The sequence below is a fragment of the Achromobacter sp. MYb9 genome (assembly GCF_002975275.1).
Lineage (GTDB): Bacteria > Pseudomonadota > Gammaproteobacteria > Burkholderiales > Burkholderiaceae_B > Achromobacter.
Map to the genome: position 1 here is coordinate 226,806 of NZ_PCOQ01000005.1, position 54,631 is coordinate 281,436.

Annotated in this window: 56 protein-coding genes (2 of these 56 only partly in view); 19 read left to right on the forward strand and 37 right to left on the reverse strand. The window is 67.0% G+C overall.

What is annotated here, in order from left to right; translation table 11 throughout:
- Positions 1–875, forward strand: the 3' portion of a protein-coding gene (locus CQ050_RS10760; protein ID WP_369868269.1) for a LysR family transcriptional regulator. The gene continues 91 nt to the left of window position 1, outside the view; only the last 875 of its 966 coding nucleotides appear in the window; its start codon lies beyond the left edge, outside the window; it ends in the stop codon at positions 873–875.
- Positions 876–910: 35 nt separating this feature from the next.
- Here the strand turns inward: CQ050_RS10760 and CQ050_RS10765 are convergent, their stop codons facing one another.
- On the reverse strand, positions 911–1,318 hold the full coding sequence (locus CQ050_RS10765) for an I78 family peptidase inhibitor (RefSeq protein ID WP_105556811.1): 408 nt from the start codon (positions 1,316–1,318) through the stop codon (positions 911–913).
- Between the two features lie 62 nt (positions 1,319–1,380).
- The gene (locus tag CQ050_RS10770) at positions 1,381–2,295 is read right to left on the reverse strand and encodes a LysR family transcriptional regulator (RefSeq protein ID WP_105556812.1); all 915 of its coding nucleotides are present in this window, start codon (positions 2,293–2,295) and stop codon (positions 1,381–1,383) included.
- Between the two features lie 118 nt (positions 2,296–2,413).
- Between CQ050_RS10770 and CQ050_RS10775 the strand changes: the two genes are divergently transcribed.
- The gene (locus CQ050_RS10775; protein WP_233213951.1) at positions 2,414–3,688 is read left to right on the forward strand and encodes an SGNH/GDSL hydrolase family protein; all 1,275 of its coding nucleotides are present in this window, start codon (positions 2,414–2,416) and stop codon (positions 3,686–3,688) included.
- Positions 3,689–3,712: 24 nt separating this feature from the next.
- Here the strand turns inward: CQ050_RS10775 and CQ050_RS10780 are convergent, their stop codons facing one another.
- The 4 genes from CQ050_RS10780 to CQ050_RS10795 all read right to left on the reverse strand — a co-directional run bounded on the left by CQ050_RS10780 (position 3,713) and on the right by CQ050_RS10795 (position 10,790).
- Positions 3,713–6,946, reverse strand: coding sequence for an error-prone DNA polymerase (locus CQ050_RS10780; protein ID WP_105556813.1), 3,234 nt, complete (start codon positions 6,944–6,946; stop codon positions 3,713–3,715).
- Positions 6,947–6,959: 13 nt separating this feature from the next.
- Positions 6,960–8,429, reverse strand: a complete 1,470-nt coding sequence (locus CQ050_RS10785; RefSeq protein ID WP_105556814.1) for a DNA polymerase Y family protein — start codon at positions 8,427–8,429, stop codon at positions 6,960–6,962.
- Positions 8,359–9,063 (reverse strand): translesion DNA synthesis-associated protein ImuA, encoded by a 705-nt coding sequence (gene imuA, locus CQ050_RS10790; protein ID WP_105556815.1) that lies wholly within the window; start codon positions 9,061–9,063, stop codon positions 8,359–8,361. Before imuA ends, CQ050_RS10785 begins: the two co-directional genes overlap by 71 nt.
- Positions 9,064–9,257: 194 nt before the next feature.
- Positions 9,258–10,790 (reverse strand): amino acid permease, encoded by a 1,533-nt coding sequence (locus CQ050_RS10795; RefSeq protein ID WP_105556816.1) that lies wholly within the window; start codon positions 10,788–10,790, stop codon positions 9,258–9,260.
- Positions 10,791–10,924: 134 nt separating this feature from the next.
- Here CQ050_RS10795 and ypfH point away from each other — a divergent pair, with 134 nt between their 5' ends.
- On the forward strand, positions 10,925–11,629 hold the full coding sequence (ypfH, locus tag CQ050_RS10800; RefSeq protein WP_105556817.1) for an esterase: 705 nt from the start codon (positions 10,925–10,927) through the stop codon (positions 11,627–11,629).
- Positions 11,630–11,636: 7 nt separating this feature from the next.
- A complete protein-coding gene (locus tag CQ050_RS10805) occupies positions 11,637–12,446 on the forward strand; it encodes an IclR family transcriptional regulator (protein WP_105556818.1) in 810 nt (269 codons plus the stop codon).
- Positions 12,447–12,482: 36 nt separating this feature from the next.
- Here the strand turns inward: CQ050_RS10805 and CQ050_RS10810 are convergent, their stop codons facing one another.
- From CQ050_RS10810 to CQ050_RS10865, 12 genes are all read right to left on the reverse strand, one after another.
- Complete coding sequence (locus CQ050_RS10810; RefSeq protein ID WP_105556819.1) at positions 12,483–13,277, reverse strand: SDR family NAD(P)-dependent oxidoreductase; 795 nt, start codon at positions 13,275–13,277, stop codon at positions 12,483–12,485.
- A 1-nt stretch (position 13,278) separates the two neighbouring features.
- Positions 13,279–14,256: a tripartite tricarboxylate transporter substrate binding protein gene (locus tag CQ050_RS10815; RefSeq protein ID WP_105556820.1), complete on the reverse strand. Its 978-nt coding sequence runs from the start codon at positions 14,254–14,256 to the stop codon at positions 13,279–13,281.
- A gap of 98 nt (positions 14,257–14,354) precedes the next feature.
- The gene (locus tag CQ050_RS10820) at positions 14,355–16,082 is read right to left on the reverse strand and encodes a thiamine pyrophosphate-binding protein (protein ID WP_105556821.1); all 1,728 of its coding nucleotides are present in this window, start codon (positions 16,080–16,082) and stop codon (positions 14,355–14,357) included.
- A 13-nt stretch (positions 16,083–16,095) separates the two neighbouring features.
- Positions 16,096–16,929 (reverse strand): hypothetical protein, encoded by an 834-nt coding sequence (locus tag CQ050_RS10825; protein ID WP_105556822.1) that lies wholly within the window; start codon positions 16,927–16,929, stop codon positions 16,096–16,098.
- Positions 16,930–17,217: 288 nt separating this feature from the next.
- Positions 17,218–18,639 (reverse strand): efflux transporter outer membrane subunit, encoded by a 1,422-nt coding sequence (locus tag CQ050_RS10830; protein WP_105556823.1) that lies wholly within the window; start codon positions 18,637–18,639, stop codon positions 17,218–17,220.
- Positions 18,640–18,713: 74 nt separating this feature from the next.
- Complete coding sequence (locus CQ050_RS10835; RefSeq protein WP_105556824.1) at positions 18,714–19,628, reverse strand: HlyD family secretion protein; 915 nt, start codon at positions 19,626–19,628, stop codon at positions 18,714–18,716.
- Positions 19,629–19,630: 2 nt separating this feature from the next.
- Entirely contained in the window at positions 19,631–19,843 is a 213-nt protein-coding gene (locus tag CQ050_RS10840) for a DUF1656 domain-containing protein (RefSeq protein WP_105556825.1), read from the reverse strand.
- Entirely contained in the window at positions 19,840–21,903 is a 2,064-nt protein-coding gene (locus tag CQ050_RS10845; RefSeq protein WP_105556826.1) for an FUSC family protein, read from the reverse strand. Before CQ050_RS10845 ends, CQ050_RS10840 begins: the two co-directional genes overlap by 4 nt.
- Positions 21,900–22,376, reverse strand: coding sequence for a MarR family winged helix-turn-helix transcriptional regulator (locus CQ050_RS10850; protein ID WP_105556827.1), 477 nt, complete (start codon positions 22,374–22,376; stop codon positions 21,900–21,902). Before CQ050_RS10850 ends, CQ050_RS10845 begins: the two co-directional genes overlap by 4 nt.
- 164 nt (positions 22,377–22,540) lie before the next feature.
- Positions 22,541–22,984: a 6-carboxytetrahydropterin synthase QueD gene (gene queD / locus CQ050_RS10855; RefSeq protein WP_105556828.1), complete on the reverse strand. Its 444-nt coding sequence runs from the start codon at positions 22,982–22,984 to the stop codon at positions 22,541–22,543.
- Between the two features lie 28 nt (positions 22,985–23,012).
- The gene (gene queE / locus CQ050_RS10860) at positions 23,013–23,645 is read right to left on the reverse strand and encodes a 7-carboxy-7-deazaguanine synthase (protein ID WP_105556829.1); all 633 of its coding nucleotides are present in this window, start codon (positions 23,643–23,645) and stop codon (positions 23,013–23,015) included.
- 128 nt (positions 23,646–23,773) lie between these two features.
- On the reverse strand, positions 23,774–24,079 hold the full coding sequence (locus CQ050_RS10865; RefSeq protein WP_105556902.1) for an NIPSNAP family protein: 306 nt from the start codon (positions 24,077–24,079) through the stop codon (positions 23,774–23,776).
- Between the two features lie 146 nt (positions 24,080–24,225).
- Here CQ050_RS10865 and arfB point away from each other — a divergent pair, with 146 nt between their 5' ends.
- The 3 genes from arfB to CQ050_RS10880 all read left to right on the forward strand — a co-directional run bounded on the left by arfB (position 24,226) and on the right by CQ050_RS10880 (position 26,172).
- Complete coding sequence (gene arfB / locus CQ050_RS10870) at positions 24,226–24,642, forward strand: alternative ribosome rescue aminoacyl-tRNA hydrolase ArfB (protein WP_105556830.1); 417 nt, start codon at positions 24,226–24,228, stop codon at positions 24,640–24,642.
- 84 nt (positions 24,643–24,726) lie between these two features.
- Positions 24,727–25,074 carry a helix-turn-helix transcriptional regulator gene (locus tag CQ050_RS10875; protein WP_105556831.1) on the forward strand — a complete coding sequence of 116 codons (348 nt, stop codon included), beginning with the start codon at positions 24,727–24,729 and terminating at the stop codon, positions 25,072–25,074.
- A gap of 45 nt (positions 25,075–25,119) precedes the next feature.
- Positions 25,120–26,172 carry an alkene reductase gene (locus tag CQ050_RS10880; RefSeq protein ID WP_105556832.1) on the forward strand — a complete coding sequence of 351 codons (1,053 nt, stop codon included), beginning with the start codon at positions 25,120–25,122 and terminating at the stop codon, positions 26,170–26,172.
- 33 nt (positions 26,173–26,205) lie between these two features.
- On the opposite strand, the gene CQ050_RS10885 is transcribed toward CQ050_RS10880, so the two are convergent.
- Complete coding sequence (locus CQ050_RS10885; RefSeq protein ID WP_105556833.1) at positions 26,206–27,054, reverse strand: CPBP family intramembrane glutamic endopeptidase; 849 nt, start codon at positions 27,052–27,054, stop codon at positions 26,206–26,208.
- Positions 27,055–27,203: 149 nt separating this feature from the next.
- Between CQ050_RS10885 and CQ050_RS10890 the strand changes: the two genes are divergently transcribed.
- Positions 27,204–27,578 (forward strand): MAPEG family protein, encoded by a 375-nt coding sequence (locus CQ050_RS10890; protein ID WP_105556834.1) that lies wholly within the window; start codon positions 27,204–27,206, stop codon positions 27,576–27,578.
- Positions 27,579–27,638: 60 nt separating this feature from the next.
- Here the strand turns inward: CQ050_RS10890 and CQ050_RS10895 are convergent, their stop codons facing one another.
- The 10 genes from CQ050_RS10895 to CQ050_RS10940 form a co-directional block, all read right to left on the reverse strand.
- Entirely contained in the window at positions 27,639–28,073 is a 435-nt protein-coding gene (locus tag CQ050_RS10895) for a carboxypeptidase-like regulatory domain-containing protein (protein WP_105556835.1), read from the reverse strand.
- A gap of 62 nt (positions 28,074–28,135) precedes the next feature.
- Positions 28,136–28,939 carry an NRDE family protein gene (locus tag CQ050_RS10900; protein WP_105556836.1) on the reverse strand — a complete coding sequence of 268 codons (804 nt, stop codon included), beginning with the start codon at positions 28,937–28,939 and terminating at the stop codon, positions 28,136–28,138.
- A gap of 3 nt (positions 28,940–28,942) precedes the next feature.
- The gene (locus CQ050_RS10905) at positions 28,943–30,922 is read right to left on the reverse strand and encodes an FUSC family protein (protein WP_233213952.1); all 1,980 of its coding nucleotides are present in this window, start codon (positions 30,920–30,922) and stop codon (positions 28,943–28,945) included.
- A 19-nt stretch (positions 30,923–30,941) separates the two neighbouring features.
- Positions 30,942–31,424, reverse strand: a complete 483-nt coding sequence (locus tag CQ050_RS10910; RefSeq protein WP_105556838.1) for a YbaK/prolyl-tRNA synthetase associated domain-containing protein — start codon at positions 31,422–31,424, stop codon at positions 30,942–30,944.
- 79 nt (positions 31,425–31,503) lie between these two features.
- Entirely contained in the window at positions 31,504–32,232 is a 729-nt protein-coding gene (locus CQ050_RS10915) for a response regulator transcription factor (protein WP_105556903.1), read from the reverse strand.
- 106 nt (positions 32,233–32,338) lie between these two features.
- Complete coding sequence (locus CQ050_RS10920) at positions 32,339–33,808, reverse strand: efflux transporter outer membrane subunit (protein ID WP_105556839.1); 1,470 nt, start codon at positions 33,806–33,808, stop codon at positions 32,339–32,341.
- Between the two features lie 66 nt (positions 33,809–33,874).
- Positions 33,875–35,020 carry an ABC transporter permease gene (locus tag CQ050_RS10925; RefSeq protein ID WP_105556840.1) on the reverse strand — a complete coding sequence of 382 codons (1,146 nt, stop codon included), beginning with the start codon at positions 35,018–35,020 and terminating at the stop codon, positions 33,875–33,877.
- Positions 35,017–36,000, reverse strand: a complete 984-nt coding sequence (locus CQ050_RS10930) for an ABC transporter ATP-binding protein (RefSeq protein WP_233213954.1) — start codon at positions 35,998–36,000, stop codon at positions 35,017–35,019. Before CQ050_RS10930 ends, CQ050_RS10925 begins: the two co-directional genes overlap by 4 nt.
- Complete coding sequence (locus CQ050_RS10935; protein ID WP_105556841.1) at positions 35,997–37,001, reverse strand: HlyD family secretion protein; 1,005 nt, start codon at positions 36,999–37,001, stop codon at positions 35,997–35,999. Before CQ050_RS10935 ends, CQ050_RS10930 begins: the two co-directional genes overlap by 4 nt.
- A gap of 12 nt (positions 37,002–37,013) precedes the next feature.
- Entirely contained in the window at positions 37,014–37,664 is a 651-nt protein-coding gene (locus CQ050_RS10940; protein ID WP_369868270.1) for a TetR/AcrR family transcriptional regulator, read from the reverse strand.
- Positions 37,665–37,893: 229 nt separating this feature from the next.
- Between CQ050_RS10940 and CQ050_RS10945 the strand changes: the two genes are divergently transcribed.
- From CQ050_RS10945 to CQ050_RS10955, 3 genes are all read left to right on the forward strand, one after another.
- Positions 37,894–38,931: an NADP-dependent oxidoreductase gene (locus tag CQ050_RS10945; protein ID WP_105556843.1), complete on the forward strand. Its 1,038-nt coding sequence runs from the start codon at positions 37,894–37,896 to the stop codon at positions 38,929–38,931.
- A 21-nt stretch (positions 38,932–38,952) separates the two neighbouring features.
- The gene (locus CQ050_RS10950) at positions 38,953–39,633 is read left to right on the forward strand and encodes a type 1 glutamine amidotransferase domain-containing protein (RefSeq protein WP_105556844.1); all 681 of its coding nucleotides are present in this window, start codon (positions 38,953–38,955) and stop codon (positions 39,631–39,633) included.
- Positions 39,634–39,726: 93 nt separating this feature from the next.
- Positions 39,727–40,326 carry an HD-GYP domain-containing protein gene (locus CQ050_RS10955; RefSeq protein ID WP_105556845.1) on the forward strand — a complete coding sequence of 200 codons (600 nt, stop codon included), beginning with the start codon at positions 39,727–39,729 and terminating at the stop codon, positions 40,324–40,326.
- A gap of 15 nt (positions 40,327–40,341) precedes the next feature.
- Here CQ050_RS10955 and CQ050_RS10960 read toward each other — a convergent pair whose 3' ends face one another.
- The gene (locus CQ050_RS10960) at positions 40,342–41,940 is read right to left on the reverse strand and encodes a glycerol-3-phosphate dehydrogenase/oxidase (RefSeq protein WP_105556846.1); all 1,599 of its coding nucleotides are present in this window, start codon (positions 41,938–41,940) and stop codon (positions 40,342–40,344) included.
- 91 nt (positions 41,941–42,031) lie between these two features.
- A complete protein-coding gene (locus tag CQ050_RS10965) occupies positions 42,032–42,880 on the reverse strand; it encodes a DeoR/GlpR family DNA-binding transcription regulator (RefSeq protein ID WP_233213956.1) in 849 nt (282 codons plus the stop codon).
- A gap of 210 nt (positions 42,881–43,090) precedes the next feature.
- Here CQ050_RS10965 and CQ050_RS10970 point away from each other — a divergent pair, with 210 nt between their 5' ends.
- From CQ050_RS10970 to CQ050_RS10995, 6 genes are all read left to right on the forward strand, one after another.
- A complete protein-coding gene (locus tag CQ050_RS10970; RefSeq protein WP_105556848.1) occupies positions 43,091–44,176 on the forward strand; it encodes an ABC transporter ATP-binding protein in 1,086 nt (361 codons plus the stop codon).
- Positions 44,176–45,264, forward strand: coding sequence for an ABC transporter ATP-binding protein (locus CQ050_RS10975; protein WP_105556849.1), 1,089 nt, complete (start codon positions 44,176–44,178; stop codon positions 45,262–45,264). The genes CQ050_RS10970 and CQ050_RS10975 overlap by 1 nt, the downstream gene beginning before the upstream one ends.
- Positions 45,261–46,151, forward strand: a complete 891-nt coding sequence (locus tag CQ050_RS10980) for a carbohydrate ABC transporter permease (RefSeq protein ID WP_105556850.1) — start codon at positions 45,261–45,263, stop codon at positions 46,149–46,151. Before CQ050_RS10975 ends, CQ050_RS10980 begins: the two co-directional genes overlap by 4 nt.
- Positions 46,144–46,956 carry a carbohydrate ABC transporter permease gene (locus CQ050_RS10985; protein ID WP_105556851.1) on the forward strand — a complete coding sequence of 271 codons (813 nt, stop codon included), beginning with the start codon at positions 46,144–46,146 and terminating at the stop codon, positions 46,954–46,956. The genes CQ050_RS10980 and CQ050_RS10985 overlap by 8 nt, the downstream gene beginning before the upstream one ends.
- Before the next feature lie 28 nt (positions 46,957–46,984).
- The gene (locus CQ050_RS10990; RefSeq protein ID WP_105556852.1) at positions 46,985–47,293 is read left to right on the forward strand and encodes a DUF2160 domain-containing protein; all 309 of its coding nucleotides are present in this window, start codon (positions 46,985–46,987) and stop codon (positions 47,291–47,293) included.
- Between the two features lie 105 nt (positions 47,294–47,398).
- Complete coding sequence (locus CQ050_RS10995) at positions 47,399–49,129, forward strand: ABC transporter substrate-binding protein (RefSeq protein ID WP_105556853.1); 1,731 nt, start codon at positions 47,399–47,401, stop codon at positions 49,127–49,129.
- Between the two features lie 139 nt (positions 49,130–49,268).
- Here CQ050_RS10995 and CQ050_RS11000 read toward each other — a convergent pair whose 3' ends face one another.
- Positions 49,269–50,165 (reverse strand): NAD(P)/FAD-dependent oxidoreductase, encoded by an 897-nt coding sequence (locus CQ050_RS11000; protein ID WP_105556854.1) that lies wholly within the window; start codon positions 50,163–50,165, stop codon positions 49,269–49,271.
- A 262-nt stretch (positions 50,166–50,427) separates the two neighbouring features.
- Here CQ050_RS11000 and CQ050_RS11005 point away from each other — a divergent pair, with 262 nt between their 5' ends.
- Complete coding sequence (locus CQ050_RS11005; RefSeq protein WP_105556855.1) at positions 50,428–51,555, forward strand: acyl-CoA dehydrogenase family protein; 1,128 nt, start codon at positions 50,428–50,430, stop codon at positions 51,553–51,555.
- Positions 51,556–51,601: 46 nt separating this feature from the next.
- Here the strand turns inward: CQ050_RS11005 and CQ050_RS11010 are convergent, their stop codons facing one another.
- Both CQ050_RS11010 and CQ050_RS11015 read right to left on the reverse strand, forming a co-directional pair.
- The gene (locus tag CQ050_RS11010) at positions 51,602–52,528 is read right to left on the reverse strand and encodes a lipopolysaccharide assembly protein LapB (protein ID WP_105556856.1); all 927 of its coding nucleotides are present in this window, start codon (positions 52,526–52,528) and stop codon (positions 51,602–51,604) included.
- Positions 52,525–52,911, reverse strand: a complete 387-nt coding sequence (locus tag CQ050_RS11015) for a DUF2784 domain-containing protein (protein WP_105556857.1) — start codon at positions 52,909–52,911, stop codon at positions 52,525–52,527. The genes CQ050_RS11010 and CQ050_RS11015 overlap by 4 nt, the downstream gene beginning before the upstream one ends.
- Positions 52,912–53,066: 155 nt before the next feature.
- Here CQ050_RS11015 and CQ050_RS11020 point away from each other — a divergent pair, with 155 nt between their 5' ends.
- Entirely contained in the window at positions 53,067–53,447 is a 381-nt protein-coding gene (locus CQ050_RS11020) for a nuclear transport factor 2 family protein (protein ID WP_105556905.1), read from the forward strand.
- A 16-nt stretch (positions 53,448–53,463) separates the two neighbouring features.
- On the opposite strand, the gene CQ050_RS11025 is transcribed toward CQ050_RS11020, so the two are convergent.
- The 3 genes from CQ050_RS11025 to CQ050_RS11035 form a co-directional block, all read right to left on the reverse strand.
- The gene (locus CQ050_RS11025) at positions 53,464–54,039 is read right to left on the reverse strand and encodes a restriction endonuclease (RefSeq protein ID WP_105556858.1); all 576 of its coding nucleotides are present in this window, start codon (positions 54,037–54,039) and stop codon (positions 53,464–53,466) included.
- A 38-nt stretch (positions 54,040–54,077) separates the two neighbouring features.
- Positions 54,078–54,323 (reverse strand): RNA-binding S4 domain-containing protein, encoded by a 246-nt coding sequence (locus CQ050_RS11030; protein WP_105556859.1) that lies wholly within the window; start codon positions 54,321–54,323, stop codon positions 54,078–54,080.
- A gap of 72 nt (positions 54,324–54,395) precedes the next feature.
- Positions 54,396–54,631, reverse strand: the final stretch of a protein-coding gene (locus CQ050_RS11035) for a DUF502 domain-containing protein (protein ID WP_105556860.1). The gene runs 427 nt beyond the window's last position; 236 of the gene's 663 nt are visible here — the last part of the coding sequence; the start codon falls outside the window, past its right edge — the gene reads right to left on this strand; it ends in the stop codon at positions 54,396–54,398.

A 54,631-nucleotide genomic window follows, 5' to 3' on the forward strand; every position in this document is an offset into this window, starting at 1 on the left:
CCCGCAAACTGCACACCACGCAGTCGGCCGTGGCCAAGAGGGTGGGCGAACTTGAAGCCTTCGCCGGGTCGCCCCTGTTCGAGCGGCGGGCCAAGAAACTGGTGATGACCCCGCAGGGCCGCAAGCTGTTCGAGCTGGCCCGCGAGATGCTGGACCTGAACAGCCGCATCGTGCAGAACATGGCCGATCCGGCCAGTTTCGAGGGCGTGGTGCGGCTGGGCGTGACGGAACTGGTGGGTATGACCTGGCTGGCGCGGCTGATCAATCAGATCAGCCAGCGCTACCCCCGCGTGCAGTTGATGCCCGAGATCGATGGCGGCATCACGCTATACGAAAGGCTGGAACAAGACCAGATCGACCTGGCCATCATGCCGGGGCCGTTCTGGAGCTATCAGTACGATTGCACCCATTTGGGCGCCGTCACCAATGTGTGGATGGCCAGTCCCGCGCTGGACATCGACTTTTCGGCCCGCCTGACGCCGCAGGACCTGGCGCCGTATCCGGTGATATCGCAACCCACGAACTCGGCCTTGTCGCATCTGTACGACGCGTGGTTCGCGGAACAAGGCCTGCCGGTCAAGCGCGTGCTGACCTGCAACAGCCTGGGGATGATGGCGCAGTTGACGATGCTGGGGCTGGGCATCAGTTATTTGCCCGGCGCGTATTTCGCGCCGCTGGTCGAGCGCGGCGCGCTATGCCGGCTGGATGTGCGGCCCGACCTGCCCACCATCAATTACTACGCCGTGCACAAGAAGAACATCGTCAACCCGATTGTGTCGCGGGTGATCGATATCGCGCGCGAGGAATGCGCGTTCGAGGTGGCGGGGGCGTTTCTGCCCCATGTGCCGCCGGCCGCGTTGCGGCGGCAAGCGTAGGCGGCAGGCCGGCGGGCGCCGGCTCCCAAGGCGGCTTAACCGCAGCGGATCGCCGTCATGACGTCCTTGTCGTCCACGATCAGGTTCAGGCGGGTCGCGTTGTACTCCATGGTGACAAGCTGGCCGGGGCGCAGGATGCGCGCGGTGGCGCTGCCGCTGCGCGTGCGCAGGTCTTCCATGACAGACTGGGTGGCCTTTTGGCCGATCTGCGCCTGCAGGGCGGTGGCGTCGCACGTCTTGCCGCCGCTTGTGGCGCCGGGGATGTTGGACGACGAGCCATAGGAAGATCCGCCGTAGGTGGCGCCGCCGGACGACCCCGATGAGCTTGACGCGCTAGAGGAGCTGGAGGCTGCCGGCGCGCTGCTGGACGAGGACGACGTCCCGGTATTGGCGCATGCGCTCAGGCTGGCAACCAGAAGGAAAGGGATCAGCTTGCGGATCATGTAAAGCTCCTTACAACTACGCGACAAAAAAGCCATGATAGACCAGCCGGGGCGGCCTGTAATCAGAAGCCGTGGGGGGCCTGCATGCCGGGCATCGCGGGCAGCCGGTCGGCCAGGAACTGGATCAGCAGCCGGGCCCGCAATGCCTGGTAGCGGCGCGAGGGGTAAATCAGGAACGCTTCCTGTGGCGCGCCGCTCCATTTGGGCAAGACGCGCAGTAATTGGCCATCGGCCACCAGGTCCTGCACCAGCCAGGCAGGGCACAAGCCCACGCCGGCGCCCATCGCCAGCGTTTCCCGGATGGCCAGGGCATTGTTGACGCGGTACCGTCCTTGCGTCTGGACGCTGGCGCGGGTGGCGCCCTGGTGCAGCTCCAGGGTGTCGCCGGCCGGCAGCCACGCGAACCTGACATAGTCGTGGGCCGTCAGGTCCTCCGGCGTGCGGGGTTTTCCGTGGCGGGCCAGATAGGAAGGCGCCGCGACCAGATGGCGCGGCGACAGGGCAACTTTGCGGGCGATGGCGTTGGGCGGCAGGTCGCCGCCCAGGCGCAGCGCCACGTCCACACCTTCTTCCACCAGGTCGACGAAACGGTCGTTCAGGATCAGTTCGACCTGAATGTCGGGATAGGCGTCCAGGAATTCCCGGATCAGCGCGTTCAGCCGGAACTGGCCCAGCGCGACGGGGGCGTTGACGCGCAGGAAGCCGGCGGGCTGCTCGGTCTGGCCTCGGGCGTCGGCCACCGCCTCGGCGTATTCCTCCAGCACTCGGTTGGCGCGTTCGTAGAAGCGTTTGCCTTGTTCGGTGGGCACGACGCGCGTCGTGCTGCGCTCCAGCAGGCGCACGTTCAAGTCTTTCTCAAGCGCCGCGACGATCTTGCTGAGCGCGGGCTGGGTCAGACCTTGTTCGCGGGCGGCGGCGGACAAGGTGCCAAGTTCCACGGCGCGGACGAAGGCCCGCATGGCGCGCAACGTATCCATATGCAGGGCATTCCGTTTTGGAAGAAGTGGTATGCATTTTAGAGGTCTACCTTTGGTTATGGGAAGAACCTATCGTGACGGCATCGCTGTTAATCACTGCCCGTCCCAAGGAGATCCCATGAAGCCTGCCATGAACCGTCATTTCTTTTTCCGCGCCGCCAGCCTGGTCGCGGCTAGCCTGGCGTGGATGCCGTCCGCCACGCAGGCGGCCGCGTCGGGGCCGCAAACCGCCTGGGTCAGTTCTTGGTCCGCCAGCCCGCAGCCGTTATGGGAGGAATCGTTCGTGCTGCCTGCGGGCATGCCGGCGCAAGTCGCGGACCAGACGCTGCGCGAGACCGTCAAGATCAGCCTGGGCGGCAAGCGCTTGCGCGTGGTGCTATCCAACCGCTACGGCACGCAGCCATTGGTGATCGGCGCCGCCCATGTGGCAAAGGCGCGGGCGGGGGCGGCCATCGACCCGGCGTCGGATCGGGCGCTGCGTTTCGGCGGCCGTCCGGGTGTGACGGTCGCGCCCGGCGCCCAGGTGGTCAGCGACCCGGTGGACCTGCCCGTGGCGGCGTTGAGCGAACTGGCCGTCAGCACCTATTTCCCGCAGCCGACCCCCGTCACCACGTTTCATTGGGGCGCGCAGCAAACCGCCGCGCTGGCGTCGGGCGACGTCGGCGGCGCGGCGGACTTGCCGGGCGCCAGCGCTTTGCACGGGCGCGCGTTCCTGACGGGAATCTGGGTGGAAAGTGCTGCCAGTACTCCGGTCGTGGTGGCGTTCGGGGATTCGTTGACCGATGGCAACGGCTCCACGCCCGGCGCCAACCGCCGTTGGCCCGATTTCCTGGCGCGCCGGCTGGCGCCGCAGGGCGTGGGCGTCGTCAATGCGGGCATTTCGGGCGCGCGGGTGTGGGGCGACAAGATGGGCGTGAATGCGATGGCCCGCTTCGAGGCCGACGTGTTGGCGCAACCCGGTGTGCGGACGGTGGTCGTGCTGATGGGCATCAACGATATCGGTTGGCCCGATAGCGGGTTCGCGCCCGACGATGCGCCCATGACCGCAGCCCGGCTGGTGGAGGGTTACCGGCAACTGGCCGAGGCGGCCCGCGCCCGCAACGTGCGCATCGTGGGAGCGACCATCGCGCCCTATGAGGGTTCGTTGCACGGCACGCCGCTCGCGGGCCATTACCGCCCGGCCAAGGATGCGGTGCGGCGCGAGGTGAATCAGTGGATCCGCGACAGTGGCGTGTTCGACGCGGTGGTGGATATGGATGCTGTGCTGCGCGACCCGGCGCACCCCGCGCGTCTGTTGCCGGCCTACGATTCGGGCGACCATCTGCATCCCGGGGACGCGGGCTATCAGGCGATGGCGCAGGCGCTGGATGACGGCATTCTGTTCGGCCGGTGAACCGTCCGTTGCTGCCGCGGCGCATCAATGGAAGTTGCGGCTGTGCGTGGCCAGTCCGCCCAGCAGGTCGGACAGGTCCACCAGCCGTTGCGCGATCAGGTGGCGCACGCCGTCCACGCTCTGCCAGGCGCCGTAGACACCCAGCAACTTGGCACCCAGCAATTCGCGGCGCTGGCGTTCGATCAGTTCGGGCCGGACGACCACGTTCACGGGGCCGGTCTCGTCTTCCAGCGTGACGAAGATCACGCCCTTTGACGTTTGCGGCCGCTGGCGCACGGTGACGATGCCGCAGGCTCGTGCCACGCGCTTGTCGGGATAGCGGTTCAGAACGTCGGCCGGCTGGAAATTGCGGGCCGCCAATTGGTCGCGCAGCAGCGCCACCGGATGGCTATGCAAGGTCAGGCCCACGCTGCGGTAGTCGGCCGCGACGGTCTGGCTTTCCGACGGCGCCTGCAGCCGGGGCGCCTGGGTTTCCTGGATGGCGGCATCGCGCAGCAAGTCACGGCTTTGCACGCTGGCGGCGGCTTCCCAACTGGCTTGGCGCCGATGGCCCGCCAGGGTGCGCAGCGCATCGCCCGCGGCCAGTGCGTTCAGGTCATGGCGGTTGAGCGCGCCGCGCCGGGCCAGGTCGGCGGTGTCGGTGAAAGGCGCCTGCGCGCGCGCGTGTTCGATGCGTCGGGCGGCGTCTTCGCGCATGCCCTGGATCAGGCTCAAGCCCAGGCGGACGGCGGGACGTGGGGTGTCGGAGGCCGGGGCATGCGGACGGGCGCTGCGTCGGGCGCCAGGGTGGCCGTCCGGCAAGGCCTCCAGCGCAGAGTCCCAACCGCTGACGGTGACGTCTGCGGGCAACACGCAGACGCCATGGCGGCGGGCGTCCTGCACCAGTTGGGCGGGCGCGTAGAAGCCCATGGGTTGTGAGTTGAGCAGGGCAGCCAGAAAGGCTTCGGGTTCGTGCCGCTTCAGCCACGAACTGGAATACGCCAGCAGCGCGAAGCTGGCGGCATGGCTTTCCGGGAAGCCGTATTCGCCAAAGCCTTCCACTTGCCGGAACAGCGCTTCCGCGAAGTCCAGCGTGTAGCCGTGAGCCAGCAGGCCGCCCACCAGTTTGACGCGGAATTTGTCCACGCCGCCTTTGCGCTTCCAGGCGGCCATCGACCGGCGCAACTGGTCGGCTTCGCCCGGCGTGAAGCCCGCAGCCACCACGGCAATCTGCATCACCTGTTCCTGGAAGATGGGCACGCCCATGGTCCGGCTGAGCACGCCGCGGACTTTTTCGCTGGGGTAGGTTACTTCTTCTTTTTTCTGGCGGCGGCGCAAATAGGGGTGGACCATGCCGCCCTGGATCGGACCGGGCCGCACGATGGCCACCTGCACGACCAGGTCGTAGTATTTACGCGGCCGCAGGCGGGGCAGCATCGTCATCTGCGCGCGCGATTCGATCTGGAACACGCCGACCGTGTCAGCGTCGCAGATCATGTCGTAGGTGGCGTCGTCGCCTTCGGGAATGTCCTGCAGCGTCAGCGGCTTGCCACGGCGCTGGCCGGCCAGTTCCAGCGTGCGGCGCAGTGCCGACAGCATGCCCAGCGCCAGCACGTCCACCTTCAGCAGTTTCAACGCGTCCAGGTCGTCCTTGTCCCACTGCACGACGCTGCGGTCTTCCATGGCGGCGTTTTCGATCGGCACCAGGCGCGACAGTTTCCCGCGTGAAATCACAAAGCCGCCGGGATGCTGGGACAGATGGCGGGGAAAGCCCATCAGGGTCTGGGCCAGCGACGCCCATTGCCGGGCAACCGGGGATTCCGGGTCCAGTCCGCAGGTGCCCAACGTGCGCAGCATTTCCTTCTTGCCGTCCCACCATTGATGGGCGCGCGCCACAGCGTCGATGAGGCCCAGGTCCACGCCCAACGCGCGGCCGGTATCGCGCAGCACGCTGCGTGGCCGGTACGAGATGACCACGGCGGTCAGCGCGGCGCGCTGCCGGCCGTACTTGCGGTAGATGTGCTGGATGACCTCTTCGCGGCGCTGGTGTTCGAAGTCCACGTCGATGTCGGGGGGCTCGTTGCGTTCCTTGCTGATGAAACGCTCGAACAGGTTGTTGCCGCGCATGGGGTCCACCGCGGTGATGCCCAGGCAGTAGCAGACCGCCGAGTTGGCGGCCGAGCCGCGGCCCTGGCACAGGATGCCCGCGTTGCGGGCGTACAGCACGATGTCGTAGACGGTCAGGAAATAGGCTTCGTATTGCAGGTCGGAGATCAGGTCGAGTTCTTTTTCGATCTGTTCGGTCACGATGTCAGGCACGCCGGCGGGAAAGCGGCGGGCCGCGCCCGCCAGGGTTTCCTGGCGCAGGAAGGTGGCCGGCGTGTGCCCGGGCGGCACGATCTCGTCGGGGTATTCATAGCGCAGCTCGTCCAGGGAAAACGTGCAGCGGCGCGCCACCACCAGCGTTTGCGCCAAGGCCTCCGGCGGATACAGGTTGGCCAGCCGCATGCGGGTGCGCAAGTGCTGTTCGGCGTTGCCGGACAGTTCATAGCCGCATTGGGACACCGGCTGGCGGGTGCGGATGCCGGTCAGCGTGTCGTGCAGCGGCTTGCGCGACCGCACGTGCATTTGCACCTGGCCCACCGCCACGACGGGCAATTCCGCCGCATTCGCGGCGTTTTCGATGGCGGCGCGGTGCAGATCGTCGCGCGACTGGTACAGCAGGTTCAGGCCGACCCAGGCGCGGTGGGGAAAGACGCGCGCCAGCCAGCGGGCCTGTTCGGCCAGGCGGTCGGCGTCGGTGCCGTAGGCGGGCGTCAGGATGGCCAGGCATTCGGGAAGGTGACGCAGATGCGCGTAGCCTTCCGGCGGATCGGTCAGGTCTTCCGGCGCCAGCCGGTATTCGCCCTTGGGCGCGCGGGTGCGGGCCAGCGTGATGAGTTCGGACAGGTTGCCGTAGCCTTCGCGGGTCTGCGCCAGCAGGGTCAGCCCCAGCGGCGCGGCGTCGGGGGCGGCGCGCAGCTGGAAGGTGGCCCCGATGATCAGCGGCAGCTTCAGGGCCTTGGCTTCCATGTGGGCGCGCACCACGCCCGCCAGGGAGCATTCGTCGGTCAGCGCCAGCGCGGCGTAGCCCAGTTCCGCGGCGCGCGCGGCCAGCTCTTCCGGATGCGAGGCCCCTTGCAGGAAAGAGAAATTCGACTGGCATTGCAGCTCGGCATAGCCGGGCAACGCCGCGGGCGGGGCGGACGGATCGGGGGCGTCGAAGGCGTCGTCGTGCATGATGCGGACGGCTTCAGGCGTACAGCCCGTGCAGGAACCAGCGCGCGTGCTCGGCGTCGCGTTCGCGGTAGATCCAGTAGCGCGCGGCGGCGGCGTCTTCGGCGACGAAGTAGTCGCGCACGGTCAGGGCGGGGTCCCACCAGCCGCTTTCGATGCGCTCGGGGCCGCGCATCAGCCGCAGCGCCTGGCCGCCGTATTGCGGACGATGGCCGGACAGCTTCAAGGGCAGCGGCGTTTCCAGCAGCCAGAACGGGCGGTCCAGCAAGGTGGGCAAGGGCGTGGGGGCTTGGGGAGGCGCCAGCGCGTCGCCCCAGGCATTGGCGGCTTCGGGGCGGTGGTCGGCGGCGGGCTGCGCGTGGCGCACCTGGTCGCGGCCCAGCCGTGCCACCAGCAGGTCCAGCAGCCGGGCGTGGTCGGCCGCCGTGCCGCCGGGTTCGGGGAACAGGGTGGTGCTGGCGGCAGGCTGCTCTACCGTGTCAGGCGCTTGCAGCGCCACCGCGATGACGGGCGCTTCCAGGGTGAAGTGGTTCAGTTTTTCGCGCAGCAGGTGCAACAGTTGCGGCGCCTGCCAGACGGGCTGCGCCAGCGCCAGCTCGAGTTCGGTGGGCGGGCGGGCGTGACGGCCGCGTTCGTGTTCCATGCTGAGCACCACGCGCCGCACGGCCAACTGCCGGGCGGTCAGCCAGCCGCCCAGTTGTTCGGCCAGCCGGCGGGCCACCGCCAGCACGGCGTCGGTGTGTTCGACATAGTCCGTGAGTTCCAGGCGCCGCGAAAACTGGTGGGGCGGTTCGATCCAGCGGTAGAGCTCCGGCGTCTGGCCATAGGCGGCGTCCAGGGCCTGCAGCAGTTCGGGCGTGCTGCGACGTTGCAGGCCGGCGCGCGGCAGGGCGCGCAGGTCTGCCAGGGTGTGGCAGCCGATGTCGTCCAGCCAGTCTCGGCGGGCCTGCGCCTGAGGCAGCAGCGCCAGCGGCAGCGCGTCCAGCCGGCGCGTCAGCGTGGGCAGCGTCAACGTGCGCCGGGGCATGCGGCGGCCGGGGTGGTGCGCCAGCAGCCAGGCGCCCATGGCGGTAGGAGCCATGCCCAGCGCCACGCGCAGGTCCAGGGCCTGCAAGGTGGCGCGGATGCGCTGGCTAAGTGCGCGCGGTCCGCGAAAGAACATCAGGCTGGCGCCCACGTTCAGTAGCACGGTGTCGTTGCCGACCAGGGCGACTTCAGGGGTGTATTGCAGCAAGGCCAGCGCCGCGCCCAGCAGGGCGTCGGCTTCGGTTTGGGGCTGGCGCGGCAGCAGGTCGACCTGGGGGGCGATGGCCGCCGCGCCGGCGCGGCGCATGCCCGCCTTGACGCCTGCCTGTCGGGCGGCGGGAGTAAGGGCGGCGACGCGTTCCTGGTCCAGGACGGCGAACGCCTGCTCCTCAAGCGGCCAGTGCGGGCGTAGTGCGTCCAGCGGCAGGCAGCGCAGGAATACGGCGATCCAAAGGCGCATGGCGGGGGGAAGAAGGCGTAAGGACGCCGGGCTCCAGGGCAACATGCAGCGGCGTGTCGCAGACCGGTCCCCGGCGTTTCAGAATATGGACGGACAACCCGCCCGGCGCGGGCGCAAGCGCCAGCCGCAAGGGGGCGGGCGTGGCGTGCTGCGCCGCGCTGGCCGGGCGCACGGCGATGAAGAGCAAGTCGCTGGCCTGGGCCGCCAGATGCAGGCGGCGCAGGGATTCGGGGCGAACGTGGGGCAGCCAGCAGATCAGGGCGCCGCAACTGCCGTTCTTTAGTATCTGTTCCGTGGCCCACAGCGTGTCGACGGGCTTTTGCGGCGCGACCCATAGCAGTTGCCGGGGATCCAGCCGCCAGCTCATCCAGCTGGCGATGTGCGGGGCGTGCGGCGGCTGCACCAGGGCGATGGGCCGGCGTGTTTCCAGTTGGGCCAGCGCCGGGCGCAGCAGGCGGATTTCGCCGATGCCGGGGTGTGGAGTCAGCAGCTCGATCAGCGAACCCAGCGGCCAGCCGCCATCCGGCAACTGCGCGGAAAGCGCGGCGTGCCCGGTGGGCAGGTTGCGGGCGGCGCCTTTGGCCATCTGGGTGGCGCGCCACAACGCGGGATGGATACGTTCAGGGGACTGCATGGCGGGGTTGGCCGGTTCAGTTGGCCAGTTCAATAAGCCAAAAAGGGGTGGGCGGGTAACCTGAGATGGTTGGAATGACTGTATGAATATACAGTATTGTAGCCGCCTTTGACGCCGCCCGGCATCGCGGTGCACCGCGGTGTCGGGCATGCGTTGCGCCCCCTTTTTAGCGCGCGAAGCCCCCTGACTTGGCGCTACCCCCGCGCCGCGCGGTCAGGCGCCGCCGTGGGCCGCGCGGCGCCGGCGTCCAGGTCCAGCCCGTAGAAGCGCATGTCCCCGTACCTGACCCAACGCGACCGCTTCACCACGCGGTGGCCGATCCACAACGCCAGGAACAGCGGAATGGCCAGGTAGGTTGAAACCACTCCGATCCAGTCGATGCGTTCTTCCAGGAAGGCCTGGTAGTTTTGGCCCAGCGTCACCACCAGGCACAGCACGAAGGCCAGCAGCGGGCCGAACGGGAACAGACCGGCCTTGTAGGGCAGGTCGGCCGTGTCGTAGCCATGCTTCACGTAGCCCTGGCGGAACCGGTAGTGGCTGACCGCGATGCTCAGCCATACGATGAATTCCGTCATGCCGGCAAAATTCAGCAACCAGATATAGACGGCCTTCGGGCTATACACCACGCTGAACAGGCACAGGCAAGCCAGCGCCGTGGTGGCCAGCAACGCATACAGCGGCACGCCGTTGGCGGTCAGGCGCTTGAAGACGGCCGGCGCTTGGCCCTCGGCGGCCATGTTGAACAGCATGCGCGTGGCGGCGTACATGCCTGAATTACCCGCCGACAGCACGGACGTCAGGATCACGGCGTTCATCACCGTGGCGGCAGACAGCAGCCCCGCGTGCTGGAACACCAGCGTGAAGGGGCTGACGGCGATGTCCTCGACCTCGTTGCGCAGCAGTTGCGGGTCGGTGTACGGGACCAGCAGGCCAATGATCAGGATGGCCAGCACATAGAACAGCAGAATGCGCCAGAACACATTATTGATGGCGCGCGGCACGTTGCGGCGGGGATTTTCGGATTCGCCCGCGGCCACGCCCACCAGTTCCGTGCCTTGGAAGGAATAGGCCACCACCATCGCTACGCCGACCCAGGTGGCCGCATTGCCCACGAAGGGCGCGTCGCCGACTGCCCAGTTGGCAAGGCCCACCGGATCGCCGCTATGGATGATGCCCACCAGCATGCCCAGCCCCACCGCGATGAAGCACAGGACGGCAACGACCTTGATGATGGCGAACCAGTATTCGGCTTCGCCAAAGCTGCGGGCGGAAAACGCGTTCAGCCCGAAGGTCAGCGCCAGGAAGGCGACGCTCCATATCCAGCCTGGCGTGTCCGGCAGCCAGTACGCCATGACCAATTGGGCGGCCACCACGTCCACGGCAACCACCGTGGCCCAACTGACCCAGAAATTCCACCCCAGCGCGAAGCCGAAGCCCGGGTCCACATAACGCGACGCATAGGTGCAGAACGAACCCGACACGGGCATGAAGGTGGCCAGTTCGCCCAGGCTGGTCATGATGAAATAGACCATCAGGCCGATCACCAGGTAAACCATCAGGGCGCCACCCGGACCGGCTTGGGCGATCGCCGCGCCAGAGGCGACGAACAGGCCGGTGCCGATGGCTCCGCCCAGCGCTATCATCGTGAGGTGGCGCGCCTTGAGCACGCGGTGCAGCTGATTCTGGCTCGCAGGCGTGGCGCCCGAGTCGGTGGTCGGTGTTTGCATTACAGGGGTGAAAAAGGGCCGTTGCGGCCGCAGTCCGGCTTGACGCCAATGGGTCGTCCGCGTTAAGCCGCGCATTTTACAATGCTGTCATCAGGGCGTAGCCCAACGGCCTTATGCCAGCACGGAGCAGTCTCATGGCGTCTTCCAGTTCTCTTGAATTTCTTCCCGAACCCGGCGTCGACGTGCGCCAGTTGTTCATCTTGCTGCACGGTGTGGGCGGTTCGCCCGAAAACCTGCGGCCCATGGCCGAAGCGGTGCGCGCGGCGTTTCCGACGGCGGCGGTGCTGGTGCCCGAAGGGTTCGAGCCTTTCGACGGCGGCGCGACGGGGCGGCAGTGGTTTTCGGTGCGCGGCGTGACCGAAGACAACCGTCCCGAGCGTGTGGCCCGGGCCATGCCTCCCCTGGAAGCCTATGTGCGCCAGGCGCAGGCCCGCTTCAGCCTGCTGCAATCCGACACCGCGCTGGCCGGCTTTTCGCAGGGCGCCATCATGGCGCTGGAATTGGTGCAGGCCCACGATGGCATGGCGGGGCGTGTGATTGCGTTTTCCGGCCGCTACGCGCAATTGCCCAAGACCGCGCCTCAATACACGACCATCCATCTGCTGCACGGCGCCGATGATCCGGTCATGAGCGCGGCCCACATCCAGGCCGCGCAGGCCCGGCTGGAAGAACTGCATGGCGATTCCACCATCGATATCGCCAGCCACGTCGGCCACGAACTGCATCCGGCGCTGGTCCAGCGCGCCATCGTGCGTTTGCAGACCTGCGTGCCGCTGCGCGCCTGGGAAGCGGCGCTGGGCCTGAACCAGACACCGCCCGACGGCGCCACGCTGCATTGATCGCACGATGAGCACCGCGCGTTCTTCCGTGCCCGTCCCGCCGCGCGCCGCCGACTCCGTGGGCGGCGCGCAAAGCATTTTTCGTGTGCTGCGCCTGTTGAAATACGTGGGCGCTGCGCCCGCGCGTGGCGTGGGGCTGAGCGATGTCGTGCGTGACATCGGCCTGACGCCACCCACCGCGCACCGCATGCTGTCGGCGCTGCTGCAAGAAGGTTTCCTGTCGCTGAACCCCAAGCTCAAGACCTACAGCCTGGGACGCGAGTCGTACATCCTGGGCCTGGCTGCCGAAAGCCGCCATGGCATCAAGGCCATCGCCGAATCGGCCGTGCTGCGGCTGGCGCAATCCACGGGGGACACCAGTTTTCTATCGGTGCGTTCGGGCCACGAAGCCGTGTGCGTGGACCGCAAGACGGGCGACTTTCCCATCAAGATCCTGACGCTGGAAGTGGGCCACCGGCGGCCATTGGGCGTGGGGGCGGGCAGCCTGGCGTTGCTGGCGTTTTTGCCCAATGACGATATTGATCGCGTGCTGGCCCGTTATGACGCCACCACCGCGCCCGACCTGCCATCCCCCGACATGCTGCGCGACGACATCGCCGCCGCCCGCAAGCAGGGCTATGCGCTGAACCCGGGGCGCATCATCCCCGACATGCTGGGCGTGGGCGTGCCGGTATTCGACCGCGAACAGAACGTGGTGGCGGCGCTGAGCGTGGCGGCAATCCGTTCGCGGCTGTCGGGTGCGCGGCTGCATGATGTGGTGGCCGCGTTGCAGCGCGCCGCGTCCGAACTGTCGGCCGATTTGCTGCCGCGTCCCTGACCGCAGTCGTAGCCGTAGCCGTAGCTACACCCCCGGCTAGCGCCCTGCGCAGGCCTTGCCGCCATCGACCGGCAAGCAGACGCCGGTGATGTACTTGGCCTCGTCGCTGGCCAGGAACAGCGCGGCATGCGCCACGTCCCAGGCGTCGCCCATCCGGCCCATCGGGCTGGCGGCGTTGCGGCGGCGGCGCATTTCCTCCACATCCTGGAACTGGCCGGCGATCTGCTGGTAGATCAACGGCGTATCAATCACGCCGGGCAGCACCGCGTTGGCCCGGATATTGTCCGGCGCGTAGCGCACCGCCAGCGACCGGGTCAGGTGGTTCAGGCCAGCCTTGGCCGCGTAGTAGGACGTGTATGGATAGGTGTTGACCTGAATCGAGGCCAGCGACGAGATGTTGACGATGCAGCCGCCGCCTTGCGCCAGCATCGCCGGCAGCACGTGCTTGCAGGTGAGGAACACGCCGGTCAGGTTGGTGTCCAGCACGCGGTGCCAGCTTTCCTCGGTCGCTTCAATGGGATCCCCCATTTCCGTGATGCCCACATTGTTGTGCAGGATGTCGATGCGGCCGGCCTCGTCCAGCACCCGCGCCACCACGGCCTGGATCTGCGCCGATTGCGTCACGTCGGCCACCAGCGCGCGACACTGCCCGCCTTCGGCCTGGATGATGCGTTCGGTTTCCTGGGCCGCCTCCGCCCGCACGTCCACCGCGTACACCCGCGCCCCTTCGCGCGCATAGAGGGCGGCCGCCGCCTTGCCGTTGCCCCAGCCCGGCCCCGACGACCCCGCACCGAACACCAGCGCTACCTTGTCCTTGACGCGCTGTCCCATGTCATTGCACCGAGATGTGGGCGAAGTCAGCCACCTTCTTCCACTTGGACACGTCCGCCTGGATCATCGCGCCGAAGGCATCCGGCTTGTCCGCCACCACATAGGCGCCCACGCCCGCGTACTTGGCCTGTACGTCGGGGTCGGCCAGCGCCTTGCGCGACGCGTCGTTCAGCTTGGCCAACACGTCCTTGGGCAGGCCGGCGGGCGCCAGCAGGCCGTTCCACATTTCGGCGTCGTAATCCGGCAGGCCCACTTCGGCGAAGGTGGGCACGTCGGGCAGTTGCGGCAGGCGCGCCTTGGCCGCCACCACGATGGCCCGCAGGTTGCCCGACTGGATGTGCGCCATGGAGGAGGCGGCGGTGTCCCACAGTATCGGCACCTGCCCGGCGATGACGTCGTTCAACGCCGGCCCCGTGCCGCGATACGGCACATGCATCATGTCCAGGCCCGACAGCGATTTGTAGTACTCCATGGCCATGTGCGTGGCGCCGCCGTTGCCCGACGATGCATACGAATACTTGCCCGGCGCGCCTTTGATCAACGCGAAGAACTGCGCGTAGTCCTTGGCCGGAAAGTTCTTGTTGACGACGATCACGCCCGGCACGCGGATGATCTGCGTGACGGGGGTGAAATCCTTGACGGCGTCGTAGGGCAGGTTCTGGTACACGGCCGAGTTGGTGCCGTTGGTGCTGGACGTGCCCAGCAGCAGCGTGTAACCGTCGGGCGCGGCGGAAGCCACCGCGCGCGTGCCCACCGTGCCGCCCGCGCCGCCCCGGTTTTCCACCACCACCGGCTGGCCCAACTGCTTGCCCAGCGCTTCGGCGAAGATGCGGCCCACCACGTCGGACGTGCCACCGGGCGGGAAGGGCACGATGAGCCGCACGGGGCGATCGGGGTAATTGGACTGCGCGGCGGCCGCGCCCGACAGCGAGACGGCAAGGGCCGCGGCCGCCAGGGTGATCCAGGTTCTTCTTTTCATGATGTTGTCTCCTTGCTTGATATTGTTGTGCGTCCAGCGTTGGTGGGATGCCTGGCCTTGTCCCGGCCATTGTTTTCGCTATGTGCCCCGGCCGAAGGTCACGCGATGCGGTCTCCAGGCTTGATCTTCGCCGCGCGGCTGTCCACCCCCGGCAACATGTGCGCCGGGTCGCGCGTCACCACGACGTCCAGAATGGTGGGGCGGTCCTTGCAGGCGTACGCGCTGGCCAACGCCGCCTGGATGTCGGCGGGGTCTTCCACGCGGATGCCGTTGCAGCCCAGCGCGCGCGCCACATTGGCGTAGTTGGTTTCCGCAAGGTCCGACGATTGATAGCTGCCGCTGCCGTACATCAGATGCTGAAGCGCCTTGATATAGCCCGACGCCGCGTTGTTCACGACCACCAGCGTGAACGCCAGGCCCATGCGCACCGCCGTTTCCAATTCGCCCAGCGACATATTGCAGCCGCCGTCCCCCGTCAGGCTGACAACTTGCCGGCCCGGCGCGGCGGCGGCGGCCCCGATCGCGCCGGGGATGCCGTAGCCGATGGAGGCAAAGCCGCGGTCCGGCACGAAGCCGCGCCCGGCGCGCTTGGTGTCGAACAACAGGCCGCCCCAGTGCGCGGCAAAGCCGCCGTCCGCCACCAGGATGCCGTCTTCGGGCAGCGTCGCGTTGATCTCGTGCATCAGCCGCGCCATGCCGATGGGGCTATCCGGCGACGTCAGCTTGCCCTGCACGGATTCGCGCCACGTGTGCATCGCCCGGCCGACTTCGTCCGCGTAGGCCTGGCGGTCGGTTTGCAGCGGTTGTTCGGCCATGCGCTCGGCCAGCTCTTGCAGCGTGGCGCGGGCGTCGCCCCACAGGCGCAGGGCGGGCGTGGTCGTGCGGTCGAATTCCTCGGCCACGATGTCCAGATGAATGACGGGCGCGCCCGCGCTCAAGAGCTCGTAGCGGCGCGTGGCCACTTCGCCCAGCTTGCAGCCCACCACGAACAGGCAATCGGCCTTGGCGATGAAGTCGTTGGCGATGCGGCTGTAGCGGCCGAACAAACCCGCGTTAAGCGGGTCGCTGCATGCGATGGCGCCCTTGCCGCTCATGGTGTGCGCCACCGGGATGTTGAAGCGCTGCGCGAAGGCCTGCACCGCCGACGCGGCGTCGCTGATGTGCACGCCGCCGCCGCACAACATCAAGGGCCGCGCGGCGCCGGCCAGCATGCTGGCGGCTTGGGCCAGGTCATCCGCGTCGGGCCGGCAGCGCAGCGCCGGGGCGCGGCGGGTGTTGGCGCTGGCGAAGAACGCGTCGGCGTCAAAGGCGTGGACCGCATGCGCGATGTCTTCGGGCACGTCCAGCACCACGGGGCCGGGGCGTCCGCTGGTGGCGACGGCGAAGGCGCGCCGCACCAGTTCCGGAATGCGCTCGATCATCTCGATGCGCAGCACGTCTTTCACCACCGGCCGCAGCACTTCCAGCTGGCGCGCTTCCTGCGTCATGTTCTTCCAGGAATGCAGGCGGTGCGAATCGCCCACCAGCGCCACCAGCGGCGTGCCGGCGTTGAAGGCTTCGGCCAGACCGGTGACCAGATTCGTGGCGCCCGGCCCCAGCGTGGCGTCGCACACGCCGGGCCGGCCGCTGACCTTGGTGTAGGCGTCGGCCGCGAACACGGCGCAGCGCTCGTCGTTGATCAGGTGGTGGTTCAGGTTCAGGCGACGCACGGCGTCGTAGAACGGCAGCAGCTGAAAGCCGCCCATGCCGAACATCAAGCCGACATCGTGCGCGGCGAACATGCGCGCGATGGCTTCGCCACCCGTGATTTCCAGTTTTTCCGACATGCGAGGTGTGCTCCTAAGTGTTGGCGCGCCCGTTGAGCAGGGCATCGATAAAGGTTTTCAGTGGGGCGCCCACGCGGCCGCCCAGATCGCGGGCGCGCGCGTTGGCTGACGAGATCACGCCTTCGTCGTAGCAGGACCGCGCGTCGCCGATGCAGGCGCTATGGGCCGACACGGTCAGCGCGGCGATGCCACGCTGCTGCAACAGCGGCAGCCGGCCGATGCCCGCGCCGTCACGGCCCAGGCCGGCGTCGTTGAAGGTGACCAGCCGGGGCGTGGCCTTGACGCCGTCGGTTTGCAGGCCGGCCAGGCGTTCGCCGTGCGATGCCGTGACAGCGATCAGGCCATCGTCGCGTTGATCCAGCAGCGATACGGAATCCGCGCCGATGACTTGCGGCGTGCCGTCGGCCGCCGCCCGCAACACCATGCGCGATTCGTCCAGCAACGTGGGGGGCGGGTAGATGGCCACCGACAGGGCCAGCCGCGCGGCGGCCTCGGCCACGCGCATGCCCGGCACGCAGCCCAGCGCCTGCGCCAGTACGTTGGCGTGACTGATGACGCCGTGGCGCAGCATGTCCGCGCCGTCGCCGATGCGGCAGCTTTGATAGCCGGCGGCGGCGGCGGGCACGCCCCAGCCTTGCAGATCGGACAGGCCGGCAATGCCGGCTTGCCGCAGCCCCACGCCGGCGTCGTTCAGGATCACCGCCCGGACCCCGCCGCGCGCTGCGCAATAGGCGGCGTAGCGTCCGCCGTGGGACCCGGCGATCACCACCCGGCCAGCGTCCGCGCTACCCAGCTTGGTGATGCTGTCGAGCACACGGGCGTCGATGACGGTTGCTTGTGATTCCATATTGTGGATTTATGGTTATAGGAATGACTGATGGGGGAAATTAAAAGGCAAAGTGCAGGCCGACCTTGCTTGTCTCTGTGTTGTTATATCTATGCAAATGATTCTACGGGCGCGAAAAGCGGTAGGGCAATGATTCATCCATATTATGGAAATAGATTTAATGAGGCCTTGCGAATCACGATCGGCATCGCGCCCGGACCCTCACTGCGCGCGCTTCTGAATGGCCGCGGCAGGACGAAAAAAAAGCGCCCGGGTAGGGCGCCTTGGGGGCATCACGCTGCTTGCGGGCTACTTCTCCCAGCCGCCGCCCAACGCCAGGAAGACGGCGATCTGGTCGCTGCTGAGTTCGGCCTGCGAGGCCGCCAGCGCGCTTTCGTTGGCGGCCAGCGTGCGTTCGGCGTCAAGCACCGTCAGGTAATCGGTCTTGCCGTACTGGAACAGCCGGCGCGCTTGCGAGGCGGCTTCGGCGCTTTGGTCGCGGGCGGCGCGCAACGAGGCGTCGCGATCCAGTTGGCGCGCGTAGACGACCAGCGCGCTTTCGGTTTCCCGCAGCGCATTCAGCACCGTGGCGTCAAAGCGCGCCACCGCGGCCTTGGTGTTGGCCTCGGCTTCGGCGATGCGGGCCTGCACCGCGCCGGTATTCGGGATGGTCCATGAGATCAGCGGACCCACGCTCCAGCCGAAGGTGCCGCGGTCGCCGAACATGGAGGCCGGGCCGCCCGATGCGCCGGACAGGCCCAGCGTGATCTTCGGATACAGGTCGGCCGTGGCCACGCCGATGCGCGCCGTGCTGGCGGCCAGTGTCCGCTCGGCCTGGCGGATGTCGGGGCGGCGACGCAGCAACGCGGCGCCGTCGCCCACGGGAATGGTGGCGGTCAGCCGCGGCGCGGCGGCGCATTGCAGCAGCGACGACGGGATTTCGCTAGGCGTCTGCCCTGTCAGCGCGGCCAGGCGATACAGCGCGGTGCGCTGCTGCGACTGGAAGGGCGGCAGGTTGGCCTGCAGTTGTTCCAGCTGGCTGCGGGCGCGGGTCACATCCAGCGTGGTGCCGCGTCCGGCTCGCTGCAGCCGGCTGACCGCGTTCAGCGATTCCTTCTGCACCTGCACCGAATGCTGGGCCGATGCCAGCTGCATGCCGGCCGAGCACAGGTTGGCATAGGCGCGCGCGGTCTCGGCCGCCACGGTGACGCGGGTGGCGTCGTAGGCGGCCTGCGCGGCTTGCGCGTCGCCGCTGGCGGCTTCGATGGCACGGCGGATCTGGCCAAACAGGTCCAACTGGTACGACACGCTTGCGCCGGTCGAGTACGACCAGCGGCTGGGTGGGTCGACGCCCGGCTGCAGTTCCTGCAAGCCCGACACGTGGCCAAAGGTAGGCGACGCGTTGACGCCGATCGTGGGTTGCTGCTGCGCCTGGGATTCCTGCACGGCGGCTTGCGCGCGTTCCAGATTGGCGCTGGCCACGCGCAGGTCCGTGTTTGCCGACAGGGCCTTTTCGACCAGGCCGTCCAGCACCGGGTCGTTGTACAGACGCCACCAGTGACCCGACACGGCTTCCTGCTGGAACACCCCGGCCTGCGCTTCGACGAAGGCGCCCTGGGCGGCCGGCCGCTGCACGACCGAACCGGCGGGCACCTGATAATCAGGGCCCACGGTGGTGCATCCGGCCAGCGCAAGGGCCAGCATCAGCGGCAGGAGGTGTTTGGTGTTCATGGCAGGTACGGCTTGGCGTTGAATGATGGGGTTGAAAGTCGGAAAGGGCGCGCGGAATGGCGAAGTCAGGTCGGCTAACCGGCGTCTGCCGCCGCCTGCGCCGTTTGCGCCGGCTTCGGATCCACCGAAACGGTGGCGGTCTGGCCGGCGACCAGGCGCACGCCGTCGGGCACGTCGTCGATCTTCACGCGGACCGGGATGCGTTGCGCCAGGCGCACCCAGTTGAACGTGGGGTTCACGTTGGGCAGCAGGTTGGCGCCCGTGCTGCGGTCGCGGTCGGCAATGCCCATGGCGATGCTTTCCACGTGGCCGCTGATGCGGCGCGAATCGCCCATCAGCGTCACCGTGACGGGGTCGCCTTCGTGGATGCCGGGCAGCTTGGTTTCTTCGAAGTAGCCTTCCACGTAGAAAGACCCGGCATCCACCAGCGCCATGACGCCGCGGCCGGCCGAGGCGTAGGACCCGGCGCGCAGGTCCAGATTCGTGACGCGGCCGTCGCTGGCCGCCACCACGCGGCTGCGTTCCAGATTCAGGCGGGCGGTATTCAATTGCACTTGAGCCTGGGCCAGCGCGGCTTCGGTCTGCTGTACCTTGGTCTGGCTCTGTTCGACGGCTTCGGCCGCCACCAGTTGGCCCAGCGAGCGGTTGCGCTTGGCGTCGCGCAAGGCCTGGTCGTGCGCGACCTGCTGCGAACGCACCGAGGCCTGGGCCTGGTCGAACGCCAGCTGGAAACGCGCGCGGTCGATTTCAAACAGCAGGTCGCCCGCCTTCACGTCCTGGTTGTCGTGCACGGGCACGCTCGTCACCAGGCCCGAGACGTCGGGCGCCACCTGAACCACATAGGCCTTGACGCGGCCATCCCGCGTCCAGGGTTCGACTTCATAGTGCACCCAGAGCTGCCAGCCGGCGTAAGCGGCGGCGGCGACGACGACGGCCGTCACTGCGAACTTGCCGATAGCAGCAGGGCGAAGGGCATTGGGGAGTTTCATACCTATCTCTGGAGAAAATAAGGGGATATCAGGGAAACGCCATACAGCAGCACCACGAACAGCGCCAGGTCGAACAGCGCGGGGTGCCACACCAGGCGGTACAGCCCGGCGCGGGCCAGCACGCGGCGCACGGCCCAGGCGACGCCCAGGGTGACCATGCCCAGCACCAGCAGCCAGGGGAAGTAAATGCCGTAGAGATTGAATTCGCCGATCATGATGCGTGGCCCTCCCGGGTGGGATGGGCGGGTTGGTAGTCGGGCGCGTCGGGAAAGAAGGCGCGACGGATGCCCACCAGGGCCACCACGGCGCGGTCGCGGGCGGCCAGGCCTTGCGGCGAGGCGGCCACGCTGGACAGCGCGCGGTCGATCTGCGCCAGGAACTCCGGCGTCTTCTCGCCGATGCGCCACGACGAGCGGGCACGGAAAAATTGCGCAAGGCTGTTCAGCACGGGCAGGATCGTGGGCTCGGCCATCGGCAGATGGCGGCGCGCGCGTTGCAGTTCCGTGATGTCGCGGCCCACGCGCAGGTCTTTCAACGCGTCGGCGGCAACCAGATCGTCCGGGCGCTTCGCAAGCGCTAGGCGCGGCTGCAACAGGCCGATGCGGTCCAGCATGCGGGCCGCATAGGTATGGCGCGAGGGCGCGCGCGGCGAGCTGGCCAGCGTCGCCAGTTCCTTCCAGTTGGCAGCCTGGATGCGGCGGGCGCTCCAGTCGGCGCTGACCGTGCGGAAGATGGCGGCGATGATGGCGGCGGTAGCTACGCCCATGCACTGCGCCACCTGGGTATCGATGAAGGACACGATGTCCGCGGTATTCGTGTCTTGCAGCGCCATCGTGCCCAGGAATCCGAACAACATGGCCATCCCCTTGCCGGTGCTGGCGGGCCGTGCGATGAAGACGCCCAGCACGAAGGCGGTAGGCAGCATCGACAGGGCCAGCATTTCAAACGAATGGATGGCGGGCATGATGCCCAGCAGATACAGCGCCGACAACGGGATGGAATACACCGTGTAGGTCAGGAACTGCATGATGCCCGGCACCGGGTTGTCCTGCGACGCGAAGAAGCAGCTGAAAATCGCGGCCATCATCGCGGCGGTGGCGCCGTTGCTCCAGGCCGTGCCGATCCAGAAGGCGCAGCACACCGAAATGGCCACGCCCGCGGCCAGCGCGGACAGCAGCGCCATGCCGTGGTCGCGGTGCAGCGCGGCGTTGGGATCGCGGGCGGGGCGGGCCGCGCGCAAGGGGGCCCGCAGCGGCGCGCCTTGCAGGCCGGCGCGGATCTCGCGGCGCAGCGCAAGGCACTCGTCATAGGTGTCGATCAGTTCGCGCAGCCGCGTCATCAGGCTGGCCAGCAGGGCGTCGCGCCAGGTGGAGTGGCTGTCGATGGCGGGCGTCAGCCGCGAGACGGCAGCGCGCAATTGCACCGCCGTTTCGTGCGAGGCCTGCGCGCCGGCATTGATCCACTCGGAAATGTCATGCAGCAGCGCGGAAACGGGTTCGGGCAGGGGCTGGTCGTTGGCTTGCAGGGCGCGCAGGCGATCTTCCACGGCGGACACGGCCGGCGTCAGTGCCGAGATCTGGTCCTGCATGGCGCGCACGGCGCCGGACGTCCAGCGCAGGTTGCTCGTGTCGAACGGCACGTGCGTCGACAAGAGGCGAAGCTGCGTGATGTCGTTGGCCAGCACGCGGCGGTCGCGATCGCGCTGTTCGGCGTTCTGGCCGCTAAGCGTGTCGTGCATCCAGTTGCGGGCGTCGCGTACGGCCTTGTCCAGTTGCAGGGTCAGGGCAGGGGCCAGGCCGCGGGGCAGCACCAGGCTGTGGACCAGCGTGGCGCAGACAATCCCCAGGCTGATCTCTTCGACGCGCGCAAGCGCCGTGTCGAACACCAGCGACGGGTCCGTCACGCTGGGAAAACCGATCATTGCCGCGGTGTACCCGGCCAGCATGAACAGGTACGACCGCGGCGTGCGGTCCAGCACCGACATGTACAGGCAGGCGCCCACCCACGTGACCATCGCGGCGGTCATGACCACCGGCGAGTTGGACAGCCGCGGCACCATGTAGACGGTGGCGGCCGAGCCGACGAACGTGCCCACCAGGCGGTACAGCGCTTTCGAACGCACGGCGCCCGACCACGGTTGCGCCACGACATAGGCGGTGGTCATCGCCCAGAACGGACGCGGCAAACCGATGCTGTAGGCCAGATAAAGCGCCATGATGGCGCTTAGGTAGCTCTTTAGCGAAAAGATGGTTTCGCGGACGTTCGGCAGTTTCACGATGGGTCGTCCTGCGGATGCCCGCCGGTGGCGCCGCGGCCCAGCGATACCTTCAAGGCGTCGAAGACGCGCAGGCACGCTTCCAGGTCGGCTTCGCTGACGCCGTGGAAGAGGCGGCGGCGCAGTTCCACCAGCACGTCCTCGACTTGCGCGCGCAACGCATTGCCGGCGTCGGTCAGGTGCAGCGTCTTGGCGCGGCGGTCATGGGCGTCTTCGCGGCGCTCCATCAGGCCCGCGGCGACCAGTTGATCCAGCACGCGCACCAGCGACGGGCCTTCGACGCCCAGCGCTTCGGCCAGCGCGCCCTGGCGCACGCCGTCGCCCAGGCGGCCCGCCAGGATAACGGGCCACGCCGTCGCTTGCGACAGGCCATAGTCTGCCAGCGCCTTGTCGGCGGCGCCGCGATAGGCGCGCGACAGCACCATCAGGTTTGCGGTGGTGGCCATGAGTTGGGAGTCGGAAGGAGATTTCATGGAATAGATTGTATCCTATCTATTAGCTTACTAATAATTGAAAATGGCGAATATCCCCATTGATTTTTTCAATTGGCTAGATAGGAGCGCGGTTTTCCATCAGTGGAAAACAGGGGCGAAAAGGACGCGGGCGCGGCGCGGCAGGGCGGCCGCGCCGGGGGGCGTCAGCCGTTGCAGTCGGCCCAGCAGTTGGGCGTTTCGTACAAACGCACGCGCGTCAGGCGCAGGTCGGCGCCGTAGTGGCCGTGGTACTGCGGGGCCAGCGTGTCGAACACGATCTGGGCCAGGTTTTCGGCGGTGGGAATGCGGTCCAGCACCACCGTCTTGTGGTCCGGCAGGCTATCCAGGAAGCCGCGCACGGCCGCGTCGCCTTCATAGACCAGGAACGCGTGGTCCCAGACGTCCACGATGTGAGTCTTGGCGATGTGCTTGATCTCGGAGAAATCCATCAGCATGCCGTTATCGGATTCGCCGGGGGCTTGCACCACGTCGCCCGTCAGGGTGATTTCCAGCACATAGCGGTGGCCATGCAGATTGCGGCACTGGCTGCGGTGGTCGGGAATGCGGTGGCCGGCGTCGAATTCCAGCCTGCGGGTCACGGAAATCATCGCGTGCTCCGCAAGGCGTCGGGGTAAATCATGGAATGCCTATGTATTTGTGGGTCTGCAAACTCAGCCGCCATTGCGGATGCTGCATACAGTACTGGACGGCTTGCTGGGTATTGGCCGCGCGCGCGGGGCCATCCATGGGTTGCAGGAAAAAGTGCTCGAAATCCAGGTGCGCGAAGGTTTCGGGCAAGGCGTTGGCTTGCGGATAGACCAGCTTCAGTTCGTCGCCGCGTTCGATGACGATGGGCGCGGTGCCTTTGGGGCTGACGCAGATCCAGTCGATGCCGGCCGGCGCCTTGACGGTGCCATTGGTTTCAATGGCCACGGTAAAGCCGCGGGCATGGATCGCCATCAGCAGCGGCGCGTCCAGCTGCAGCAAGGGTTCGCCGCCGGTGAAGACCACGTAGCGGTCTTCCGTGCCGGGGCCCCACGCGGCGGCGATGGCGTCGGCCAGCAGGTCCGCCGTGGCGAACTTGCCGCCGCCTTCGCCGTCGGTGCCGATGAAGTCGGTGTCGCAGAAGGTGCAGGCGGCGCTGGCGCGGTCGCTTTCGCGGCCGGTCCAGAGATTACAGCCAGCAAACCGGCAAAATACCGCCGCGCGGCCTGCATGGGCGCCTTCGCCTTGCAGGGTCTTGAAGATTTCTTTGGCGGAATAGGTCATAAGGGGTCGTGGCGGGGTGCGGGTGGCCGGGCGCCGTAATAGTCGAGCAAAAGCGCACTATTTTACTTGCAGCGGCGCCAACGCGCCGAATGTCCCCGCGCGGCACAGGTTTTGGGGCTGCGGCCGCGTCAGCCGAAGACCGGGCGGAAGAAGCTGCGTTCGTAACTGACGATACAGTGGGTTTGCGTCGCGTAGGCATAGGCCTGCTGGCATTCGGCGTCTTTCAGGGAGTCTTGCCGGTAGGTTTCGTAGGCGGCCAGGCTGGGAAAGGAAAACAACGCCAGCGCGATATTGTTGGCGCCTTCCGACGGCATGAAATAGCCGTGATGCGTGCCGCCGAACCGCTCGACCAGCGGGATCCACATTTTCGCGTAGGTTTCGAACTCGGCGATCGCATTGGTGTCAATAACGTAGCGCAAGTAGCAGGTGATCATGGGAATGGGCTCGTAGGCGGGGTGGCACGGCAGGCGGGATGCCGGCGTGCAGGCCGGCGCATTGTAGCGACGCGCGCGCCCGGCCATCAACGGATGGGCACGCCCCGCGTCACCGGCGCTGGCTCAATCTTGTAGACTGCCGGCCTATGTTCCACATTCAAGATTCCCTTTATCTGGACGAGCGCGACCTGACGTTCACCATGATCCGTGCGCAGGGCGCGGGCGGGCAGAACGTCAACAAGGTTTCCAGCGCCGTCCATCTGCGCTTTGACGTCCGCGCGTCCAGCCTGCCGCCGGATGTCCAGGACGCGGTGTGCGCCGTCAGCGACCACCGCATCTCGAAAGAAGGCGTGATCGTCATCAAGTCGCAATCGTTTCGAAGCCAGGAAAAAAACCGGGCCGAAGCCATCGAACGGCTGATCGGCATGGTGCGTTCGGCGCTTCAGGTAGACAAGCCGCGCCGCGCCACCAAGCCTACCCGGTCCTCGCAGCGCCGCCGCGTCCAGCGCAAGGTCCAGCATGGCGAGGTCAAGCGCCTGCGCGGCCGCGTGCAGGGCGACTAGCGCCAATAGCCCCATGCGCCGCAGGGGCATGACTATATATCGAACAACATCGATATAAGATTCGATAAATTGCGATATACAAATATGACCGCATCCCCTTCAACTCCCGATCAGACCGGTGCGCAACCCGACATCGACGCCGACGCCATTCTGAAGGCGCTGGCGAACCCGGTGCGCCGCGACATCCTTGCCTGGCTGAAGACCCCACAAGCGCATTTTGAAGAGCGCCCGGGCCACAGCTTCGAGCATGGGGTGTGCGCGGGCCACATCGATCACCGCTGCGGCTTGTCGCAGTCGACCGTGTCATCGCACCTGGCCGTCTTGCAGCGCGCGGGCCTGATCTCGGCGACCAAAGTGGGGCAATGGGTCTTTTTCCGTCGCAATGAACCCGTCATTGCCGCGTTCCTGCGGCAGTTGAACCAGGATATGTAGTCAGCCCTACACATTGCGCCCATTGCCCGGGCGGAAGGATTTTGCATGAGCTCCCTGTTTGAACCCCTGCGCGTCGGCGACCTGACGCTGCGCAACCGTATCGTCATGGCGCCGTTGACCCGCCAGCGCGCAAGCGAAGGCCGCGTGCCCAGCGACTTGATGGTCGAGTACTACACCCAGCGCGCAGACGCCGGCATGATCCTGACCGAAGCCACCGCTGTCACGCCGCAGGGCGTGGGCTATGCCGATACCCCGGGCCTCTGGTCCACCGAGCAAGTGAAGGGTTGGCGCAAGGTCACGTCCGGCGTGCACGACAAGGGCGGCCTGATCCTGGCCCAGCTGTGGCACGTGGGCCGCATTTCCGACCCGGTCTTCCTGAACGGCGAACTGCCTGTTGCGCCCAGCGCCATCGCCGCCGGCGGCCATGTCAGCCTGGTGCGCCCGAAGCGCTCTTACGTCACCCCGCGCGCGCTGGAAACGTCCGAAATCCCGGGCGTGGTCGAGGCTTACCGCCACGGCGCCAAGATGGCCCAGGAATCCGGATTCGATGGCGTGGAAGTCCACGCCGCCAACGGCTACCTGCTGGACCAGTTCCTGCAAGACAGCACCAACCTGCGCACCGATCAATACGGCGGTTCGCTGGAAAACCGCGCGCGGCTGTTGCTGGAAGTAGTGGATGCATGCATCGAAGTCTGGGGCGCGGGGCGCGTGGGCGTGCATCTGTCGCCGCGCGGCGACTCGCACACGATGGGCGATTCGGATCCGGCGGCAACCTTCACCTATGTGGCGGCCGAACTGGGCAAGCGCGGCATCGCGTTCATCTGCGCGCGCGAACACGAAGGCGAAGACAGCCTGGGCCCGAAATTGAAGGCGGCGTTCGGCGGCGTCTATATCGGCAATGAACGCTATACGCGGGAATCCGCCGAGGCCGCCGTCGCGGCAGGCCGCGTCGATGCCGTGGCGTTCGGCGTGCAGTACATCGCCAACCCCGATCTGACGCGTCGCTTCAAGTTGGACGCCCCGCTGAACGCGCCGGAATCGTCCACGTTCTATTCGCAGGGCGCAGCCGGCTACACCGACTATCCGGCCTTGCCGTAACCCGGCTGCCGCCGCGCGCAAGGCCCGGCGGCGCTAGAACCCCGCGCGCATCGGATACGTGAACAAACCGAAGTGCGCGGCATTCAGGCCCAGGTGCGCCAGCACCGCGGCGGCCAGTCCACCGTAGCGGTATGCCGTGCCGTAGGCCGCGCCCGCCAGGCCGGCCAGCAATATCCATTGCCAGCCGCCAGCGTAATGCGCCAGGCCGAACAGCACGGCGGCGACGGCCACGGCGGCGCGGCCGCCCCAGGCATGGCGACGCCAACACGTGGCCAACTGCTGCTGCACGTAGCCGCGGAACAGGGCTTCCTCGGCCAGCGTGACCAGCAACGCGTTGTTGACCAGCCAGATCCAGCCGGTGTCCGGCCATTTGGGCGCCCAACCCACCACACCCAGCGCCAGCGCGGCACCCAGGCACGCCACTATGGCCGCGGCCAGCGCCAGCACGGCAGCGGCCAACGTGTTGCGCGCGCTTGCGCCCGCCATGGGCGGCGCCAACACCAGGACCACCCAGAACGCCACCAGCGGCTTGTCCAGATTCAGGTACATGCCGAATGGCACGGCATCGGGGCTGAGCGGCACGGGTGCGATAACTTGCGGATTGTGGAAGCCCGGCAGCAGATGCAGGAAAAGTGCGGCGGCCAACACCAGGAACAAGGCGTGGCCGGCCGCGCGAGCGGCGGCCCTGGACGTGGGGCGCACCCCTGCCGCTGCCAGCAACAGCAGCGCGGGCGCCGCCAGCGCCACGGGATCGATCAGGCCGTCCGTCCAGGCCCAGGCCCACGCGATGGCCAGGGGCGCCAGCGCCCAGGCGCGGGTGGCGGGCGGCCAGAGCAGGGCAGAGGAAAGGAAGAGCGCGGACCAGGGCGACAGAAGCGGCATGCGGATCGGGCAGGTTGACGCAAAGCGCAAAGTGTAAGCGCACCCGCTTGCCCAACCACGGGTTTCAGGCGACGATGCCGCTCTTGGCGGCGCAACGCCGCGTCGCACCTGACGGACTCGCGGTCCGTCTGTCCACCTGGAGCCAAATAATGAAAATGATCGCGTGGTTGATGCTGGCGGCGGCGATCCTGCCGTTCATCTCGACGATAGTCGCCAAGGCGGGCGGAAAGACATTCGACAACAACGATCCACGCGCCTGGCTGGCGCGTCAGGAAGGCTGGCGCGCGCGCGCCAATGCCGCGCAGATCAATACCTTTGAAGCGCTGCCGTTCTTCTTCGCGGCGGTGTTGTTCGCGCTATACACCCAGGCGCCGCCCGCGCATGTGGCGACGCTGATGGCCTGCTGGCTGGGCGTGCGCCTGGGCTATCTGGCCATGTATCTGGCGGGGTGGGGCGCGTTGCGTTCGCTGGTCTGGGCGATCGGCGTGGGCTTCGTGATCGCCATCCTGTTTTCGGGCGTCTAAGACCCCAGGCCGGGCCGGCTTACGGCCGGTCCCAACCGCGCGCCAGCGGCGCGATGGCGCCTACTTCCATTCGAAGACGGCGCGCGCGGTTCCCGTGGCTTGCACGGTGACGTCGCGTTCCTGGGCCTTGCCCTCGTAGGTGGCCGAGATCTTGTAGGCGCCGGCCGGCAGCTTCACCAGCATGTACGGGCCCTCGGCAGTCGTTTTCAGTACTTCCTTGCCCTGCGCGTCATGGATGGCCACGCCTACGCTGGCCACGTAGTCCGCCTTGCCGTCGCGTTGGGCGGCGAATGTCAGCGCCAGAGGGTAGTCGCCGGCGGCCGCCTTCATGGCTTCCGATTCATCAATGCCGATTCCACCGCTGACGTACTGCACCGTACCCTGGTGCTTGATCGGGGGCAACGCCGCCCGGGCGGTCGAGAGGACGCCGGCGATGGCCATGCTGCCCACCGCCATCATGGCGGCGAGGGTGCAGCGTTCAAAGCGTTTGTTCATCATGTTCTCCTGGAGGGGATGACACGGGTTTCGACCGGCATGCCCGCGCCAAGTTCGCGCGCCTAGCCGCATTCGGCCAGCATATCGCCGGAGAAGCCGCCTTGCCAGGTGAATGCCAACTGGCTTTCGCCACTGATCGAGCCGTCGGGGGCGAAGCGCCTTTCCTCAAGCTGGGCCGCGCCGTCCGCATGCAGCGCAAGGATGCTGGAACTGCGAGTGCCATAGTTGGGGCTGACAATGAACGGGCTGCTCAATAGCTTTTCGCGATCTCGCGGCAAGCCGGTCGCCGGCAGTTCGTCGTCTTGCGCGCCCTGGCGGTCCGCCAGCGCGGCAAACAGCGCTGGCATGTCGGGCTGCCGTGCATGCTGCAGCACGGCGGTGAACGCGGCCTTGGTGCGGGCAAGCTTCGGCCAGGGGGTGTCCAGCAGGTGGTTGGACAACGCGTAGATGCCGGGCGGCAGCGCACGCGGGGCGCCGTTGCGGTTACTGAAATACCAGGCCTGCCGCGCATCGCCCACGATCAGATTGAAGCCGTTATAGGCCTGGCCCGTATCGTGGACCCGGGCCAGGTATTCCCCGGGCGCCGCGCCGCCGCGCAGGAAGTCTTCGACCAGCGCGCCGCGCGAGGGCGCCGCGTCCAGGTGCCTGCCCGGTTCGCGGAAATTCGTCACCAGCGCGAAGCGGCCCGACGTGGTTGCACCCATCCAGGTGCCGCCGGCCAAGCCGTCGCGGCCGGCATAGACCTCCGGCGCATCCGGCCATTGGGCGGCAGGGTGCGTCAGGCGCGCGTGGAATTCATCGCGGTTGGCTGCGATCAGGACGGGGATGCCCGGCAAGGCATGCAGGGCCAATACGGCAAGACACATGGTTCAGACCTGGTGAATGGGGGGTTTAGGGGCGCCGGCGCCGGGCGCGGCGGCAAAATCCGGACCGGCCAGCGTGGCACGCAGCGCTTCGATTTCGGCGGCCACGTCGGCCAGCGCGGGCGATGGCGGGGTGATGGCGTCGGCGGAGACGGGCGCGCCGTGTTCGACGGCGACACTCATGGCGTGCAGCATTTCCGCCAACGCGGCCACTTGGGCGGCGCTGGGCGTGGCCTGGCCGGCGGGCAGCGACCAGGCGGTATCCGAAATGGCGTTCGCCACGCGTTCCAGCGCCACCTCCACGGGCCACCACGCCAGTGCGCGCCGGCTGACCAGACGGGGTTCGGACAGGCCGCGCTGCAACGCGATGCGCAGGTCCGACAAACGGGCATAGGCGCTGGCGCGCAGGCTGTGGCGGCTGGCGGGCGTTGCCTGGAAGACCGTGTTCAGGTACGCGGCCAGCGTGTCCATCGCGGCGGACACGGCATGGTCCAGGTTGTGGCGTTCGATGCGGATCCACGGCAGGTAGCCCACCAGCAGCACGATGCCGGCGGCAACACCCACGTCAACCAGCCGCGCCAGCGCGATGGCCCAGGTGCCGGGCTGCAGCGCCCCGATCAGCAGCATCAGGATGGGCACGAGGATGGCCGAAAACAACCCGTAATTGCGGCGGATGGACCAGGGCAGCAACGAGGCCAGCAACGCCACCGTCAGCAAGCTGGCGATGCCGCTGCGGTCCACGGCCAGCACAGTGGCGCTGATGGCCACCCCCACCACGCTGCCGCCGCAGCTTTGCAGCGCCCGTGCGAAGACCGACCCGAAGTTGGGCTTGAAAATCACCACCACGATCAGCGGCACCCAATACGACCGCGGCAACGAGGCCGCCAGCGCCACGGCCTCGGCCGCGACCAGGCACAGGCCCAGCCGGATCAGATAGCGCACCGTGGTGGGGCCGGGCCGGTAGGTGCGGACCAGCACGCGCCAGGGCGTGCGCGGACGGACAGGCGTGAGCGCGCTCAAGGGATCGGTGTCGGGCGGCTTGGCGCCATCCAGCAACGGCAGCGCCTGCGCCAGCGCGTCCGCCAATTGCGGCATGTCCGCGCGCCGCAACGCGGCGATGTCGTCGCCGGGATCGGGGTCGGCGTCGTTTTCCACGCGGTCGGCCAGCCGGTTCATGACGCGCGCGCAAGCCGGCGGCAGCACGCGGCCCGCGCGCGCCAGCGATAACGCGGCGTTGGTCAGCGGCGTGCAAGCCTGCAGTTGCGCCGCCAGCCGGGATAGCCGTGGCGACGGGCCGGCGGCGCGGCCGCGGGCGGCCAGCACGGTGTCGTAGGCCGTGGTCATGGCCGCCTCCATGTCACGGCGCGCCGCCATGGTGCGCGAGGTGCCGATGGCGGCGAACATCGCGGCCAGCTTCCGATAGGCCAGCGCGACGGCGGCGCGTTCGGGCGCGATGGGGTTGACAACCCAGCCCGACAGGGTCAGCGCCAGGCCGAACAGTCCGCCAACGCCCACCAGCACCGACGGCATCCAGGGCGGCAGGGGCGAGGTCAGGCTGGCGCCCACGATGACATACACCGCGAATTGCAGCGTCGCCACGGCGGCGATGTTATTGAACGTGCCGACCAGGCTGGCGATCAGGACCAGCACGGTCATGGCGGCCGATGTCAGCAGACCATGTCCGGCCACCAGGTTGCCCAGCAGGTAGCCCAGCGCGCCGCCCAAAACGGTCGACCCGATGGACAACGCCCGGTTGCGGTAGGGGCCGCCGTTATCGCCGGTGATGGCGGGTAGCGCGCCCAGGGCCACCAGCGCGGCGGCCGCGCTTTGGTCCAACGCCAGCCCCACGGCCGAGGGCAGGCCAATGGCCAGGGCGGCGCGCAGCGCCACCCAACGGCTGACGGGCGACGGCTCCATATGCGCCAGGCTCATCAGCCATCGCATGTTCGACGTGCGCGCGCCTCGGCGGTTCAGGGGGCGGGACACGGCAGCCTCATGGGGCGGATCAGGCCTTGATCAGGGGGGCGACTTGCGGCGCGGCCAGCCGGAAGTAGTCTTCCGTGTTCAGCAGGATGGACGCGTCCAGGCGCCCGGCGTTGAACACGATTTCGTCGTGGCGGTCGCGCAGGCTGGGATCCACCAGCAGATGCAGGTCGGGATTGAAGGAAAACGGAGGAATGGCGCCGATCTCGCAGCCGGTCAATTCGCGCGCCAGATCCTGCGAGGCCAGCGATGCCTTCTTGCCGCCGGCTGCCCGCGCAATTGCGTCCAGGTCGGCCTGCTTGTCGGCGGGAAACACGGCCAGCACGTTCCTGCGCTGGTTGGACGAGATCTTCACGCGGCAGACCAGCGCCTTGGCGCCCTGGCTGACGGCGGTGCCGCGGATGGCGGCGACTTCAACCGAGCGGCCGGCCGCGGGGTGTTCGATCAGGCGGTGGCGGGCCTGGTTCAGGGCAAGCAGCGCTTGCAGGCGTTCAAAGACTTCCATGTCGGGGTGGCGAAGCTGAGAGAGGCGGCGCCGGGAGTCGACGCGGCACACACCGCATGATACGCCCGCGCAGAGGCGCTCAGATCTCTCCGGTGAAAGCGTACCCCCATCCCCACACGGTGCGAATCGGCAGCGCAATGTTCATGTCTTGCGCCTTGCGCCGCAAGCGGCTGACAACCACGTCGGTACGGCGGATGGATTCGCGGCCTGCTTGCGGATCGATGCCAGGGGGATCGCTGCGCGGCAAGCGCTTATCGGCGGACGCGGTCAGTTTCAGCAGGAATTCGCGCTCGGCCAGCGTCAGCGCCAGGCGCGCGCCTTGCGGGCTGACGAGCGTCCAGGCCGCGTCATGGAATTGCCATTTGCCCGCGGCATCGCCGGACGCAGCCGTGGCGGGCGGGCGCGGCTCCGCGTCGGCGGGCGCGCGGCGGCCGGCCGTGGCGGGTACCCGCCGCACCAGGGCTTGCAACGCCGCGGCGATTTCCGCCGTGGCCACGTCGGGCTGGAAGCAGGCGTCGGCGCCGCAATGCAGCCCCAGGATGCGGTTTTCCGGAGAGTCGAAGGCAGAGACGGCGACGATGCCAGCGGTCGTGTCCATGGCCCGCAGACCTGCGACGGCCATGCAGAGATCGGACAATTCGGCTTCCATCACCAACAGCGGCGTGCGGCGAGCCTGGAACAGGCGAAACAAGCCGTTGGAGTCTTCGCAACGGCGCGGTGAGAATCCCATGCCCGCCAGCGCGTCGCTGCGGCGAACGCGTTGGTCGGGATCAGGCGAGAAGACGATCAGGTCTAGTAGGTCATTCATGAATCGTAGGGATCTGTGCAGCTTGAGCGCTTGCATGATGCTACGGATACATCGAATTCCTAAACCTCGCACAACGCCCGTTTCGTACCCGAATTCTCAGACATGATCAGGGGACCGCTGTTACGCGCTTGCCCAAAGGGTCCGTGGCAGGGGGCGTGGCGGGTTCATTCCACCAGCCGCCGCCCAGCGCTTGCAGCAGCGCGGCGGTATCCGCGTAGCGCGCCGCATCGGCTTCGGTGCGGGCGACGCGGGTCTGCAACAGCTGGCGCTGGCTGTCCAGCAGGCTCAGATGGCTGATGCCGCCCGCCTGGTAGCGGCCTTGCGCGATGCGTTCGGCGTCCGCCGCGCGGCGCCAGGCGTCGTCGTAGGCCTGGTAGGCTTGGGCGTCTGTCTGCACGGCACGCAAGGCGTCCGCGACCTGACGGAAACCGTCCAGCACGGTCTGCCGGTACGCCGCCGCGGCGGCATCGTAGGCGGCCTCGGCCGACCGTTTGCGGGCGCGGAGTTCACCGCCGCGAAATAACGGTTGCACCAGGCCCAGCCCCAGGTTCCACACGTTCACGCCGTCGGACAGATCGCCCGCTCGGGTGCGTTGCGAGCCGAAGCTGGCGGTCAGGGTGAACTGGGGGTACTGGTTGGCCGTGGCGACGCCGACATCGGCCGACGCCCTGTGCCACAGCGCTTCGGCTGCCAGGATGTCTGGCCGCTGGCGCGTCAGCGCGGAGGGCACGCCGGTGGGAATGCTGGCGGGCAGCGTCAGGTCCGCCAGTCGCAGCGGCGCGATGTCCAACGCCGCGGGCGGCTGGCCCAGGTAGACGGCCAATTGGTGCGTGACCTGCGCCAGTTGCTTGTCCAGCGGCGGCAGGGTGGCACGCGTTTGGGCGACCAGCAGTTCCTGGTTGCGCAGGTTGGCCTCGGCGATGCCACCGGCCGCCAGCCGTTGCCGCATGATGTCCTGCTGGCGCAACTGGGCGTCCAGCAATTCGCGGGTGGCGGCCAGGCGTTCGGACAGGTCGGCCTGGCGGATGGCCGCCGTCACGACGTTCGCAGCCAGCGACATGCGCGCGGCCTGCAATTCGTGCGCCCGGTAATCCACCTGCGCCGCCATGCCCTCCAGCGCCCGCCGGTTGCCGCCGAACAGGTCCAGCGTGTAGGACACATCGATCGACGCGTTGTACAGCGTGAACGGGGGCGGCAGCTCGGAAACCGGTACGCCATACGCGGACGGGTCCACTTTCTGGCGCGCCGCGGACACGTTGGCGTCCACCGAGGGCAACAGGCGCCCGCCGGTTTCGACGTTCAGGTCCTCGGTGGCCTGTCGCAAGCTGGCGCGCGCCTGTTCCAGCGTCGGGTTGGCGTCCAGCGCCTGGCGCACCAGTTGGTCCAGCGCCTCGGAGTGGAACAGCCGCCACCATTGCGCCGGGATGTCGGCGCCAGCCTGCAACTGCTGGCCGCCGGCTGCGGCGCCTGCCTCGGGCTGCGCGGTATAGGCGGCAACGTCGGGCGCGGCCGGAGAGGTGAAGTCGGGCCCGACCGCGCACCCCGATACCAGCGTAAACAGGCTCAGGGCGGCCATCACCGGGCGGCGGCGGGGTAGCGGACGGGAATCGGAAAGCAATGGGGCTAGGCGGGACATGGCGCGTCAATCCAGGGTTCGGCGGTAGAACTTCACGGCGGCGGTCATGACGACGACGGTGAAGAGCATCAGCGGCCAGATGCTGGGCCACAGGTCCCACCAGCCGTTGCCTTTGAGCAGGATGCCGCGGATCAGCCGGTTGAAGTGCGTCAGCGGCAGCAGATTGCCCAGGTACTGCGCCCACATGGGCATGCCCTGGAACGGGAACATGAAGCCGGACAGCAGCATGTTGGGCAGGAAATAGAACATGGTGAGCTGCATGGCCTGCAACTGGTTCTGCGCCAGCGACGACAGCGTGATGCCCACCGTCAGGTTGGCGGCCACGAACAACAGCGCGGCCAGGTAGACGGACAGCAGGCTGCCCAGGATCGGCACATGGAAGACGAAGTGCGCGGCCAGCAGGATGATGGTGGCCTGGATCAGCCCGATCGCGATGTAGGGCACGATCTTGCCCGTCATCACCTCGATCGGGCGCACGGGCATCGACAGCAGGTTCTCCATCGTGCCGCGTTCGCGTTCACGGGTCATGGCAAGGCCGGTCATCATCACCAGCGTCATCGTCAGAATCACGCCCATCAACCCGGGCACCGTGTTGTATTGCGAGATCTGCTCTTCGTTATAGAGCCGGTGCACGCGCACGTCGAAGGCCGGCTGTCCGCCCGCCAGCCCCGCCAGCGGCCCGGTCAGGTCTTTTTGCGTCACGGCCTGCGTCAATTGGGTGGCCGCGCCGATGGCCATGCCGGTGGCCATGGGGTCGGTGGCGTCGGCCTCGATCAGCAGGGCGGGGCGTTCGCCGCGCAACAGCCGGCGCGAAAAATCGGGCGGTATCGTCACGACGAACAGCAGGCGGCCCTGGGCCAGCGCCGCGCGCCCGGCTTCCTCGTTGTCCAGCTCTTCCGTGATGTGGAAGTAGTCCGACGACTTCATCGCCGCGACGAAGCTGCGCGTGAACGGGCTGTGGTCGGCCGTGATGACGGCCGTGGGCATCTGTTTGGGATCGGTGTTGATGGCGTAACCGAACAAGGCCAGCTGCATGATAGGCAGCCCCACGATCATGCCGAAGGTGATGCGGTCGCGGCGCAGTTGCAGGAATTCCTTTAGCACCATGCTCCACCACCGCGCCCACGAAAAGCCTTGCAAATGGCGCATCATGACGGGCTCGCGAAGTTGTCGGTGGACCGGTTCATCAAGTAGATGAAAACGTCTTCCAGGCTGGTGTCGATCCGCTCCAGCCGCAAGTCCTGGCCATCGATGGCGCTGCGCAGCGTCTGTTCCAGCTGCCCGGCGTCCTGGCCGCTGACATGCAGCGCCGACCCGAACGCCACGGTCTGGTCCACGCCCGGCGCGCCGCGCAGCCGCTGGCCCAGCGGCACGAGGTTATGGCCATGGATGGCCCAGGTGGTCAGACGCTGTTCGGCGATCACTTCTTCCGCGGTGCCCTGGGTCAGCAACCTGCCGTACGAGATATAGGCCAGCTTGTGGCAGCGTTCGGCCTCGTCCATGTAGTGCGTGCTGACCAGCACCGAGATGCCGCGCGCGGCCAGCTCGTGCAACTGTTCCCAGAAGTCGCGCCGCGCGGTCGGGTCCACGCCGGCCGTCGGCTCGTCCAGCAGCAGCAGGCGCGGCTCGTGCAGCAGGCAAGCGGCCAACGCCAGCCGCTGCTTCCATCCCCCCGACAGCGATCCCGTCAGTTGGCTGGCGCGGCTGTGCAGCCCCAGGTCTTCCAGCGCACGGTCCACCGTTTCCTTGCGGCGCGGCATGCCGTACATCCGCGCGACGAAATCCAGGTTTTCGCGGATCGTCAGGTCGTCCCAGTACGAGAACTTCTGCGTCATGTAGCCCACGTGCCGCTTGATTTCGGCGCTTTCTTGCAGGATGTCGTAGCCCAGGCAAGTGCCGCTGCCCGAATCCGGCGTGAGCAGGCCGCACATCAGGCGGATGCTGGTGGTCTTGCCGCTGCCGTTGGGGCCCAGGAAGCCGAAGATCTCGCCTTCACGCACGCGCAGCGACACGTCGTTGACGACGTGCTTGTCGCCAAAGTGCTTGTTCAGCCCGTGCACGTCGATGACGGCGGCGCGGGCGTCGCGATCGGCGCTGGGGGAATCGGCGGCGGCAGCGGGTGGCGTGCTCATTGCAGCATGGCCTCGACGGGTTGGCCCGGATGCAGCCGCGTGGCGACGTCCTGGGCCGGCCGGGCTTCTATCATGTAGACCAGCTTGCTGCGGCTTTCGCGGCTGTAGATGACGGGCGGCGTGTACTCGGCCTGGTTCGATACGTAGTCGATGCGCACCGGTATCGGGTCGCCGCAGCCGTCGCAGCGCAGGCTGGCCTGCTGGCCGGCCTTCAACGACCCCACCACGGTTTCCGGCACGAAGAACCGGACCTTGATATTGCCGGGCGGCAGCAGGCTGACGACGGGGCTGCCCGCAGGCACCCATTCGCCCACGCGGTACATCGTGTCGAAAACCTGACCGGCCGCCGGGGCGCTCAACTGCTTTTGCGCGAGCGTCCATTCGGCCTGGGCCAGCGTCGCGCGGGCGGCGTCCACCTGCGCGGCCTGGGCGCGCCGCTGGTCTTCGCGCCCGGGCAGGGCGGCAACGTCCAGCTGCGCGCGCAGTTCGCGCACGCGGGCCGCGTCCGACTGCGCCTGTTCACGGCTGTCGTCCAACTGCGCCCGCGCGATACCGCCGATGCGGAACTGCGCGTTATCGCGTTGCAACTGCGCCGCCGACCGGCGGCTGGCGGCTTCGGCCTGCGCCAGCTGGGCGCGGCTGACGTCCACTTCGGGTGGCCGTTTGCCGGTGGCGATGTCTTGCAGCTGCGCCGTGGCCGCGGCCAACTGTGCGCTGGCCTGGTCGCGGGCGGCGCGTTCGCGCGTGGCATCAAGCGTGAACAACGGCGCATCCGCCGACACTTGCTGCCCGCGTTTGACCGACAACGCATCTAGCCGGCCGGCCTCGGACGAGGCCACGTACACGTAGTCGCCTTCCACGTAGCCTTGATAGAAGGGCGCGGGGTCCTTGCCGCATCCGGCCAGCAGCAGGGTCAATAGCAAGGCCAGCGGCAGGGTTGCCCGGCGGGCCAGGCGCGGCAGGTCTGGCGGCAAACGAAGTGAAGCGGGACGGGTTCGCATGGTCGGCGTCTTTCAGGCAGAGGCGGAAGGCGGGGAGGGCGGCAAGAACAATCCGCCGGTCAGCATGGCGATGGCGTGCGCGGCGATCGCCTCGGTATCGATGGCCTGCGCTTGCGCGTCGCCTTGCCAGATGCGGCGCCACAGGCTGGAGGTTGCCAGCGGCAGCAACGTCAGCCCCAGGATGGACAGGAATACCAGGCGAGGCTCGACGCCCGGCGTGATGGCGCCCAGGCGCTGGGCCTGGCCGATCAGCCCGGCAAAGGCCTGCAAGCGCCCGGACGGCAAATGCGGCAGCACGCGTTCGCGAAGCTGGCCGCCTTCGTTGACGACTTCATGCATCCACAAGGCCGGCAGCCAGGGCCGCTCAGTGGCGCTTTGCACGATCCGGTTCACGATTTCCACCAGATAGCCGCGCGCGGCGGCCGCCGGGTCCTGATTGGCGTCCGGGTCCCCGGCCAACGGCACCGGCGCCCAGACGTAGCCGATGACCGGCAAAACCCGCTCTTGCACGACGGCGTCGATCAGCTGGTCGCGGCTTTTGAAGTAGTAGTGCACCATCGCCGGCGTCACGGCGGCACGCTGCGCGATGTGGGCGATGGTGGTGGCGGCCACGCCCTGCGACGCGAACAGGCCCGTGGCAATGTCCAGGAGCTGGGCGCGCATGGCGGCGTTGTCGGGGCGCGCGGGGCGGCCTGGGCGGCGCGGGGCGGGAAGCGGGGAAGGGCACATGGCGCATAGTTTAATTAAATATTTAATTAATTAAAAGACGGCGCATTGGCAGGGTTTCCGGGCAGGGCGGCGGACAAGGGTGGTGTAATGGTCCGGTTCCCCAACTTGCCACCCGGGTTTTGCCCGCAAGGCCCGGGCGGCTTCCTGTAGGAGGCTGGACTTCATGCCGCAATCATCGTCGATCAATCGCCGTATCGTGCTGGCTTCGCGCCCGCATGGCGAACCCGCAGACAGCGATTTCCGTCTGGAAACAAGCGACGTCCCGCAGCCCGGCCCCGGCCAGGTGCTGCTGCGCACCGTGTATCTGTCGCTGGACCCCTATATGCGCGGCCGCATGAGCGATGCGCCGTCCTACGCCGAACCCGTGCAGATTGGCCAACCGATGGTGGGCGGCACCGTGACGCGGGTCCACGCGTCCAACCATCCCGACTATCAACCCGGCGAATGGGTGCTGGCCCAATCCGGCTGGCAGGATTTTGCCGTGTCCGACGGCACGGGCCTGCTGCGCCTGGGCGCCAATCCGCAGCATCCGTCCTATTCGCTGGGTGTGCTGGGCATGCCCGGTTTCACGGGCTACATGGGCTTGCTGGACATCGGCCGGCCCAAGGCCGGTGAAACCGTGGTGGTGGCCGCGGCCAGCGGCGCGGTGGGCGCGGTGGTGGGGCAGATCGCCAAGATCCACGGCTGCAAGGTCGTGGGCATCGCGGGCGGCGCCGACAAATGCCGCTACGTCGTCGATGAGCTGGGTTTCGACGACTGCCTGGACCACAAAGCGCCCGACCTGCCTGGCCGCCTGGCGCGCGCCGTTCCGCAAGGCATCGACATCTACTTCGAAAACGTGGGCGGCGCGGTGTTCGATGCCGTCCTGCCGCTGTTGAACCCGCGCGCCCGCGTGCCGGTCTGCGGGCTGATCTCGGCCTACAACGCCACCAGCCAGCCCGAGGGACCGGACCGCCTGGCGCTGCTGATGCGCACCATCCTGACCAAGCGGCTGACGTTCCAGGGCTTCATCATCTTCAACGAATACGCGCACCGCTACGGCGAATTCCGCGAGGCCATGGAAGACTTGATCGGGCAAGGCCGCATCAAGTACCGCGAGGACGTGGTCGAAGGGCTGGAGAATGCGCCGCGCGGCCTGATGGGGCTGCTGAAGGGCGAGAACGCCGGCAAGCGCATCGTGCGCGTCGGCCCGGATCAATAGCGCCACGCAACGGAGCGCAATATGAAAATCCTGATCGTGCTGACTTCGCATGACACGCTGGGCAACACCGGCCGCAAGACGGGCTTCTGGCTGGAAGAGTTTGCCGCGCCGTACTACGCCTTCGTCGATGCGGGCGCCACGGTGACGCTGGCGTCGCCCCTGGGCGGCCAGCCGCCACTGGACCCCAAGAGCGACGACCCGGACGCACAGACCGACGACACGCGGCGCTTTCGCCAGGACGTCGATGCGCAGCGCCGGTTGGCGTCGACCTTGCGGCTTGCGGATGTGCAGGCCGCCGACTACGACGCGGTGTTCTATCCAGGGGGCCATGGTCCGCTATGGGACCTGGCCGAAGACGCCAAGTCGGTGGGCCTGATCGAGACCATGCTGGCCGCGGGCAAGCCCGTGGCCGCGGTGTGCCATGCGCCCGGCCTGCTGCGCCACGCCAAGACCGCCGACGGCAAGCCGCTGGTGCAGGGGCGTCAGGTCACCGGTTTTTCCAATGCGGAAGAAGCGGCGGTGCAATTGACCGACGTCGTGCCGTTCCTGGTCGAAGACGAACTGATCCGGCTGGGGGGCTTGTACCGCAGCGGGCCCGACTGGCAGCCGCACGTGGTCACCGATGGATTGCTGGTCACGGGGCAGAATCCGGCCTCTTCCGTGGGCGTGGCGCAAGCTTTGCTGGAACGGTTGAAGAGCTGACACGGTTCGCCAGGATGGCTTCGCAGTGTGTCAGAATTGCTACTTTCTGACACACTGCGTGCCGTTCCGCTGCAACGCCACGCATCTTTCCTGATGCCCCCAGACGTACCCGAATACCCCGTTGGTTCCTGCGAGGCCGCGCTGTTTGCCGCCATGCAGGCGCGTGACCCGGCCACGGGCCGACACTGCGACCGGGTGGTCGCGCTGAGTGTGGCGCTGGCCCAGGCTTGCGGGCTGCCCGAATCCGAGCAAGCCGTCGTGGCCGTCGCCGCCAGACTGCACGACATCGGCAAGATCGGCACGCCCGACCGCGTGCTGTTTTCCCCCAAGCGCCTGGATGCCGACGATTGGGAAATCATGAAATCGCATGCCGCCACCGGCGCCGACATCATCATGCAAAGCGCGATGCCGCAACGCGACCTGATCGCGCATGCCGTGCGCCATCATCACGAACACTTCGACGGTTGCGGCTATCCGGCAGGGTTGTCGGGGCACGATATCCCGCTGCATTCGCGCATCATTTCGCTAGCGGATTCCTACGACGCGCTGGGCGATACGCGGCCCTATCACCCGGCGCGTTCGCACGCCGAGATCATGCGTATCCTGAACCGCGAGGCCGGATCCAAGTCCGATCCGGACCTGCTGCGGCTGTTCGAAGCGATGATGTTGAAAAGCCCGTTGCGCGTGCCATAGCGGCACGCGCCGGCGTCATTTCAGACGGTAGTTGGCCGCGACCACGGCCAGGCTCTGCAACGTCCGCTGCTGCCAGGCGGCGTCGTGACCCAGTTCTTCGGCCAGGATGCGCGCCACTTCCGGCGCGGCCAGCATCGCGGCTTCGCTGTCCAGGAATAGCGCGCGGTTGCGGCGGGCCAGCACGTCTTCGGCGCTGCGCGCCAATTCGAAACGCGCGGCGAAACGCACGTGCGCTTCCGACAGGCCGCTGGCGTTGACCAGCATGCGGTCAGCGCCAGGCAGCGCCTTCAGGATGGCCAGGTCGCTGCCGTAGTAGCTGTCCGGCGTGCCGGCGTGTTCCTGCGCAGGCGCCAGGCCGGAGGCGCCGTGCAGCGGCAACGATTCGGTGCGGCAGGTGGCCTGCGTCAGCAATTGGTGCTGGATGGCGGTATCCACCACGTCCTGCGCCATGCGGCGGTACGTCGTCCACTTGCCGCCCGTCACCGTCACCAACCCGGCGTTGGACACCAGGATGGTGTGTTCGCGCGACAGCTGCTTGGTCGACGCCTCGCCGGTGGCCTTGACCAGCGGGCGCAGGCCTGCCCAGACGCTGGTGACGTCGTCGCGCGTGGGCTTGCGGCTGAGGTAGCGCGCCGCCGTGCCCAGAATGAAATCCACGTCCTGGGCGCCGGCTTCCGGATCCAGCGGCAGGTCGTCGCGCGGCGTGTCGGTCGTGCCCACGATGGTGTGGCCGTTCCATGGCACGACGAACAGCACGCGGCCGTCATCGGTCTTGGGGATCAGGATGGCGCGATTGCCGGGCAGGAAGTCGCGCGGCAAGGTCAGGTGCACGCCCTGGCTGGGCGCGACCATGGTCGGCGCGTTCTTGTCTTCCATGCGGCGCACGGCATCCACCCAGACACCGGTGGCGTTGATCACGCACCGGGCGCGCAATGAAAAACTGGCGCCGCCGATCACGTCTTGCGCCGTCACGCCGTCAACCTTCCCGTTGCTGGTGGTCAGCCCGGTGGCGCGCACGTAGTTCACCGCCGTGCCGCCCTGGTCGAAGAGCGTGCGCATCAGGCTCATGGCCAGGCGTGCGTCGTCGAACTGGCCGTCGTAATACAGCACGCCACCCTTCAAGCCGCGGCCATTGACGCTTTCGGCCAGCGTCGGCGCGTTGGCCAGCGTGTCGCGGCGCGACAGCCAGCGGCTGGGCGCCAGGTTCAGTTTGCCGGCCAGCATGTCGTACATCTTCAGGCCGATGCCGTAGAAGGGCTGGTCCATCCAGTTGTACGCGGGCACCACGAAGCCCAGCGGCCACACCAGGTGCGGCGCGTTGCGGTTGAGCAGGCCGCGTTCGTGCAGCGCTTCGCGCACCAGGCTGACGTTGCCTTGGGCCAGATAGCGCACGCCGCCGTGCACCAGCTTAGTGGCCTTGCTGGAGGTGCCCTTGGCGAAGTCGGCGCCTTCGATCAACAACGTGCGGTAGCCGCGCGAGGCGGCATCGACGGCCGTGCCCAGGCCCGTCGCGCCGCCGCCGATGACGATGACGTCCCAGGAAGGCGTGTTGTCCAGGGTGGACAACAGGCGGTTGCGGTCGGGCGGGGTGACGTTGGCGAGCGGTTGGTTCATAAGTCGTTGCGGCGGGGCCGCCAGGTAAAAGCGTGGTTGTCGTGTGCGGGCGGGCGGCGGCGGGCGGTGAGTCCGGGTCCGGCGCGCCGGTTCAAGCGTGGGATGCCGAAGGGTTCGTGGAGGCCGTGGCGCCAGCCGATACCTCGGCTGCCGGCGCCCCGGCGGCCGCGTTCGGCGCCGCCGCCACTTCGCAGCGCACGCCGGAATCCAGCAGCACTTGCGCCAGGGGCTCTTGCGGATGCGCGTCGGTGAAAAAGCGGTCGATCTGCGATATGTGCGCCAGTTCCACCATGGCCTGGCGTTTGAATTTGCTGCTGTCGGCCGCCAGCCAGACCTCGCGCGATTGCTCGATGATGGTTCGCGCCACGCGTACCTCGCGGAAGTCGTAGTCGCGCAGCGTGCCGTCGGCTTCGATGCCCGAAATGCCGATCAGCCCGATATCCACCTTGAACTGCCGGATGAAGTCCATGGTGGCTTCGCCGACGATGCCGCGGTCGCGCGAACGCACCACGCCGCCCGCGACGATGACTTCGCAGTCGGGGTTGTCGGACAGGATGTCCGCCACGTGCAGATTGTTCGTAATGACGCGCAGGCCGCGATGGCGCAGCAGGGCGCGTGCGATGGCCTCGGTGGTGGTGCCGATGTTCAGGATCAGTGAACAGCCGTCGGGCACGGCGCGGGCCACGGCTTCGGCGATGCGCTGCTTGCCGGCTGCGTGCAGTCCCTGGCGCTTACGGTAGGCGATGTTCTCGATGGTCGAGGCCTCGATGCGCACGCCGCCGTGAAAGCGCGACAGCAGGCCGGCTTCGGAAAGGATGTTCACGTCGCGCCGCACCGTCTGCAGCGTGACGTCAAAGCGTTTGGCAAGCTCTTCGATCGATGCCGAGCCCTGGGCCCGCACCATTTCGATCAAAGCGCTTTGTCGTGGATTCAGTGTCATGGACGAATGATAAAACAACAAAAGCGAAAAATAATGCCGCACTGCAAGATTGTTTTTTGTTCGCTTCTTGGGTAAAACGCACAAAAAACGAAAGCCATCTGAAAGAGTATGCTCATGCTGTTGCGCGCATTCGCGCACAGGCAGTGCGCTGTACCGAATACCGAAGTCCGTGTGAAAAATAGGGACATATAAGTAGGTAGAGGAGACTAGATGCAGCTGACCTTGGACAGGATTGGTTTGCGGGCCGGCTCGCAGACGCACCTGACCCCCATGAGCCTGGCCCCGGTTCCGGGCGCCATGACGGTATTGCTGGGGGCGACCCTGGCTGGCAAGACGTCGCTGATGCGCATCATGGCGGGGCTGGACCGGCCGACCGAGGGCCGCGTGCTGGTCGACGGCGCCGACGTGACCGGCGTGCCGGTGCGCCAGCGCAACGTCGCCATGGTCTACCAGCAGTTCATCAACTATCCGTCCATGTCGGTCCACGACAACATTGCGTCCCCGTTGAAACTGCGTGGGGAACGGGACATCCGCGAAAAGGTTCGCGCCATGGCGGCGCGCCTGCACATCGACCACCTGCTGGACCGTTACCCCTCGGAACTGTCTGGGGGGCAGCAGCAGCGCGTGGCGCTGGCCCGGGCGCTGGTCAAGGACGCGCCGTTGATTCTGCTGGACGAGCCGCTGGTCAATCTGGACTACAAGTTGCGCGAAGAACTGCGCGAAGAACTGTCCGAACTGTTCGCGGAAGGACGTTCCACGGTGGTGTACGCCACCACCGAACCCGGTGAAGCGCTGTTGCTTGGCGGCCACACGGCGGTACTGGACGCCGGCGAACTGTTGCAATACGGCCCGACCGCCGAGGTCTTTCACCGGCCCAATTCGATCCGGGTCGCGCGCGCGTTCAGCGATCCGCCCATGAATCTGTTCGCCGCGCGCCGCACGGACGCGGGCTTCGTCCTGGAAGGCCAGATGGCGGTGGCGCGCCACTTGCCGCCCGGCACGGGCGCGGACCTGACCGCGGGCTTGCGCGCCGGGGCCTTGGACGTCGCGCCGCGCCCCGGCCACATCGGCCTGCCCGGCGTGGTGAAGCTGGCGGAGATATCCGGGTCGGACACCTTCGTCCACGCGGAAACGGCGGCGGGTAATGTCGTTGCGCAATTGCCGGGGGTGCACCGGTACACGCTGGACCAGCGCGTCGAGCTGTATTTCGACCCGGCGCAGACCTATGCCTTCGGCGCCGATGGCGCGCTGCTGGCCGCGCCTCGGCAACCTGCCGGCGCCGGGGAGGTAGCCTGATGGCGCAGATCGAGCTGGACCTGTCGCACTCCTACGTGGCCGATCCCAAGACCGACGAGGACTACGCGCTGCTGCCACTGAAGTTCACGTTCCGCGACGGCGGCGCCTATGCCTTGCTGGGGCCGTCGGGCTGCGGCAAGACCACCTTGCTGAATTGCGTGTCGGGTTTGCTGCGGCCATCGCATGGCCGCATCCTGTTCGATGGGCAGGACGTCACCGCCAAGACCCCGCAGGCGCGCAACATTGCCCAGGTGTTCCAGTTTCCCGTCGTGTACGACACGATGACAGTGGCGGAAAACCTGGCGTTCCCGCTGCGCAACCGCGGCATCGCGCCGGATCGCATCCGCGAACGCGTGGGCCGCATCGCCGAAATGCTCGAGATGTCAGCCGTGCTGGACCGCCGTGCCAGCGGTTTGACGGCCGACGCCAAGCAGAAGATCTCGTTGGGGCGCGGCCTGGTGCGTAGCGACGTGTCGGCCATTCTGTTCGACGAGCCGCTGACGGTTATCGACCCGCAACTGAAATGGGAACTGCGGCGCAAGCTCAAGGAAATCCATCACGAGTTCAAGTTGACGCTAATCTACGTGACCCACGACCAGACCGAAGCGTTGACTTTCGCCGACCAGGTCATGGTGATGGCGCGGGGCCGCGCCGTGCAAGTCGGCAGCGCCGATGACCTGTTCGAACGGCCCGCCCACACGTTCGTCGGTCACTTCATCGGCTCTCCCGGCATGAACTTCCTGCCCGCGCAATGGCGCGACGGCGCACTGATGGTGGGGCAAAGCCGCGTTGGCGGCGCGCCCGAGGACCTGGGCGCCAAGCTGGCGGGGGCAGGCCCCGTCAAGCTGGGGGTGCGCCCTGAATACCTGCGCGTGACCGATGCCGGCGCGGCTGGCGCGGTGCCCGTGCGCGTGGACCGGGTGCAGGACGTGGGCACCTATACCCTGCTGGTGGGCGACTTCGAGGGCGTCCCGGTGCGGGCCCGGCTCGGCAGCCGGGTCGTGCCGGCCGCGGCGGGCGGCACGGTCTGGCTGTCGGTGCTTAACCCGCATACCTGCTTCTACCGCGACGAGGCGCTGATTCCATGAAACCCATTGATCACCGGGCCTGGTTCCTGGTCCTGCCCGTGGTGCTGTGCGTGGCATTCTCGGCCATCCTGCCACTGATGACCATCGTCAACTATTCGGTGCAGGACATCATTTCCCCCGAACGCCGCGTCTTCGTCGGAACGGAATGGTACGCCGCGGTGTTGCAGGACGAGGAACTGCATGGCGCCTTGTTCCGGCAGATCGGCTTTTCGCTGGCGGTGTTGGCCATCGAGATCCCCCTTGGCATCCTGCTGGCGCTGTCGATGCCGGCCAGCGGCTGGCGCGCCTCGGCCGTGCTGGTGATCATCGCGCTGTCGCTGCTGATTCCGTGGAACGTCGTCGGCACCATCTGGCAGGTTTTCGGCCGTACCGACATCGGCCTGCTGGGCGCCACCTTGTCCTGGCTGGGCGTGGACTACAACTACACCGGCAATGACGTGGACGCCTGGGTGACGGTGCTGGTCATGGACGTCTGGCACTGGACGCCGCTGGTCGCGCTGCTGTGCTATGCGGGGCTGCGGGCCATCCCCGACGCCTACTACCAGGCCGCCCGCATCGACGGCGCGTCGCGCCTGGCCGTGTTCCGCTACATCCAGCTGCCCAAGATGCGCGGCGTACTGATGATCGCGGTGCTGCTGCGCTTCATGGACAGTTTCATGATCTACACCGAGCCGTTCGTGCTGACGGGCGGCGGACCGGGCAATGCCACGACGTTCCTGTCGCAGTACCTGACGCAGAAGGCCGTGGGCCAGTTCGACCTGGGGCCGGCCGCGGCGTTTTCGATCATCTACTTCCTGATCATCCTGCTGCTGTGCTTCATCCTCTACAACTGGATGCAGCGTGCGGGCACGACCGGCGGCGTCGACGAGGAGCATGCCAATGCGTGATCAATCGACCTGGTGGCGTTCCGCCTTCCTGATCCTTTACCTGGTGTTTGCCATCCTGCCGCTGTACTGGATGCTGAACATGTCCTTCAAGACGAACACTGAAATCGTCAGCACCCTGACCCTGTGGCCGCGCGATTTCACCCTTGAGCATTACCGCACGATCTTCACGGATCCGGCCTGGTATTCGGGCTACATCAATTCGCTGATCTACGTGGTCATCAACACCGTGATCTCGCTGGCCGTCGCGTTGCCGGCCGCCTATGCGTTTTCGCGCTACCGCTTCATTGGCGACAAGCATGTGTTCTTCTGGCTGCTGACCAACCGCATGACGCCGCCCGCCGTGTTCCTGCTGCCGTTCTTCCAGTTGTACAGCTCGTTCGGGCTGATGGACACGCACCTGGCCGTGGCGTTGGCGCATCTGGTCTTCAACGTGCCGCTGGCCGTGTGGATTCTGGAAGGCTTCATGTCCGGGGTGCCCCGCGAAATCGACGAGACCGCCTATGTCGACGGCTATTCCTTCCCGCGCTTTTTCCTGACGATTTTCCTGCCGCTGATCAAGTCGGGCGTCGGGGTGGCGGCATTCTTCTGCTTCATGTTCAGCTGGGTGGAACTGCTGCTGGCGCGCACGCTGACGTCTGTCAACGCCAAACCGATCGTTGCCACCATGACCCGAACCGTGTCGGCTTCCGGCATGGATTGGGGGGTGCTGGCGGCGGCGGGCGTGCTGACCATCGTGCCGGGCGGCATCGTCATCTGGTTCGTGCGCCACTACATCGCGAAGGGCTTCGCGATGGGCCGGGTGTAGCGCAAAGGGACCCTAGGAGGAACGCCCCATGTTCAGCTGGATGGTCTGGACCACTCCCGTCGCCGTGTTCTTCACCTGCATCGTGCTGATGCTGGTCGGCATGACGGTCTGGGAATTGAAGTCGCCCACGGTCGAGCGCAAGGGCTTCCTGCCGTTGCGCACCACTCGGGGCGACAGGTTGTTCATCGGCCTGATGGCCGCAGCCTGGCTCAACCTGGCATTTCTGGGGTTCGGGCAAAAGGCGGTGGAATGGTTTTCGCTGGATGAGCCGCCATCGGTGTGGATCAGTTTCGTGCTGTCCATGCTGCTGTTGGCCTTCATCATGAGGAAAGGCTGAAGGGGCGTTTCGATCCCTCACTTGGTTCAAGGACTACGGGCCCGCATCTTCCCCGGCCAGAGGTCCGCAGCAACAGATGGGGAAGGCCATTCGAGGAGACAGGTCATGAAATTGCGCATGCACGCCATGGCGGCCGCTATCGCCCTGATCGGAACGTCAGGGGCATGGGCCGGCGAGCCGGAAGCGAAGAAGTGGGTGGATTCCGAATTCCAGCCATCGACGTTGTCCAAAGACCAGCAGATGGCGGAAATGAAGTGGTTCATGGACGCCGCCGCCAAGCTCCGTGCCAAGGGGGTCAATGAAATCAGCGTCGTATCCGAAACCATCACCACGCACGAATACGAATCCAAGACGCTGGCCAAGGCTTTCAGTGAAATCACCGGCATCAAGGTCAACCACGATCTGATCCAGGAAGGCGACGTCGTCGAAAAGCTGCAGACTTCCATGCAGTCGGGCAAGTCGATCTACGACGGCTGGATCTCGGACTCCGACCTGATCGGCACGCACTACCGCTACGGCGCCATCCTGCCGCTGTCCGATTACATGGCCGGGGCGGGCAAGGAATGGACCAACCCGAACCTGGACATCAAGGATTTCATCGGCACCAAGTTCACCACCGCGCCCGACGGCAAGCTGTATCAGTTGCCCGACCAGCAATTCGCCAACGTGTACTGGTTCCGCGCCGACTGGTTTGCCCGCCAGGACCTGAAAGACAAGTTCAAGGCAAAGTACGGGTATGACCTGGGCGTGCCCACCAACTGGTCCGCCTACGAGGACATCGCGGATTTCTTCTCCAATGATGTCAAGGAGATCGATGGCAAGAAGGTCTATGGCCACATGGACTATGGCAAGAAGGACCCGTCGCTGGGCTGGCGCTTCACCGACGCTTGGCTGTCCATGGCCGGCGCCGCCGACCGCGGCTTGCCCAACGGCATGCCCGTGGACGAATGGGGCATTCGCGTTGCCGACGACAAATGCACGCCGGTGGGCGCGTCGGTATCGCGAGGGGGCGCCACCAACAGTCCGGCCGCCGTCTATGCGCTGACGAAGTACATCGACTGGATGAAGAAGTATTCGCCACAGCAGGCCATGGGCATGACCTTCTCGGAATCCGGACCCGTTCCGGCGCAAGGGCAGATCGCTCAGCAGATCTTCTGGTACACGGCCTTTACCGCCGACATGACGAAGAAGGGACTGCCGGTCGTCAACGACGATGGCACCCCCAAATGGCGCATGGCCCCGTCGCCCTATGGCCCGTACTGGAAGGACGGCATGCAGAACGGCTACCAGGACGTGGGGTCATGGACTTTCTTCAAGTCCACCAACCCGGACAAGATGGCCGCGGCGTGGCTGTATGCGCAGTTCGTCACGTCGAAGTCCGTGTCCTTGAAGAAGTCCATCACCGGCCTGACCTTCATCCGCGACAGCGACATCCATAGCGACTTCTTCACCAAGAACGCCGCGAACTACGGCGGCCTGATCGAGTTCTACCGCAGTCCGGCCCGCGTGGCATGGACCCCCACGGGCAACAACGTGCCGGACTATCCGAAGCTGGCGCAACTGTGGTGGAAGAACGTCGCCACGGCCGTCACGGGCGAAAAGACCCCGCAAGCCGCGATGGACAACCTGGCCAATGAAATGGACCAGGTGATGGCACGCCTGGAACGGGCGGGCATGGCGCAATGCGCGCCGAAGCTCAACGCCAAGAGCGACCCGGCCAAGTGGCTGTCGGATCAGCACGCGCCCTGGAAGAAACTGGCGAACGAGAAGCCCAAGGGCGAGACCATTCCTTATGAAAAGCTGCTGGCGGCCTGGAAGGAGGGCAAGGTCCGGTAGGGGTGAGTCATTGCCCAGGGTAAGCCATTGCTGATCGGCAGGGTGCAGGTAGCGCGAGCGAATCGCGCTACCTGCACGGATCAACACCGCGCGACACGCATACCAGAACGGTCCCGGCCGTCTGTAAGTTGCCTATCGCCTATTCCATCACCAGCGAGCGGTGCACGCACACGCCGGCCATCACCCCGGATGCGCTGGCAAGCGTCGCGTTGCTCATCGGGATGGCGGCGTCGCCCGCGGCGTAAACGCCCGGTACCGTCGTCTGCCTGAATTCGTCGCTGCGGATCACCGGGCCCATTGGGCCGTCGTCGAACGCGCAGCCCAGTTGCATCGCCAAGGGGCTGGCCATATGGGTCTTGCTGGCCACGAACAGCGCGTGCACCGCCATGCGCCGCCCGTCGGCGAGTTTGACGGCGTCCAGCGCGGGCGCCGTGCCCATCAGTTCGACGATGGGCGTGCGTTCGATGCGCACACCGCGCTTTTCCAATCGGGCCGCCTGTTCCGCATCGGGCTCGAATTCGCCTTGCGTGAAATACGTGGTGGGCCCCCAGTCCGGCAGCAGCATCGCCTGATGCGCCGACAGCGGATGGGCGGCCATCACGCCCAATGGGCGGCCGGCCATTTCATAGCCGTGGCAGTAAGGGCAATGCAGCACGGTCTGCCCCCAGCGTTCCTGCAGCCCGGCCATCGCGGGCAATTCGTCGCGTAGCCCGATCGCCAGGATCAGGCGCCTGCCCTGGACTTCGTGTCCGTCGGCCATCGTCACGTGCAACTGGCCCGCGTGTTCGCATGCGCCGACCGCCTGGCCGTCCAGGAATTTGACAGTGGGGTAGTGCGCCAACTGGTCGCGTGCTTCCAACAGGATGTCGCGGGGCGGCTTGCCGTCCTGGCCCAGGAAGCCGTGCGCGTGCACGGCGAACCGGTTGCGGGGCAGGCCGCCGTCGATCACCAGAATGCGCCGGCGGGCGCGGGCCAGTTGCATGGCGGCGGACAGGCCGGCAAAGCTGCCGCCCACGATGATGGCGTCGTAAATCATAGGGAGATTCCTGTTCAGGCTGATCAAGATACTTGGTAAGTTACATGATAAATCGAATTCAGGATTTCAAGCAACTTATCAAGTTCTTTATGTCGCAATGCGCGAATCTCCCGATGCCGCCCAAGCCGACCGGCGGTGTATTCTCGATGCCATGCCATGCCATGCCATGCCACGCCCGCGAACCCGCTGCGGCCGTGCAAAAAACAGAACGGGCGGCGCCCATCCCGCGTCAGCCCGCCTTGCATCTCAGGAGACGAAAAGCATGTTGTTGACGGAAGAACAGCTCAGCATTCAGGAAATGGCGCGCCGCTTCGCCGCGGAACGGCTGGCGCCCAACGCCGAACGCTGGGACCGCGAACATCACTATCCCGCCGACGCCATCCAGGAGATGGCGCAACTGGGCTTCTTCGGCATGCTCGTGCCGGAGGAATGGGAGGGCAACGCCAGCGGCTACGTGTCGTATGCCGTGGCGCTGGAGGAAATCGCCGCAGGCAACGGCGCGTGTTCCACCATCATGAGCGTGCACAATTCGGTCGCCTGCATGCCCATCCTGAAGTTCGGCACGGATGCGCAGAAAGAGCAGTTCCTGCGGCCGCTGGCCACGGGCGAACACATCGGCGGTTTCGCCCTGACGGAGCCGCAGGCGGGGTCTGATGCCAGCAGCCTGCACACCCGCGCGCGCCGTGACGGCGACGACTACATCCTGAACGGCGCCAAGCAATTCATCACGTCGGGCAAAAGCGGCCAGACGATAATCGTTTTCGCGGTGACGGACCCCGACGCCGGCAAGCGCGGCATTTCTGCGTTCATCGTGCCCACGGACACCCCGGGGTACCAAGTACTGCGGGTGGAGGACAAGCTGGGCCAGCACGCCTCGGACACCTGCCAGATCGCCTTCGAGGATATGCGCATCCCCGCTGCGTATCGGCTGGGCGCCGAGGGCGAGGGCTACAAGATCGCGCTGTCCAACCTGGAAGGCGGGCGCATCGGCATCGCCTCGCAATCCGTGGGCATGGCGCGCGCGGCGTTCGAATGCGCGCGCGATTACGCCCGCGACCGCCAGGCCTTCGGCAAGCCCATCATGGAACACCAGGCCGTCTCGTTCCGGTTGGCCGACATGGCGACCCAGATTCATGCGGCGCGCCAGATGGTGCTGCATGCCGCGGCATTGCGCGAAGCGGGCAGGCCGGCGTTGACCGAGGCGTCGATGGCCAAGCTGTTCGCCTCCGAGATGGCCGAAAAGGTCTGCTCGGCCGCCATCCAGACGCTGGGCGGCTACGGCTATCTGAAGGATTTCCCGGTCGAACGCATCTACCGCGATGTGCGCGTGTGCCAGATCTACGAGGGCACCAGCGATATCCAGCGGCTGGTCATCGCGCGCGGCCTCTAGCCTGCGCGTGGTTCAGCCAGGCCGCGCCGTCGCGGCCGAGCCGGCTTCAGCCATTGTCGCGGGCGGCGGCGCCACCGGGGCGGGCCTGCGCCAGTTCATTGTCCCAATACGCCAGGGTCTCTTGCCAGTCGGGACGGTTCAGCGCGCGCAACTGGTCCAGGATCTGTTGGGCGTCATCCAGCCTGCCCATGCGCAGGTTGGCTTTGACCAGGTTGTTGCCCACTGGCAGGCCATGCGTCTGCGCCTGAAACCGGGGGCCGGCCAATTCCAGGATGTCGGCAATGCGGCCGGCATTGCCCAGATCGCCGCTCATTTGCATCAGCAGATCGGCGGGCGTGGGTTGCCCTGCATATGACAGCGCTTCGCGGTACAGCGCGAGCGCGCCCGCGTAGTTGTGCGAACCGAGTTCCCCGCGTGCCAGCCACAGTCGCGCGCGCCAACTGCCGGGTAGCGCGGCGACCTTGCGCATCGCCGCGATGCCCGCCGCGTCGCCGCCGACATCGCGGTGGATGGCCTCGAACCACCCCAGGCCGTTGTCCTGGTTGGGGTCCAATTGCAGCGCGCGCCACAGCGTGTCGAGCGCGTTGGCTTCGTCATCCCGTTCGGCATGGACTTTCGCCAGATTGGTCAGCACGATGCCGGTTTCGCCGTGTTGCGCGCAGAACGCCTGCAGTACGCCTTCGCTGTCGTCCAGCCGGCCCTGCTTCATGTAGACGATGGCTTGCAGCACCACCGCGCGTTCGGCGTTCCGGTCCAGTTCCGCCAGCCGTTCGGCGGGGCCGACCATCTCGTCGATGAAGCCGTCGTTAAGCGACTGGATGATCAAGCCGGCCAGGCGGTCGGCATCGTTCCAGTCCTGTTCGATGGCGCCCGGCAGCACGTTGTCGCGCCATTGCTCGCGGGTGATGCGGATCTCGCGGCCTTCTGCGTCGTAGGCGCGGATCATCTGGCTGGGGTCGGGAAGGGAGGTCATGCGTCGGATCCTTGGGAAAAGTTGCGCCGGCGCCGTCGCGCCCATAACGTGTACACCACGATATTGCCCACGATCAGCAGCGCGGCAAGCACGATCTGCGTCGTCCGGGTGATGCCTTCGGGGTAGATCAGCCCCAGCACATAGTGTTCGATGAAACCGCCAGCGTATCCCTGCTGGCCGGCCTGTTGCCGCAGCGACACCTCAAGCGGGGTCAGCGGGCAGATCCAGCCCATGCCGATCACCATGGCACCCCAGGCCAGCGCCGGCAGGTGCCAGTACGCGATGCGGGGGCGCCACAATGCCAGCAGGCCGCCGAACATGACGAAGGCGACGAAGAGGCCGTGCGCGACGAGGACCAGGTCGGCAAGGATACGGTAGGTCATGGAAGATTCTCGGCGAGTCCAGGGAAGCCGGCGGGTGCAGCCGGACTCGCATTTAATCGTAAGCCCGCGAACGCCGGTCGGGAGTTTGGCAACAAAGCACGACGCCTCGTGTCGGAATAGAATGCCGGCGTTGATATACCGCGAAGGCAATGACGATGGGCCAAACGATAGCAGGGCGGATTCAAGCCGCCGAAGAGGAATTGCGCCAGGCGATGCTGGCTTCCGACGTTGAGGCGCTGGAGCGTTTGCTGGATCCGGCACTGCTGTACACCAACCATATGGGCTGGAGCTTCACCCGGGAAGACGACCTGGACGCGCACCGGTCGGGCATGCTGAAGATCCATGGGCTGGAGTTCTCTGAACTGAATATCCTGCCGCGCGCGGAATGCGCCATCGTGTCGGTGCAGGTCCGGATCTCGGGTAGCTATAACGGCGTGCCGGCCAACGGCATGTTTCGATTCATGCGCACCTGGGCGCCGGACGCGGCGTCCGGCCAATGGCGCGTGATCGCGGCCACTTCCGTGATGGTGGTGTGACGCCCGCCGGCGGCGATCAGACTTTCAGGTCGCGCAGAAGCTTGGCCAGTTCAGGCGCCGTCATCAGCGATACGCCTTGCGACTTTGCGTACTGCCACGCGTTGTCGGACACGTCGCCCAGGGCGATATAGATCGCTTCGCGGGCGCCGCGTTTTTCGCGCGCCGCCTGCAATTCGCGTAGCGGATCGACGCCCACGCGGGCCGCTTTCCAGCGCTTGGCGCTGACGATGGCCACGTGGCCGTCCTTGCTGAGCGCGAAGTCGGCGCCGGGCGTCTGCAGGCGCTGCACCTCGCAACCATCGCGCTTGAAACCGGCTTCGACCGTGTTGGCGAAGTCAGCCCAGGACATGGCCGCGGTGGCTTCCGCCACCGCCTGCACGCGGGTGTCGGAGGGCGCCCGCAGCTGTTTGTAGGCGGCCATGATGGAAATGACCGCGAACGGCACCGCCGCGAAGACGCCCATCGCCGCGAAGTCCCGCGGCAGGGCGGCGAATCCCCCCACGCACAGCAGCACGGCCACGCCAGCGCTCATCCACCACGGCGAGCGCAGCAGGACGGCGAAGATCGAGTTCTGGGACATCTTGAGTTTCATGGTGGCTCGCGGCGTTGCGGTGTCGGGCGGGGCAGGGGTCAGGCGTCGTCGGCGGCCGTATCGGCGGCGCGCACCACGATGCGGACGTCGCCGCAGGTGACGATCTGGCCGCCGCGGATCTTGGCGGTCTTGCGGGTTTCGATGACGCCGCCCACGCTGACCAGGCCGTCCGCGACCATCATCTTGCCGGCGCCGCCGCTGTCACAGACGCCCGTGGCTTTCAGCAGTTGATTGACTTCAATGTAGGGGCTGCCGTCGGCAAGCGTGAATTCGATGATGGGCATGGAGGGCGTGCGTGGATTCAGTTGGGGAAGCGATCAGCGCCCGGGGCGCGTGGGCTCGGGCGTCGGGCCGTGTCAGGCCGGGCCGCCGCCAGTGTTGTCGGGGGTGGCCGGCGGCGCTTCGGGCACGGTGGGGGCCGCGGGGCGCGGGGCGCTTTCCGCGCGCGCCATCCAGGCGATCAGGGACGAGCGCATGGCTTCTTCGACCGACATCTGGATCGGTTGCACCCAGTCTTGCGGTACGAACACGGTGTAGCCGCCGATCATATAGCCCATCGGCAGGTAGACGGCTACGCGGTCGCCCTGGGTGA

What these genes read in the sequence shown, in the direction of transcription:
- CQ050_RS10765 (WP_105556811.1), bottom strand. Translation starts at nt 1,318, where the DNA reads ATGATCCGCAAGCTGATCCCTTTCCTTCTGGTTGCCAGCCTGAGCGCA.
- CQ050_RS10770 (WP_105556812.1), bottom strand. Translation starts at nt 2,295, where the DNA reads ATGGATACGTTGCGCGCCATGCGGGCCTTCGTCCGCGCCGTGGAACTT.
- CQ050_RS10775 (WP_233213951.1), top strand. Translation starts at nt 2,414, where the DNA reads ATGAAGCCTGCCATGAACCGTCATTTCTTTTTCCGCGCCGCCAGCCTG.
- CQ050_RS10780 (WP_105556813.1), bottom strand. Translation starts at nt 6,946, where the DNA reads ATGCACGACGACGCCTTCGACGCCCCCGATCCGTCCGCCCCGCCCGCG.
- CQ050_RS10785 (WP_105556814.1), bottom strand. Translation starts at nt 8,429, where the DNA reads ATGCGCCTTTGGATCGCCGTATTCCTGCGCTGCCTGCCGCTGGACGCA.
- imuA (WP_105556815.1), bottom strand. Translation starts at nt 9,063, where the DNA reads ATGCAGTCCCCTGAACGTATCCATCCCGCGTTGTGGCGCGCCACCCAG.
- CQ050_RS10795 (WP_105556816.1), bottom strand. Translation starts at nt 10,790, where the DNA reads ATGCAAACACCGACCACCGACTCGGGCGCCACGCCTGCGAGCCAGAAT.
- ypfH (WP_105556817.1), top strand. Translation starts at nt 10,925, where the DNA reads ATGGCGTCTTCCAGTTCTCTTGAATTTCTTCCCGAACCCGGCGTCGAC.
- CQ050_RS10805 (WP_105556818.1), top strand. Translation starts at nt 11,637, where the DNA reads ATGAGCACCGCGCGTTCTTCCGTGCCCGTCCCGCCGCGCGCCGCCGAC.
- CQ050_RS10810 (WP_105556819.1), bottom strand. Translation starts at nt 13,277, where the DNA reads ATGGGACAGCGCGTCAAGGACAAGGTAGCGCTGGTGTTCGGTGCGGGG.
- CQ050_RS10815 (WP_105556820.1), bottom strand. Translation starts at nt 14,256, where the DNA reads ATGAAAAGAAGAACCTGGATCACCCTGGCGGCCGCGGCCCTTGCCGTC.
- CQ050_RS10820 (WP_105556821.1), bottom strand. Translation starts at nt 16,082, where the DNA reads ATGTCGGAAAAACTGGAAATCACGGGTGGCGAAGCCATCGCGCGCATG.
- CQ050_RS10825 (WP_105556822.1), bottom strand. Translation starts at nt 16,929, where the DNA reads ATGGAATCACAAGCAACCGTCATCGACGCCCGTGTGCTCGACAGCATC.
- CQ050_RS10830 (WP_105556823.1), bottom strand. Translation starts at nt 18,639, where the DNA reads ATGAACACCAAACACCTCCTGCCGCTGATGCTGGCCCTTGCGCTGGCC.
- CQ050_RS10835 (WP_105556824.1), bottom strand. Translation starts at nt 19,628, where the DNA reads ATGAAACTCCCCAATGCCCTTCGCCCTGCTGCTATCGGCAAGTTCGCA.
- CQ050_RS10840 (WP_105556825.1), bottom strand. Translation starts at nt 19,843, where the DNA reads ATGATCGGCGAATTCAATCTCTACGGCATTTACTTCCCCTGGCTGCTG.
- CQ050_RS10850 (WP_105556827.1), bottom strand. Translation starts at nt 22,376, where the DNA reads ATGAAATCTCCTTCCGACTCCCAACTCATGGCCACCACCGCAAACCTG.
- queD (WP_105556828.1), bottom strand. Translation starts at nt 22,984, where the DNA reads ATGATTTCCGTGACCCGCAGGCTGGAATTCGACGCCGGCCACCGCATT.
- queE (WP_105556829.1), bottom strand. Translation starts at nt 23,645, where the DNA reads ATGACCTATTCCGCCAAAGAAATCTTCAAGACCCTGCAAGGCGAAGGC.
- CQ050_RS10865 (WP_105556902.1), bottom strand. Translation starts at nt 24,079, where the DNA reads ATGATCACCTGCTACTTGCGCTACGTTATTGACACCAATGCGATCGCC.
- arfB (WP_105556830.1), top strand. Translation starts at nt 24,226, where the DNA reads ATGTTCCACATTCAAGATTCCCTTTATCTGGACGAGCGCGACCTGACG.
- CQ050_RS10875 (WP_105556831.1), top strand. Translation starts at nt 24,727, where the DNA reads ATGACCGCATCCCCTTCAACTCCCGATCAGACCGGTGCGCAACCCGAC.
- CQ050_RS10880 (WP_105556832.1), top strand. Translation starts at nt 25,120, where the DNA reads ATGAGCTCCCTGTTTGAACCCCTGCGCGTCGGCGACCTGACGCTGCGC.
- CQ050_RS10885 (WP_105556833.1), bottom strand. Translation starts at nt 27,054, where the DNA reads ATGCCGCTTCTGTCGCCCTGGTCCGCGCTCTTCCTTTCCTCTGCCCTG.
- CQ050_RS10890 (WP_105556834.1), top strand. Translation starts at nt 27,204, where the DNA reads ATGAAAATGATCGCGTGGTTGATGCTGGCGGCGGCGATCCTGCCGTTC.
- CQ050_RS10895 (WP_105556835.1), bottom strand. Translation starts at nt 28,073, where the DNA reads ATGAACAAACGCTTTGAACGCTGCACCCTCGCCGCCATGATGGCGGTG.
- CQ050_RS10900 (WP_105556836.1), bottom strand. Translation starts at nt 28,939, where the DNA reads ATGTGTCTTGCCGTATTGGCCCTGCATGCCTTGCCGGGCATCCCCGTC.
- CQ050_RS10910 (WP_105556838.1), bottom strand. Translation starts at nt 31,424, where the DNA reads ATGGAAGTCTTTGAACGCCTGCAAGCGCTGCTTGCCCTGAACCAGGCC.
- CQ050_RS10915 (WP_105556903.1), bottom strand. Translation starts at nt 32,232, where the DNA reads ATGAATGACCTACTAGACCTGATCGTCTTCTCGCCTGATCCCGACCAA.
- CQ050_RS10920 (WP_105556839.1), bottom strand. Translation starts at nt 33,808, where the DNA reads ATGGCCGCCCTGAGCCTGTTTACGCTGGTATCGGGGTGCGCGGTCGGG.
- CQ050_RS10925 (WP_105556840.1), bottom strand. Translation starts at nt 35,020, where the DNA reads ATGATGCGCCATTTGCAAGGCTTTTCGTGGGCGCGGTGGTGGAGCATG.
- CQ050_RS10930 (WP_233213954.1), bottom strand. Translation starts at nt 36,000, where the DNA reads ATGAGCACGCCACCCGCTGCCGCCGCCGATTCCCCCAGCGCCGATCGC.
- CQ050_RS10935 (WP_105556841.1), bottom strand. Translation starts at nt 37,001, where the DNA reads ATGCGAACCCGTCCCGCTTCACTTCGTTTGCCGCCAGACCTGCCGCGC.
- CQ050_RS10940 (WP_369868270.1), bottom strand. Translation starts at nt 37,664, where the DNA reads ATGCGCGCCCAGCTCCTGGACATTGCCACGGGCCTGTTCGCGTCGCAG.
- CQ050_RS10945 (WP_105556843.1), top strand. Translation starts at nt 37,894, where the DNA reads ATGCCGCAATCATCGTCGATCAATCGCCGTATCGTGCTGGCTTCGCGC.
- CQ050_RS10950 (WP_105556844.1), top strand. Translation starts at nt 38,953, where the DNA reads ATGAAAATCCTGATCGTGCTGACTTCGCATGACACGCTGGGCAACACC.
- CQ050_RS10955 (WP_105556845.1), top strand. Translation starts at nt 39,727, where the DNA reads ATGCCCCCAGACGTACCCGAATACCCCGTTGGTTCCTGCGAGGCCGCG.
- CQ050_RS10960 (WP_105556846.1), bottom strand. Translation starts at nt 41,940, where the DNA reads ATGAACCAACCGCTCGCCAACGTCACCCCGCCCGACCGCAACCGCCTG.
- CQ050_RS10965 (WP_233213956.1), bottom strand. Translation starts at nt 42,880, where the DNA reads ATGACACTGAATCCACGACAAAGCGCTTTGATCGAAATGGTGCGGGCC.
- CQ050_RS10970 (WP_105556848.1), top strand. Translation starts at nt 43,091, where the DNA reads ATGCAGCTGACCTTGGACAGGATTGGTTTGCGGGCCGGCTCGCAGACG.
- CQ050_RS10975 (WP_105556849.1), top strand. Translation starts at nt 44,176, where the DNA reads ATGGCGCAGATCGAGCTGGACCTGTCGCACTCCTACGTGGCCGATCCC.
- CQ050_RS10980 (WP_105556850.1), top strand. Translation starts at nt 45,261, where the DNA reads ATGAAACCCATTGATCACCGGGCCTGGTTCCTGGTCCTGCCCGTGGTG.
- CQ050_RS10985 (WP_105556851.1), top strand. Translation starts at nt 46,144, where the DNA reads ATGCGTGATCAATCGACCTGGTGGCGTTCCGCCTTCCTGATCCTTTAC.
- CQ050_RS10990 (WP_105556852.1), top strand. Translation starts at nt 46,985, where the DNA reads ATGTTCAGCTGGATGGTCTGGACCACTCCCGTCGCCGTGTTCTTCACC.
- CQ050_RS10995 (WP_105556853.1), top strand. Translation starts at nt 47,399, where the DNA reads ATGAAATTGCGCATGCACGCCATGGCGGCCGCTATCGCCCTGATCGGA.
- CQ050_RS11000 (WP_105556854.1), bottom strand. Translation starts at nt 50,165, where the DNA reads ATGATTTACGACGCCATCATCGTGGGCGGCAGCTTTGCCGGCCTGTCC.
- CQ050_RS11005 (WP_105556855.1), top strand. Translation starts at nt 50,428, where the DNA reads ATGTTGTTGACGGAAGAACAGCTCAGCATTCAGGAAATGGCGCGCCGC.
- CQ050_RS11010 (WP_105556856.1), bottom strand. Translation starts at nt 52,528, where the DNA reads ATGACCTCCCTTCCCGACCCCAGCCAGATGATCCGCGCCTACGACGCA.
- CQ050_RS11015 (WP_105556857.1), bottom strand. Translation starts at nt 52,911, where the DNA reads ATGACCTACCGTATCCTTGCCGACCTGGTCCTCGTCGCGCACGGCCTC.
- CQ050_RS11020 (WP_105556905.1), top strand. Translation starts at nt 53,067, where the DNA reads ATGGGCCAAACGATAGCAGGGCGGATTCAAGCCGCCGAAGAGGAATTG.
- CQ050_RS11025 (WP_105556858.1), bottom strand. Translation starts at nt 54,039, where the DNA reads ATGAAACTCAAGATGTCCCAGAACTCGATCTTCGCCGTCCTGCTGCGC.
- CQ050_RS11030 (WP_105556859.1), bottom strand. Translation starts at nt 54,323, where the DNA reads ATGCCCATCATCGAATTCACGCTTGCCGACGGCAGCCCCTACATTGAA.